The following is a 48,115-nucleotide window of genomic DNA, read 5'->3' on the forward strand; positions in this document are numbered from 1 at the left end:
GCCTGAGCGTGCGCCAGCGCGGCGGCAAGGGCGTGGTAGCCGAAGAAACCCCAGAAACCGAAGCCACCGAAGAAGCCGGCCGCCGCGCCGTGCGGCCCCAGCCGGTGAGCTAAGGACCTGCATCCTTGATTATCGCAAAAGCCCATCAGACTTCCGTCCGATGGGCTTTTGCCGTTTTGAACAAGCGCCGAACGGCAGTCAGGCGGGCTTCTGAAGTTTAAATATGCGTCATTCCGTAGTTTGGTAGGCTTTAGGGATAACTGCACCTGTAGGCAAGATTTTGGTACGGGCCAAAAATGCTTTAACCCTCGGTACGATTCCGAGGATGCAAAAGCGCATTAGGATAAGCATTTGCTTTTGCGCCGTTGCGAAACACCCCTTCCCTGCGGAGTACTTCTGATACGGCAAAGCCTGGTTCCAACCGGGCGCAAATGCCCCAAAAGCTTATAAGGCAGGCCAAACAAAAAGGGCCGCCCACTGGGCGGCCCTTTTGCCTTAATTGAAAGTCAGCCTCAGCTTACTTCACAATCGCAATCTGCTGCTGGGTGTACTCCTGGCCGTTGCGCACGGTGATGGAGTAGATGCCCGACTGCAGGCCCGACAGGTTCACGCTGTTTTGGAAGTTGTCCTTGGCCGTGCCCGTGTACACGCGCTGGCCCAGCATGTTGGTCACTTCCACCACCATTGCCTGCTTGGCGTTGGCACCGTGGATTTCGAGGTTGAACACACCCGTAGCAGACGGATTCGGGAACACGCTCACGGCACGCTTCAGGGCCTCCGAGGTAGCCAGCGGACCGGCCGAAATCGTGAGGTCGTCCACGGCCAGGAAGCCCGAACTGGCGGCACTGATGGCGTGGAAGCCAATGTAGTAGTTGCCGTTAGCAGGCGTGATGTCGGCCACCACCGGCGTGGTGGTGTTGTTGGCCGGACGGTACAGCGTGCTCGTGATGTTGGTGTTCGTGTAGATGGTCGTGGTCTGGCCAGCGGCCGTGGCGGCCGTGCCGTACTTCACTTCCAGGCCCTCGGGGTAACCGGCGGCGGCGCGGAAGTAGAACTGCAGGCGGTAGCGCTGCGTGTTGGTCATAGTCAGGGCCGGGGTGAAGAACCAGTCGTTGGCACCCACCGTCACGTCGGCCGAGTTATAAGAGTACACCATGGCGTTCGGGGTCGAGCGCGAGATGTTGCCCGTAGCCAGGCTGGCATCCACGGTGCCCGTGGCGCGCCAGGTGAAGCCGTCGTTGTTGCTGTCTACCACCGTGATGCCGCAGGGCAGTGCCTGACCGGCGGAAATCACGTCGAAGTTCTGGTTGTAGGGGTAGGTGCTGATAACCGGCGGCGTGCAGGCCGTGGTGATGCCCACCGGACCAGCCGGGGCGCTTTGGTCGGTAGCGCTGCAAATGGTGCGGATGTAGAACTCGTAAGCCGTGCTGCCCGACAGGCCATTCAGCGTGTAGGTAGTGCCGGTGAAGGTAGGCGTGGTGGTGCTGTTAGCACCGCCGGGCGTGAAGCCCTGCGGGCCGTACACAATCTGGTAGCCCTGAGCGCCAGCGCGGCCCGTGAACGAGAACGATACCGACGAAGACGTGCTGCCCGTGATGGTGAAGGCCGTGGGCACCAGGCAAGTAGCCGGAGCGGCGGTTTCGGCCCCGAAGGGGAATTTGAACGCGCTGCCCGAAGCCGTGGCTAGTGCCGGCGTGGGAGCGGCGGCCGTGGTAGCCGAACCCGTGAAGTAGGTGTTCGGGCGATTGGGGCTCTCGTTTTGTACGCCAAACGGGAAGAAAGGCAGCGTGCCGCTCGAAGGCGCGGTTTGGGCCATGCCGATGAGCACATCACCAGCCGGCACGTTCACCGGCGCGCTGAACGTGAAGGTGTGGAAGGTATTCACGTCGGCAGCGGTAATTACGTAGTTGGGCGAACGACCTAGTAGGGCACCCGTCGTGGCGTTGATAACTACGCCGTACACGGTTTCGCCCACCGAAGTCTTCGCGGCGCCGGCCTGGTTGCCAGCATCGCTGATGAGGGCCGTCACCGACGTGATATCGCGGGTAGCGTTCAGCGTGATTTTGGCGGCGTAATAGTTGTTAGCGCCGGCGGTGAAAACACTGCCGCCGCTGGTGGCGCCCGGCGTCTCGAACGAGAAGCGCGTGGCGCTGGTGGTCATGGGCTGGCTTGCCGTGTTGTTAGCGTTGTTGTCGTCGTTAGGCACGGTCACAGTCACGGTGTTGGCGCCTACGTTAGCCAGGCTGATGTTGGTGAAGGTCACCACCGACGTGCCGCTCACGGGCAACGAGGTCAGGGTCTGCGTCTGGGTAAAGGTGTTGGCCCCGCTGATTGTCAGCGTCACGGTCAGAGGCGAGGTAATGGCGGCGACGCCACCGTTGCGCACCACGGCGCGGATGCTGAAGGGGTTGCCCACGGGCACGGCGATGGAGCCGTAGCCTTGGATTTCATTCACGGCCACGTCGTTGTTGGCCGGAGCAGCCGTCACAGCGCCGAACGGAAACTTGTAGATGCTCTGGCCGGCTGCGGTCAGGGCTTCTACCGGAGCCGCGGCAGCCGTGGCCGAGCCACGGTAGTAAGTAGTCGGCCGGGTGGGGTCTTCGGGCTGCACGCCGAAGGGATAGTAAGGCAGGGTGCCGCTCGAAGCGGTTTGGGCCATGCCAATCAGAACGTCGCCGGCCGGCACCGTGGCCGGGGCAGTGAGGGTGAAGGTGTGGAAGACGTTAAAGTCGGCCGCCGTGATGACGTAGTTCGCCGAGCGGGCCAGTACGGCACCAGTCGTGGCGTTCACCACCACGCCGTACACGCTTTCGCCCACAGAAGTCTTGGCCGTGGCCTGGTTGCCCACGTCGGTCAGCAGAGCCGTAATGGCCGTGATGCTGCGCGGGGTGTTCAGCGTCATCTTGGTGGCGTAGAAGAAATCATCACCGGCGTTGAAGCCGCTGTTGGCAGCCAGCGCACCCGGCGTAGCGGCCGAGAACGTGGTGGCGCTGGTTTCCATGGGCTGCGACACCGAGTTGTTGCCGTTGTTGCCGTCGCTGGCCACGCTGATGGTCACCGTGTTTTGGCCGGCGTTGGGCAGCGTGATGCCCGAGAACGTGGCTACCCCCGACGCATTCGTTGCCAGCGAGGCAATGGTTTGCGTCGCGGTGTAGGTGTTGGCGCCGCTGATGGTCAGCGTCACGGCCGTACCCGTCAGGGCAGTGGTGCCCGCATTGCGCACCACGCCGCGCAGGGTGATGGGGTTGTTAGCCGGCACAATCACCGAAGCGTAGCCCTGAATGGCCGACACTGCGGCATCGTTGGCCACCGGAATGCTAAAGCGGTAAGTACGGCCCGGGTCGGGCAGCACGGTCACGCGCACGTTGTGCCCGTTGCCGGTGTAAGCGCCGGCGGCGAACACGGTACCCGACCACGGCGTGGCCGAAGCCTTGGTGCCCAGTACGGTAGCCGCTGCGTTGGAACCCTTAATGCCCACCAAACAGAACTTGGCAATGTCGGCGCTGGCAGCGCCGGGCGTGGCCGTGCCGTACACGAACTCAATCTGGTTGGAGCCTTCGTATAGCTTGGCCTGGAAGGAGAAGTTGGCGTACTGAGTACCAATGGTGCCCCGCGCCTTATCCGACACGTTTTTCCACTGAATGGTGCACACCTGGTTGGGCGAGGTGCCCGTGGTGGTCACCCGGTACTCCGTGCCGCCGGCCGAGCCGGGGCCCAGGTCCTGGTTGAAGGGCAGAATCAGGTTGGTGTCGGCGCCGTCGATGGGTCCGTTCACCGTGCTCTGGCCACCGTCGGTATACTGCGCGCCGGTCGGAGCCGTACCGCCCAGCTTGATGAAGCCGTTGGTGTTAAGCACGAAGTTGGTAAACGTCGTGCCATTGAACACGAAGTTGAAGCCGATGGGCGTAGCGGCCGAGTTGGCGTCATCGGTGTTGGCCGTGCTGATGGCGGTGCCGGTGGTGCCCAGGTCGGTGTAGGTACCGGCCGTGTTGGTGACGTTGGCAGCAGCGTAGCCCAGCTGCGCGTGCGCCGAGCCCACGGCTCCGGTCGCCAGCAACGCCGCCAAAGCCCAGTGCCGTAGGCGCGAGGTCGGCCCCGTGCGGTCGTATTGGTGGTTCATAAAAAAGGGTAAAGTGGGTGAATAAAAAACAGAAGGGGAATGAATGAAAAGCCGTGCAACCAGCTGCCCGTTTGCATGGTAGTTTTGAGGGTACAAGTTGCTAATTATTTAGCATAAAAACCTAAACAGTCCTTCCAGGTGATGTAATTCTGCTCCTTTTCATAGCGAATTAATGTGGCTTTAAGACAGCGAAGCCCCTTGTACCAAAATTTATCTTTAATGAATCCTATTCGGTTCAATTTGCGCATTGGGCTGCTGGGTGCCGGGCGGGTAGCCAATCAGTTGGGGCCGGCGTTGGCCGCTGCCGGCCATCAGCTAGCGTTCGTATGGAACCGCAGCCTTGCGGCGGCCCAAGCGCTGGCGGCCCATCTGCCCGGGGCCCAGGTGCTACCCTCCCTCGCAGCCCCGCTGCCACCCGCCGACGTGTATCTGCTGGCCGTGCCCGATGCTGCCGTGGCCCCATTGCTGGCCGCCGTATCCTGGCCCGCGGGCGCATTGGTGGTGCACTTGGCCGGGGCACTGCCGCTATCGATTTTCGAAGCCCAGCCGACCGTGCGGGGCGGGGTGCTCTATCCGCTGCAAACCTTCAGCCCCGGCAGGGCCATCGACTGGCCCACCGTGCCGCTGTGCGTCGAGGCCGGCGACCCGGCTTCGGAAACCACCCTGCTGCAATTGGCCCACAGCCTCAGTCGGCACGTGCGGCAACTCGACTCGGCCCAGCGCCTGAAGCTGCACGTGGCCGCCGTGTTTGCCAACAATTTCACCAACCACCTGTTGGGCATTGCCGATGCCTTGCTGGCCGAAGCTGCCCTGCCACCGGAATTGCTGGCCCCGCTGGTGCGCGAAACTGTGGACAAAGCCCTCGCTCACCCGCCTTTCTCGGTGCAAACCGGGCCTGCCGTGCGCCGCGACGCGCCCACGCTGGCCGCCCACGCGGCGGCGCTGGCGGCCCACCCGGCCTGGCAGGCGCTGTATGCGCAGCTCACGGCCAGCATTCAGGCGCAGCTTTGATGCCGGAGCCGGGCGGAGTACCTTTGCGGCTTCAAACGCAGCATTTTTTTCGACTTATAAGTTTCTCGTTTTGTCTGTTCCTGCCACCACCATCACCTTCCAGTTCAGCGACGGCCAGCCGGCCCAAACCCACGTGGCGGCCGCCGGCGAATCGGTGCTCGACGTGGCCCTCAACAACGGCATTCAGCTCCAGCACAACTGCGGCGGTGTGTGCGGCTGCAGCACCTGCCACATCTACGTGAACGCCGGCGGCGACGACCTGCCCGAGATTTCGGACAAGGAAGAAGACTTCATCGACCGTGCCGAGAACCCGCGCATCAACTCCCGCCTGGCCTGCCAGTGCGTGCTGGAGAAGGACATGCAGGTGACCGTCACCATCCCGCCCCAGCACTTCCTCGGGCACTAATTTTTGCAGTGTTGAATGTTGAGTTTTGAGGGTTGAATTATCGGCTCTTGCTTCTGGGCTGCAAAGTGACCTATTAAGTTAAGGTCTCAGCCTACTCCTCTTTTCATTCAACATTCAACCCTCAAAACTCAACCCTTCTAGAATGAACCACTTTGAGCCGCCCATGCACTGGGCCGACCACGAAGACATTGCCATGGCACTCTACGAGAAGTTCGGCGACGACTTCACCGAGGCCAAAATCTACCGCATCCGCTTCACCGACCTGATTGACTGGGTGTTGAGCCTGGACAATTTTGAAGGCACCCGCGAGCAGGCCAACGAAGGCCACCTGGAGCAGATTCAGGCCAAGTGGGTGTACGAGTGGCGCGATAACCAATAGCCTACGGCTCAGGTTGCCATTTGGCCCCAACCCCGGGCCACTTTCCCGCGTAAGCTGCCCTGAACCGGACGCGCCGCCCCGGTTCAGGCCTTGCCGTCGCCTTTACCCGGCAGTTATTCCACCTTTCCATTTTTAGTTGTTTTTGCATGAAAACCGGCACCATCAAATTTTTTAACGAGGCCAAAGGCTATGGCTTCGTCACCGACGACGAAACCAAACAGGATTTCTTCGTTCACGTAACCGGCCTTAACGGCCTCACGGTGCAGCAAAACGACCGGGTGGAATTCGACACGCAGGAAGGCCGCAAAGGCATCAACGCCGTAAACGTGCGCAAAATCTGAGTTTTGCCGCTTCCAAACTGGCGGAATCTTCCGCCTCAAAAGCTTCTCCCAGCCGGAGAAGCTTTTTTATTGCCCGCCGCGGGCGAAATGGCGCGGGGCCGCCGGTTTCCCCGACCTTTGCACCTCGCTGCCCCGCCCATGAACCCGCCCCTGCCCAAGCCGCCATCGCCTGCCGCTGCCCCGGCCCCGTCCGCGCCGGAGCGGCTGCGCACGGCCCTGCCCACGCTGGTGCGCTGGCCCAACCTGCTCATTATGCTGCTGTGCATGGCGCTGGTGCGGGCGGGCCTGCTGCTGCCGGGCACGCCGCTGCGCGAGTCGCTGCTCGATTGGCGCTTCGGAGCACTGGTGCTGGCGGCCCTGCTGGTGGCGGCGGCGGGCTACATCATCAACGACTATTACGACGTGAAAATTGACGCCATCAACCGGCCCGACCGGCTGGTGGTGGGGCGGGTGGTGAACCGCCGCAAGGCCATGCTGGCCCACATGCTGCTGAGCGGCGCCGGGGTGCTGCTGGCCGGCTGGCTGCATCCAGTCCTGGGGCTGGTCACGCTGGGCACGGCGCTGCTGCTGTGGGGCTATTCGGCGCGCTTCAAGCGGGTGGCACTGGTGGGCAATGCCAGCATTGCCACGCTCACGGCGGCACTGGTGCTGCTGCCCGAGCTGCAGTGGCAGCTGGCCCGCCACGACAGCCACAGCGTGGTATGGCCCTACGCGCTGGCCGCCTTCCTGCTAACCATGGTGCGCGAGATTGTGAAAGACATTGAAGACATGCGCGGCGACGCCCAGCACGGCTGCCGCACGCTGCCGCTCGTGTGGGGCGTGGCCCGCACCAAGTGGGTGACGGGCTTTTTCCTGGCCTGCCTGGCGTTGCTCACTCTGGGCGCTACGGCGCGCTTGTTCATGAGCGGGCACTGGCCGCTAGGCACTTGGCTGGCGCTCCTGGTGTTGCTGCCCATGGCTCAGCTGGCGCGTCTGCTCCTGCGGGCCGACCGACGCCGGCATTTTCATGCGCTGAGCACGTTGTGCAAGGGCATTATGCTGGCGGGCGTGCTGAGCATGGCGCTGGCGGGCACGGTGTGATTCTCCTTACTACTTGCTTGTTGTTAGTTGTCAGCGCTAACAGCTTCTCCATTTTGGCTAACAGCTGACCGCGTGCAGCTAATTACTTTAATGAAATATCGTCACCTCTTCTTCGACCTCGACCACACGCTGTGGGACTTTGAGAAAAATGCCAACGACACGCTCCACACGCTGTACGAGCGGCATGACTTCGCGCGGTTTGGCACTTTCACGGCGGAAGAATTTATCCAGGTCTATAGCGACATTAACCACGCGCTGTGGCGCATGTACCAGAGCGGCAAAATCAAACAGGCCCAGCTGCGCGAGGTACGGTTCACGCGCACGCTTACCCGGCTGGGTGTGCCCGATGACCAGATTCCGGCTAACATTTCGGATGAGTTCACCGACCTGCTGCCGTTGAAGTCGGCCGTGTTTCCCTACACCCACGAGGTGCTCGACTACCTGAAGACCAAGTATCGCCTGCACCTCATTACCAACGGCTTCAACGACATCCAGGCTATCAAGCTGGCGTCGTCGAACCTAGCGCACTACTTTGAGGCTGTAATTACCTCGGAGCACAGCGGCCACCTCAAGCCTGACCCGCGCATGTTTGCCCACGCGCTGGCTCACACCGGCGCCACCGCTGCCGAAAGCCTGATGATTGGCGATAACCTGGAATGCGATGTGCTCGGCGCTTGCAATGCCGGCATCGACCAGGTGTACTTCAACCCCGACAAGCGCCGCCACTTCGCCCAAACCACGCACGAAATCAGCTGCCTGAGCGAGTTGAAAGACATTTTGTAAGCCATCTGTCATCCTGAGCGTAGCGAAGGACCTTATCTTGTTTGAACGGTTCGCAGTAATTGAATCGATGCAAACGTGATAAGGTCCTTCGCTGCGCTCAGGATGACAGGCGCCACCCAAGCACCAACATGATTCAGCTCATTGGCCTTTCCGGCCGCCGGGGCAGCGGCAAAGACACCGTGGCCCGCATTCTACAACAGCTCCAGCCCGAGCGCCAGTGGCAGATTCGCTCCTTCGGCGACTCCATCAAATCCGTCTGCGCCGCCCTCACGGGCGAGGACGTGGCCCCCTACTACACCCAGCGCGGCAAGGCCGAGTTGGTGCCCACCTTCCGCCGCACGCGGGGCGAGATGCTGCAGCAGGTGGGCAGCGCCCTGCGCGCCTGGGAGCCGCTGGTGTGGGTCGATGCCTTTTTTGCCGGCCTGCCGGCCGATGCATTCGTGCTGGTGCCCGATGTGCGCTTCGCCAACGAGGCCGACCCCATCCGGGCCCGCGGCGGCCTCATGCTGCGCGTGGAGGGCGACCCCCTGCACCAGCGCGGCGACGGCACCCGCGACGACAACCACCCCAGCGAAACCGCCATGGACGACTACCCGCATTTCGATGCTGTGCTGCACAACACTGGCTCGCGCGAGGACCTCATGCAGCAGGTGCAGGCGCTGCTGGGGCGGCTGTAATGGCTTGGGCTGCTTATGCTAATTTCTAAGTCTTTCGCTTGGTCCATAAGCATTATCTGGCTGCTGTGCCTACTGGTTTCCATCCTGACGGAATTGACGCCATTGGAATTCGCTCCCCTATGGGTTGGCAATCCTGTTCATTGGGTGGTTTGGGGCTTTGCTTTTCCTGTTTCGGGACTATTGCAAGTGCAGCTAAAGCAGCTTCGTCGGGTGTGGGTATTCATGCCCAAAATGCTTTGGGGAGGTGTGCTACTCATACAGATGTTATGGGCAGCTGCTTTATTCGTGTACAGGTTTCCTCACATTTTACAGCGCAATTTTTGGCGCGATGCGCGGGCGCCATTCGAATATGTATTTGCCAAGCAAGAACAGTGGTCGAGAAGTAAACCTGAATATCGACAAGGGTTGTTGCGTGTCAGAAGGCAATGGCTATGGCATCCCACATACGGGTATAGTCGCCGACGACGGGTTGCTATAGCGCCTATAGTGCCCGGTTTAATATGGGCTACGCCTATTTCAGGCGATAGTATTCTTTCAAAGCCGTGGCAAGTTGTTGATACCACTGGGGAGTATTTACTACGCCACACAGGCTATTGAAGAATTGGAAGAAGACTACCCAAGCTACCTTTGCCCTCTCCCACCCCAACCCTTCCCAAAACCTAACCCGAAACCCTATGGCCACTGGCTTTTTCAACGTCCCCCCTCCCGTCAACGAACCCGTTAAAGGCTACGCGCCCGGCTCCAAGGAGCGGCTCGAGCTGCAGCAGCAGCTCAAGAGCCTGCGCGGGCTGGAGCTTGATATCCCTATGTACATCGGCGGCCAGAAGGTGCGCACCGGCAAGCTGGAGCGCATTGCGCCGCCTCACGACCACCAGCGCACCATCGGCCACTTTCACATGGGCGATGCCAGCCACGTGACGCTGGCCATCGATGCTGCCCTGGCCGCCCGCACCGCCTGGGCCGCGCTGCCCTGGGAGCACCGCGCCGCCGTGTTTCTCAAAGCCGCCGACCTGCTGGCTGGCCCCTACCGCGCCCGCATCAACGCGGCCACCATGCTGGGCCAGAGCAAGAACGCCTTCCAGGCCGAAATCGATGCCGCTTGCGAGCTGATTGATTTCTTCCGCTTCAACGTGTACTTCATGCAGGAAATCTACAAGCAGCAGCCCGAGAGCCTGCCCGGCATGTGGAACCGCTTGGAGCAACGCCCGCTGGAAGGCTTCGTGTTCGCCCTCACGCCCTTCAACTTCACCTCTATTGCCGGCAACCTGCCCTCCTCGGCGGCCATGATGGGCAACGTGGTGGTATGGAAACCCGCCAACACCCAAATCTACTCGGCCCAGGTGCTGATGGAGCTGTTCAAGGAAGCCGGCGTGCCCGATGGCGTCATTAACCTAGTTTATGTAGACGGCCCCACGGCCGGCGACGTCATTTTCTCGCACCGCGACTTTGCCGGCATCCACTTCACCGGCTCCACCGGCGTGTTCAACGGCATCTGGAAAACCATCGGCCAGAACATTGCCAACTACAAGTCCTACCCCCGCATTGTGGGCGAAACCGGTGGCAAAGACTTCATCCTGGCCCACCGCTCGGCCCACGCCAAGGCGGTGGCCGTGGGCATCTCGCGCGGTGCCTTCGAATACCAGGGCCAGAAATGTTCGGCCGCTTCGCGCGTGTACCTGCCCTCCAACCTGGCCGATGAAATCCTGGGCTATGTGAAGGAAGACCTCGCTTCGTTCAAGATGGGCGACGTAGAGGATTTTGGCAATTTCATCAACGCCGTGATTGACGAGAAGTCGTTCGACAAGCTTGCCAAGTACCTCGACGGTGCCAAAGCTGACCCCAACGCCGAAATCATTGCCGGCGGTGGCTACGACAAGTCGAAAGGTTACTTCATCGAGCCCACCGTCATTCGTGCCACAGACCCCAAGTACGTGACCATGTGCGAGGAACTGTTCGGCCCCGTGGTAACGGTATTCGTGTACGACGCCGACAAATTCGAGGAAACCCTGGAACTGGTAGACAGCACTTCGCCCTACGCCCTCACCGGCGCCGTGTTCGCGCAAGACCGGTACGCCATCGACCTGGCCTCGAAGAAGCTGGTGCACGCCGCCGGCAACTTCTACATCAACGACAAGCCCACTGGCGCGGTGGTGGGCCAGCAGCCCTTCGGCGGCGCCCGCGCCTCCGGCACCAACGACAAGGCCGGCTCCATGCTGAACCTGCTGCGTTGGGTGTCGCCCCGTGCCATCAAGGAAACCTTCGTGCCTGTCACCGATTACCGCTACCCCTTCCTCGGCTCCGAGCCGGCGGAGGATTTGAACCGCGACAAAGGTTTGTAAGCAAAAAGGCCCGCATCCTCCGATGCGGGCCTTTTTTATTCTTTGGCATCGGGGTGCATGCTCATCTGCGTCACGGCCGTGTCTTCGCACAGCCGAATGGCTCGGACCACACCGAATGCCTGAAGTGGTTCAAGCCGCCTCCGGCCCATCGCCCAGCTGCGACTGAATAGCCCGTATTTCGCCGCTGTCCAGCGGCTTGTGAATCAGCCCCGCTACCAACTCATACTCCTTCGACTTCTCCAAATCACTCAGTGCCAAAGACGAGGTGAGAATGTAGATGGAGCAGCTACCACGCAATTCCTCCTCGTAGGGCGCCAGCGCGTCCAGAAATTGCCAGCCGTTCATCTCAGGCATGTTCAGGTCGAGAAAAACCACCTGGGGCACCTGGTTTTCCCTTGCTCGAATCAGCAGCTTGTCCAGGGCTTTTTTGGCCGACTGGAAGGTGCAGATGGTATTGGAAAAGCCCTCGGCGCGCAACAACTGCTCGGTGAGGTAGATGGCGAGGTAGTCATCGTCAATGAGGTAGGTTTTCATCTGCTGCAGGCTTGAAGTGGATGGTAAATTCGGTGCCCACGTTCACCTGGCTCCGAACCGAAATGTGCCCGCCCATGGCTTCTACGTGGGCCTTTACCAAAAACAGCCCGATGCCACGGCCCACAGCGGCGCTATGGAAACGGCGGTAAAGCTGAAAAACGTGCGGGCTCGCCTTCTCCAGGTCGAAACCCGAGCCGTTGTCGCGCACGGTAATGGTCAGGCTGCCATCAGGTACCTCACTTGCAGCCACATCAATCTGCAAGGGCCGCGCGTCAGAGCGGTACTTGATGGCGTTAGAAATCAGGTTGTAAAAGATGCTGTGGAAATATGCCCGGCTGCCCGCCACCCGCAAGCCTTCCGTAATGGCGTTGTGCAAGTGGCCGCCGCAGGCTTGCAGTGCCTCTTGCAAGCCCTCCAACGCCAGCTGGCACACCGCTGCCAGTGCCACCGGCTCGGGCCGATACCCCGCCTGTGTGTCGCGCAGCGAAAGAATGTCGTTGACATCCGTCATCACTTGGTCCAGCTGCTGCAAGCTGGTGCGCAGGTGCTGCACCGAAGTATCATACGCTTCGGAGTCTTTATCGAGCCGCGTCAGCAAATCCGTAAAGCCCAACGCATTGGCCAGCGGAGCTCGCAGGTTGTGCGACACGATGTAAGCAAATTGCTGCAAATCGGAATTTTGCTGCATGAGCCGCTCCGTCAGCAAGCGTTGCTGCTCTTCGGCGTGCTTTTCCTTGGTCAGGTCGTGCACCACACCCACCAGCTGGGAGCAGCGGCCGGCTTCGTCGAACACGGGCGCCACGCTCACTTCACCCGTCACGCGGCCCGTGGGGTAATCAGAAACCTCTTGCCACACCACTCGCTCCCGGGTAGTGGCAGCCTCCTGGTATTTCGTCAGCACCAGGCTGAGGGATGGCTCGGGAATGACTTCACGCACCTCCCGGCCCACTACTTTATCTACCGGCACACCGGTGGCTTTCTCAAACGCTTTATTGGCGAAAATGAAGCGGTACCGACCATCCGGTTCTACGCTCAGCACAAACGTTACGTCGGCAATCGTATTGAAGATAACAGACAACTGATGCTCCCGCTTCGCTAGGTCCGCGTACGTCAACGTCGATTCAGGAGCAGGTTTGGCGCTTGGCGGCATGGGATGGTATTGTTATACAAAGTCGCAGCGCGAAAGCTGCCGAAACGGTATTGTTAAGTTAATCTACGGAATAAATTCTACTTAACCTCAACAAATCACAGCGCTGCATACAGGTTCAATTCTCCAACATAGCATCCGATTTAGATTACGTCGGGCTACTCATTCATCGTTGCCACGCTTTGCACATTGAGTACGTAGTAGATGGTCGAGCTTGCCTTGCTCTGGTCGCGGCTTACTGTTTCGCCCCAACATTGCGCCCCAACCCCGTGGGCGCTACCTTTGCCCTTCAGCGCCCGTGAGGCCTGTTTGCTATATAATTGACTCCTATGTACCTAGCCCTGCCGGCTGCCAATTATCAGCCTTCCGACTATCTCCCCATTGTCATTCAGTTCGGCCTGGCGCTGGCTTTTGTGGCCTTCGCCATGATTGTTTCGCACCTACTGGGCCCCAAGCGCACCAGCCAGGTCAAGAACGAGTCGTTCGAGTGCGGCATCGAGTCCGTGGGCAATGCCCGCACCCCCATTTCGGTGAAGTACTTCCTCACGGCCATCGTGTTTGTGCTGTTCGACGTAGAGGTTATTTTCATGTACCCGTGGGCCGTGAACTTCCGCGCCCTGGGCCGCGCCGGTTTCATCGAGATGCTGGTGTTTATGGCCCTGCTGCTGGCCGGCTTCTTCTACATCATCAAAAAGGGCATTCTGCGCTGGAACGAAGAGCCTTCGCGGCAAACTTTCGCCGCCGCGCCGATGTTGGAAAACCGGCCCGCCCAAGTAGCGAAGGCCGCGTAATTCTTAGTGATTAGTGGTTAATGGTTAGCGTTTAATACGGCCATCAACTCACCACTAATCACTATCCGCTAACCACTGACGACTTATCATGGCTGATAATAGAGTTCCTGAGATTAAAACGGTCGAGGCGCCCGAGGGCATTGAGGGCGCCGGCTTTTTTGCTACTTCGCTGGAGAAGGTAGTGGGCATTGCCCGAGCCAACTCGCTCTGGCCCCTGCCCTTCGCCACGTCCTGCTGTGGCATCGAGTTTATGGCCACCATGGGCTCGCACTACGACATTTCGCGCTTTGGTTCCGAGCGCCCGAGCTTCTCGCCCCGCCAGGCCGACTTGCTGATGGTGATGGGTACCATTGCCAAGAAAATGGCACCCATCGTAAAGCAGGTGTACGAGCAGATGGCCGAGCCCCGCTGGGTGCTGGCCATGGGCGCCTGCGCCTGCTCGGGCGGCATTTTCGATTCCTACTCGGTGCTGCAGGGCATCGACCGCATCATCCCGGTCGACGTGTACGTGCCCGGCTGCCCACCCCGCCCCGAGCAGGTGCTCGACGGCTTGCTCCGCGTGCAGGACCTGGCCAAAAACGAATCCTTCCGCCGCCGCAACGCGCCTGAGTATCAGGCCCTGCTGGCGTCTTACAACATCAAGTAATTGACTGGTTTTCGGTTGGTTGTTTTTGATTTTTGGACACTTGCGTGACCATCCGGAAACAACCAACCAGAACCGAAACCCAGAATACATGTCCCCTCAGGAATCCGCTGCTGCTCCCGAAGCACCCGTTGCCGAAGACCCGATAAAGGCCCAAAACGCGAAAGTGCTGGCGCTGCTGCACCGCCTCTTTGGCGAGGCCACCTTTACCGATGTGCACGAGCCCCACGGCCTGCTGACGGTGACCACTACGCGGGAGAAAATCCACGACATCATTGCCGGCCTGCAGCAGGACCAGGAAATCAAGTTTCATTTCCTGACCACTATGTGCGGCATCAACTACCCGGAGAACGAGGGCCAGGAGTTGGGCATGATTTACCACCTGCATAGCCTGACGCAGAACATCCGCTTGCGGATTAAAATTTTCTTCCCCATCGCCGACCCGGTGGTGCCGACGCTGACCGACCTCTACAACACCGCCAACTGGATGGAGCGCGAGGCCTACGATTTCTTCGGCATCATCTTCACCGGCCACCCCAATCTCATTCGCATCCTCAACGTGGAGGACATGGACTACCACCCGATGCGCCGCGAATACCCGGTGGAAGACGGTACCCGCGAAGACAAAACCGACCTGTTTTTCGGCCGCTAGGCCTTTTGTCATGCGCCCATCTGTCATCCTGAGCTTGCGAAGGACCTTATGACGACAGCACGGCGCAGTATTTAACTAATTACTGTAACTCGTTCCAGCTTGATAAGGTCCTTCGCAAGCTCAGGATGACAGACGACAAATACGACAAGAATTAAAAATGGCAGTAAACGACACGCTGGAAGGCACCCACAAGATTCAGGAAGAGGCCGCCGCCCAGCGCCCCGGCCAGCTCATGCCCATCCTCAACGACTTCAGCCAGGAGCTGACGACGCTGAACCTGGGCCCCACGCACCCCGCCACGCACGGCATTTTCCAGAACATCCTGCAAATGGATGGCGAGCGAATTGTGTCGGGCGTGCCCACCATCGGCTACATCCACCGCGCCTTCGAGAAGCTGGCCGAGCGCAAGCCGTTCTATCAGATTACCACCCTCACCGACCGGATGAACTACTGTTCGTCGCCCATCAACAATCTGGGCTGGCACATGACGGTGGAGAAGCTGCTCGGCGTGACCGTACCGAAGCGCGCGCAGTACATCCGGGTGATTATGATGGAGTTGGCCCGCATTGCCGACCACCTCATCTGCAACTCGATTCTGGGTGTGGACACCGGCGCTTTCACGGGCTTCCTCTACGTGTTCCAGGAGCGCGAGAAGATTTACGAAATCTACGAGGAGGTGTGCGGCGCCCGCCTCACCACCAACATGGGCCGCGTAGGCGGCATGGAGCGCGACCTCTCGCCCGTGGCCCTGCAAAAGCTGCGCGACTGGCTGAAAAGCTTCCCGGCGGTGATGAAGGAGTTTGAATCCATGTTCACCCGCAACCGCATTTTCATGGACCGCGTGGTGAACGTGGGCCCGATTTCGGCGGAAAAGGCTTTGAGCTACGGCTTTACTGGTCCCAACCTGCGGGCTGCCGGCGTCGACTACGACGTGCGCGTGATGAACCCGTATTCGAGCTACGAGGACTTCGAGTTTGACATTCCGGTGGGCACCAACGGCGACACCTACGACCGGTTCCTGGTGCGCAATGAGGAAATCTGGCAGAGCCTGCGCATCATCAACCAGGCCCTCGACAACCTGCCCGACGGCCCATACCACGCCGACGCCCCCCACTACTACCTGCCTACCAAGCCCGAAGTGTACAAGAACATGGAGGCGCTGATTTATCACTTCAAAATCGTGATGGGCGAAATTGATGCGCCCGTGGGCGAGGTGTACCACTCAGTGGAAGGCGGCAACGGCGAGCTAGGTTTCTATCTGATTTCGGACGGAGGCCGCACGCCTTACCGCCTGCACTTCCGCCGGCCCTGCTTCATCTATTATCAGGCTTACCCCGAGATGGCCGTGGGCACGACGCTGTCGGACGCCATTGTCATTCTCTCGTCCATGAACGTCATCGCCGGCGAGCTGGACGCTTAGTTTTTGTTGAAATTGACTGCTATGGAGCCGACCACCGCGCCCACCAAACCGCAATTCTCCCCTGCTGCCCAGGCGGAAATCAAGCGCCTGCTCACGCACTATCCGGAAGACCGGAGCAAGTCGGCCCTGCTGCCGATTCTGCACATCGCGCAAGCCGAGTTCGGCGGCTGGGTGAGCCCCGAGGTGCAGGACCTGGTTGCTGAAACGCTGAACATCAAGCCGATTGAGGTGTACGAGGTAGCCACGTTCTACACCCAGTACAACCTGAAGCCGGTAGGCAAGCACGTGCTGGAAATCTGCCGCACGGGCCCCTGCATGCTGCGTGGCTCCGACGAGTTGACTGAGCACCTGGAGCGCATCACCGGCGCCAAAGTGGGCGGCACCTCGCCCGACGGTACCTTCACATTGAAAGAAGTTGAGTGCCTGGCCGCCTGCGGCTTTGCCCCCATCGTGCAGGTGCGCGAGAAATACTACGAGCAGCTCGACACCCCCGAAGCGGTGGACGCCATGCTGAACGAATTGAAGAGCCTGTTGCACCGCCCCATTCTGCCTTGGGAGGAAAACAGCACTTTGCCGAACTCGCTGAAGAATTACTAAAAGCTGGCCATCAGCACAACGCTTACCACTATGGGCCGCAAGCTATTAACTGAACATATCGACGTCGAGGGCATCAACACCTTCGAAGTGTACCGCAAGCACGGCGGCTACCGCTCCGTGGAAAAGGCGCTCAAAACCATGACGCCCGACGAAGTGGTAGAAGAAGTAAAGAAGTCGGGCCTGCGCGGCCGCGGCGGCGCGGGTTTTCCCACGGGCATGAAGTGGAGCTTCCTGGCCAAGCCTGAGGGCGTGCCGCGCTACCTCGTGTGCAACGCCGACGAATCGGAGCCCGGCACCTTCAAGGACCGGCACCTGATGTCGCGCCTGCCCCACCTGCTCATCGAGGGCATGATTACGGGTAGCTACGCCCTGGGCGCGCGCACCAGCTACATCTACATCCGCGGCGAGTTGTTGTACGTGCTGCGCATTTTGGAAAAAGCAATTGCCGAAGCCTACGCCGCCGGTTTTCTGGGCGAGAACATCCTCGGCTCGGGCTACTCCCTGGATTTGCACGTGCACCCCGGCGCCGGCGCCTACATCTGCGGCGAGGAAACCGCGCTGCTGGAGTCGCTGGAAGGCAAGCGCGGCAACCCGCGCAACAAGCCGCCGTTCCCAGCCGTGCAGGGCCTCTACGCCCGCCCCACGGTGGTGAATAACGTAGAAACCATCGCAGCCGTGGTGCCCATCATCAACGAGGGTGGCGACGAGTACGCCAAGCTCGGTGTGGGCAAGAGCACCGGCACCAAGCTGATTTCGGCTTGCGGCCACCTAAATAAGCCAGGCATCTACGAAATCGAGTTGGGGGTTCCCGTTGAGGAATTTATCTACTCCGACGAGTACTGCGGCGGCATTTGGAAAGGGCGTGACCTCAAGGCCGTAGTGGCTGGTGGTTCGTCGGTGCCGATTCTGCCGAAAGAACTGATTCTGAAAACCGCGGCCGGTGAAAACCGCCTGATGACGTACGAGTCGCTGAGCGACGGCGGCTTCGTGACGGGTACCATGCTCGGTTCCGGTGGTTTCATTGCGATGGACGAAACGACGTGCATCGTGAAGAACACCTGGAACTTCTCGCGCTTCTACCATCACGAAAGCTGCGGGCAGTGCTCGCCCTGCCGCGAGGGCACCGGCTGGCTGGAGAAGGTGTTGCACCGTTTGGAGCACGGCCACGGCTCGATGCACGACATCGACCTGCTGGTGAGCGTAGCCAAGCAGATTGAGGGCAACACCATCTGCCCGCTGGGCGAAGCGGCCGCTTGGCCGGTAGCCGCCGCCGTGCGCCACTTCCGTCACGAGTTTGAGTGGCACGTGACCAACCCCAAAGAAGCTACGGCTCCCGGCGCGGCCTACCGCGGCACGGCCGTGCTGGCTTAATATCCTTGACGATTATCCTCCCATACAATGGCTAAAATAACATTCGACGGCATTGAGGTAGAGGTTCCGGACGGCACCACTATCCTGAACGCGGCCCGCCAAATCGGCGGGGGCGTGGTGCCGCCCGCCATGTGCTACTATACTCCTTTGAAAGGCTCGGGCGGCAAGTGCCGTGCCTGCCTGGTGAAGGTATCGGCCGGCTCGGCCAAAGACCCGCGGCCCATGCCCAAGCTGGTGGCCTCGTGCATCACCACGGTGCAGGACGGCATGGTGGTGGAAAATACCATCAACCAGCAGGTGCTCGACGTGCGCAAAGGCATCGTGGAGATGCTGCTCATCAACCACCCGCTCGACTGCCCGGTGTGCGACCAGGCCGGCGAGTGCAGCCTGCAGGATTTTGCCTTCGAGCACGGCGTGAGCACTACCCGCTACGAGGAAGAGCGCCGCACCTTCGAGAAAATCGACATCGGCCCGCTCATTCAGCTGCACATGACGCGCTGCATCCTGTGCTACCGCTGCGTGTACACGGCCAACCAGATTACCGACAACCGCGTGCACGGCGTGCTGGGCCGCGGCGATGCCGCCGAAATCGGTACCTACATCGAAAACATCATCGACAACGACTTCTCGGGCAACGTGATTGACGTGTGCCCGGTGGGCGCCCTCACCGATAAGACGTTCCGCTTCAAGCAGCGCGTGTGGTTCACCAAGCCAGTGAATGCGCACCGCAACTGCTCGCACGAGAAGTGCGAAGGCCGCGTAACGCTGTGGTACAAAGGCAAGGACGTACTGCGCGTAACTGCCCGCAAGGATGAGTACGGCGAGGTGAAGGAGTGGATTTGCAACGAGTGCCGCTTCGACAAGAAAGAAACGGCTGACTGGGTGCTCGAAGGCCCGGCGCACATCAACCGCGCCTCGGTTATCGCCCAAAACCACTACGAATTGCCGGTGGTGAACCCGCAGGTGATTCAGGACCTGCCCGAAAGCACCACCCGCGAATTGGAACGCAACCCGCCGTTGAAACTAGGCGGCCTGAATGGATAATTAGCCCGACACTACATAGAACGTCATGCCGAGCATAGCCGAGGCATCTTGCTTGCCGCGGGAATTCAACCGTGGCAACGATTCGAGCGAGATGCCTCTACTCCGCTCGGCATGACACAAGCTACTCCCCTATGACTCTCGAAACCCTGGGCTGGCAAGGCCTCGTCATTCTGGTCGTTTTTGGCCTGTCGCTGCTCATTGCCACTTACTGCACCTACGCCGAGCGCGTGATTGCCGCCTTCCTGCAAGACCGGGTGGGGCCCGACCGCGCCGGCCCCTTCGGCCTGGCGCAGCCGCTGGCCGATGCCGTGAAGATGTTCACCAAGGAAGAATTCTTCCCCGCCGGGGCCAACCGGGCGTTGTTCATCTTCGGCCCCTGCTTGGCCATGATTACGGCCCTGATGTCGTCGGCCGTGATTCCGTTCGGCAACTTCCTGCAGTTCGGCAGCACCGTGGTGCACTTGCAGGGCATTGAAATCAATGTTGGGATGCTGTACGTGTTCGGCATTGTGTCGCTGGGCGTGTACGGCATCATGATTGGCGGCTGGGCCTCAAACAACAAATTTTCGCTGCTGGGCGCCATCCGGGCTGCCTCGCAAAACATCAGCTACGAACTGGCTATGGGCCTGGCCCTGATTGCGGTGCTGATGATGTCGGGCACGCTGTCGCTGCGCGAAATCACCCTGCAGCAGTCGGTGGCCGGCGAGTGGCATTTCTGGAACGTGGTGAAGCAGCCGCTGGGCTTCATCATCTTCATCGTCTGCGCTTTTGCCGAAACCAACCGCACGCCCTTCGACTTGCCCGAGTGCGAAACTGAACTGGTAGGCGGCTACCATACCGAGTACAGCTCGATGAAGCTGGGCCTGTACCTGTTTGCCGAGTACATCAACGTGTTTGTGGCTTCGGCCGTGATGAGCGTGCTCTACTTCGGCGGCTTCAACTTCCCCTTCCAGTATGAGCTGCGCGACTGGCTGGTGAGCAGCCGCGGCATGGAACTGGTGACGGCCCAGAACATCATCACCATTCTCGGAGCGGTGGGCGTGTTCCTGAAAATCTTCGCCTTCATTTTCTTCTTCATGTGGGTGCGCTGGACGCTTCCGCGCTTCCGCTACGACCAGCTGATGCGCCTGGGCTGGACCATCCTCATTCCCCTGGCCATCTTCAACATCCTGCTGACGGGCGGCCTGATTACGTTCGGCGTAATTAAATAACCTATATGGAATCCTTAAGCAAACGCGCCAAAGTCCTGACCAAAAAGCCGATGACGCTGGCTGAGCGGGCTTACCTGCCGGCCATCTTCCAAGGCTTGTCGATTACGATGCAGCACTTTTTCCGGGCTGCTACCAAGAAACAAGTTACCATTCGTTACCCCGAGGAGACACGCCCCTTCTCGCCCGTGTTTCGCGGACTGCACGTGCTGAAGCGCGACGAGAAAGGTCGGGAGCGCTGCACGGCCTGTGGCCTGTGCGCCGTGGCCTGCCCCGCCGAAGCCATTACGATGGTGGCCGGCGAGCGTAAGAAGGGCGAGGAAGGGCTTTACCGCGAGGAGAAATACGCGGTGAGCTACGAAATCAACATGCTGCGCTGCATTTTCTGCGGCCTGTGCGAAGAAGCCTGCCCGAAAGCCGCTGTGTACCTGCAAGCCGATAAAATGGCCCCGCCGCGCTTCGAGCGCGACGAGTTCATCTACGGCAAGGACCGGCTGGTGGAGCCCGTCTCGCCGGACTTGCGTTCGAAGCGTGGCATTCAGCTCACGCCCGAGCAGGCCGCTACGCTGCGCACGCAAACGGCTTAATACGCCTGTCATGCTGACGAAGGAAGCATCTTATCACCGCTCCCTTCATCAGCATATGTTAATCCCTGCGGCGAAAGCGTGATAAGATGCTTCGCTCGCTCAGCATGACACTTAAATGTCTCCTCTCTTCCTCTTTCTCTCGTTCGTGGCCCTTCTGAGTGCATTGGGCGTGGTACTGGCCAAAAACCCGGTACACAGCGTCCTGTTCCTCATCCTCACGTTCTTCACGCTTTCGGGCCACTACCTGCTGCTCAATGCGCAGTTTCTAGCAGCGGTGAACATCATCGTGTATGCCGGGGCCATTATGGTGCTATTCCTGTTCGTGATTATGTTCCTGAACCTGAACGAGGATACGGAGCCCCACAAGCCAGCCCTGGCTAAGTTTGCGGCCGCCATTGCCGGCGGCTCCCTGCTGCTGATTCTAGTGGCGGCGCTGCGCAACGTGAGCCCCGCGGGCTACGACCCGGCCAATTTCGATTCGCAGATTGGCATGGTGGACCGGCTGGGCATGGTGCTGTTCCGCGACTACGCGCTGCCGTTTGAGTTGGCGTCGGTGCTACTGCTGGCCGCCATGGTCGGCTCGGTGATGCTGGGTAAGCGCGAAACGGGCGAGCGGAATTTTTAAGCGCAAGCAACAACCTGTATTACAAGCGGCAACTGAGATTTCAGCTGCCGCTTTTTTTTATGCGCTACTGCTAACTTGCTGGCAACAACTGAACGTCTACCAATCATCTTTTTCTATGTTTCTCCAGAATATCTTCAAGCCGAAAGCAAAAGAAATTGTCGCTGGCCCTGAAGAAGTCGGGAGCCTGGGCGTGAGGTATCTAAAGCATTTCTGGTCAACGGTGCTGGCCAAGCGCAATGGAGTATTCGTGGAGCAAACTGAGCGAGACTGGCGCCTCGATAATTTGCTTCTGAATGGCTTGGGCTTGTCCCTTGAAGAAACTCTGCAATACCTAATGAACTCCGCTCCGGGTTTTCCGGAGTTTGAAGGCTGGATTCTGGACAAGCATCAGGGAAAGCTCGACCCGCTGGATGTGGCCCGGCTCAACAGTGTATTGTCCGGTCAGCCCTATCCGGAAGGCTTACAGGAAAGCCTGCGCGACATAGAGCAAATGGAGGACGTGCTGAGCGCCCAGGATTTGGCTTTCTGGGACGAGCATGGCTACGTAATCGTGCGGGCGGCGGTGTCTAAAGAGCAAGCACGGGCTACGGAAGATGCCGTTTGGGAAAAGCTAGGGATGAACCCGCAAGACCCGGCCACGTGGTATCAAAAAGCCATTGGCAAAGGAATGATGATGGATTTTTATCATCATCCTACCCTGCGGGCCAACAGGCAGTCGAAACGAATTCAAAAAGCTTTTGCCCAGCTCTGGCAAACCGGCGACCTTTGGAAAACCACCGACCGCACCAGCTTCAACCCACCCGAGACGGACAACTACATGCACCAGGGCACGCCCCTGCACTGGGATATGAGCCTGGAACCGCCTTTTCACTTTGGCACCCAAGGCCTGCTCTACCTCTGCGACACACCCGCCCACCAGGGCGCTTTTAGCTGCGTGCCGGGCTTCCATCGGCGGCTGGAAAGCTGGCTGGCCGGCCTGCCCGCCGGCACCGACCCGCGCCGCGTGAATTTGCAGGCGCAGGTTGTACCCATTGCCGCCGAAGCTGGCGACTTTGTTATCTGGCACCACATGCTGCCGCACGGCAGCAGCCCCAACCACGGCACCTACCCGCGCATTGTGCAGTACCTGAACATGTACCCGGTCGAGTTTAAAGAAAATATGGCTTGGCGATAGCCAATAGACCATTTTGTGTTTTAAAACAGCTGTGCCGAACCTTGCGGGTTCGGCACGGCTGTTTTAGCCTAGCATTATTGATAGCAACCTTATTTATCGAATAGAATTATTAACAAGCAGCGGCTTAATTATAGGAAACCGTAGTAGCGGTGGTATTGGTCTGGGCCACTACGGTGGCGCGCATAGACATGGAACGATAGGTAGCAACCCGCATCTTGTGTACCGGCGAGGCGGTCAGCTGCACTTGCATCAGGGAAGCAGCAAGGGCGCTCCAGAACAGAAAAACGGCGGCGAAGATGTACAGCTTAGACATGTATGCGGGGCTTGAAGTGTTTAACTGATACAAACCTACTAGGTGGGGGCACGGCCGGATTTTGAGCTTCGTCTAACTGGGTCCGTTGTTCGTTAAGTCTTGCTGATTGCCCGGCGAACGATTCTAGATATGGGGTCAATTTTTACTCTCATAGAGGAGCTTATATTTTTGAGCAAGTGTAAAGACCGATAAGTGCTTTTGCTGTAGCGTTAAATAAAAAGCGGCGACGGATGCATCCGTCGCCGCTTCTGTTTCTAAGATTTCTACTTCTTATCCAAGTGGACGCGCAGACGCTCAGTGGTGTTGTCGGTTTGCTCGAAAATGCCGGCTATAGCTTTGCTAATTAATTATATCAGCTTTTTTATAGCTTCTCAAAGCCTCTTCAATATACCTAGATGAATGGTCGAGACCACCGATTACTATGCCTTCCATATGTCGACGAGTCTGACGTTCGAGGATATATATGGTAGCCATGCTCCCCGCTTTGCCCGCGTACACACTTCCTAGCCGTAGCGTGATTTGGTTCCACGGCAGATGCCCTAGTTTCGGCGTCCAAAATCCAGTAGGTCCAAATTGCAAATGAGGCGTTCTACTCGTCATCTGCCGCCAACCCATTATGCAAAAAAAGGCCGCAATGCCTAGCATAAATAAAATAGCTCCTTCATTTACATGGCCTTTTGATACACCAGCTATTATGAAGATAAATAATCCGGCACCCATTAATACACTTAAAAAAGCGTACAACCGGGAGCCGAAGAACTTATGCGGATAGTCTTGCTGTGACACCCCGGTTTCCCTACTTCGCCACCACGTCGGTCTTAATGCTCAACTCCTTCAACTGTGCGTCGGCAATCGGCGAGGGCGAGTCTATCATCACGTCGCGGCCGGAGTTGTTTTTGGGGAAGGCGATGAAGTCGCGGATGCTGTCGGAGCCGCCGAAGAGGCTGCAGAGGCGGTCGAAGCCGAAGGCCAGGCCGCCGTGGGGCGGGGCGCCGTACTCGAAGGCGTCGAGCAGGAAGCCGAACTGGGCCTGCGCTTCTTCGGGGGTGAAGCCGAGCAGCGAGAACATGCGAGCCTGCACGGCGCGGTCGTGGATGCGGATGGAGCCGCCGCCGATTTCTACGCCATTTATCACCAGGTCGTAAGCGTTGGCGCGGGTCTGGCCGATGGTGTTGGGGTCGTCGAGCAGGGCCAGGTCCTCGGGCTTGGGCGAGGTGAAGGGGTGGTGCATGGCGAAGTGACGGTTTTCCTCCTCGCTGAATTCAAGCAGCGGGAAGTCAATCACCCACAGCGGCGAGAACGAGTGCGGGTCGCGCAGACCCAGGCGGCGGCCCATTTCGAGGCGCAGCTCGCTGGCCGCTTTGCGAGTTTTGGCCTCGGCACCGGCCAGCAGCAGCAGCAGGTCGCCGGGGTTGGCGTGGAAGGCGGCCTTCCACTTCTGCAGCTCCTCCTGCGAGTAGAACTTATCGACCGAGGATTTCACCGAGCCGTCGGCTTCCACCCGGGCGTACACGAGGCCGGTGGCCCCGATTTGCGGGCGCTTCACCCACTCGGTCAGTTCGTCGATTTGCTTGCGGGTGTAAGCAGCGCAGGTGGCGGCGTTGATGCCCAGCACCACTTCGGCATTATCAAACACGGGGAATCCCTGCCCCTGCACCGTGGCGGTGAGGTCGGTGAGCTTCATGGCAAAGCGGGTGTCGGGCTTGTCGTTGCCGTAGTCGCGCATGGCCTCGGCGTAGGTCATGCGGGGCACGGTGGGGAAGTCGAGGTGTTTGATTTCCTTGAACAGGTAGCGTACCAGGCCCTCGAACATGTCGAGCACGTCTTCCTGCTCCACGAAGGCCATTTCGCAGTCAATCTGCGTGAATTCGGGCTGACGGTCGGCGCGCAGGTCTTCGTCGCGGAAGCACTTCACGATTTGGAAGTAACGGTCGAAGCCCGACACCATGAGCAGCTGCTTGAACGTTTGGGGGCTTTGGGGCAGGGCGTAGAACTCGCCGGGGTTCATGCGCGAGGGCACCACGAAGTCGCGCGCGCCTTCGGGCGTGCTCTTAATGAGTACGGGGGTTTCTACTTCGATGAAGTTCTGGCCGTCGAGGTAGCGGCGCACGGCCTGGGCCATGCGGTGGCGCAACACCAGGTTCTGGCGCACTGGGGTGCGGCGCAGGTCGAGGTAGCGGTACTTCATGCGCAGGTCGTCGCCGCCGTCGGTTTCGTCTTCGATGAGGAAGGGCGGCAGCTTGGCGGGGTTGAGTATTTCCAGCGCCGTGGGACGCACCTCAATGGCGCCCGTGGGGATTTTGTCGTTTTTGGAGTGGCGCTCCACCACTTGGCCGGTCACTTGCAGCACAAACTCGCGGCCGAGCTGGCGGGCGGTTTCGCGCACGGCCTCGGCTTCCACGCCTTCTTCCAGCGTTACCTGGGTGAGGCCGTACCGGTCGCGCAGGTCAATCCAGAGGATGGCGCCTTTGTCGCGGGTGCGCTGCACCCAGCCGCAGAGGCTGACGGTTTGACCAATATGTTCTTCGCGGAGTTCGCCGCAGGTGTGGGTACGTAGCATGGACCGCAGATTTTAACGGATTTGACGGATAAGAACGGATTCGAATAGCGTGGTTCTGGCTCCGCTTTTTTCTGCGAAGGTAGCCACCACAGCGGCGGGGCGAAACCCAAAATTTGGTACGGAGTATGCAAAGGCCAACGGCAACTGCGTTCCTTTGTCGCTTCAATCCCTTCAACTTTCCCATGAAACTCCTCCCCTCTCTCGTGCTGGCCGCCGCTTTGCTGGGCGCTGGCGCCGCGCAGGCCCAAACCAAAATCAAGACCAAAACCAAAACTGACGGGGCCGAGATTAAATCGAAAGGCACGGCCAGTGCCGTCACCCTCGACGGCCCCATCAAGCGCATTGAAACGCTGTCGGGCATCGACGTGTACCCCCGGCCGAACTCCACCGACATCATGCTGAGCTTCACCCAGCAGTTCACCAAGCCCGGCACGTTGGTGATGACCGACTACAAAAACAAGGTGATATACCAAACCGACCTCGACCCCCAGAACAACACCGGCGCCCCGGTGAGCCTGGGCAAGATTCCGGCCGGCACCTACCTCGTGGAGGCCAAAACCGGCAACTACGTGTACTGGAAAAAGGTCCGCATCAAATACCCCACCATCCGCCGCTAGGTTTCTAAAATAACTGATTAGTTGAACGTCATGCTGAGCTTGCCGAAGCATCTCTCCCGCAGCAGTAATTAGTTACTCTCGCGGGAGAGATGCTTCGGCAAGCTCAGCATGACGTTCTTTGTTATTGCTATTATTCCTGATTCCTATGAGAATTCTGTCGTTTCTGCTGCTGTTTTTGAGTCTCACGGCCTTCGCACCCAAGCCCAAGCTCACCACCGTTAAGCTGGCCTCAAACCTGAGCGTGGGCGTGCCAACAGGCTTCGCGCCGCTGCCCGACGATGGCATTGCTGTGAAATACCCTTCACCGCGCAAGCCGCTGGCGGTGTTTTCTAACCCCAGCGGGCGTGTCGATTACAGCGTGGCCGTGCGTCCCACCACCTTCGAGAGCTTCGACTACGGCGTATTGATTAAGATTTACAAGGCCAGCATCCAGCGCCTCTACACCAAAGTCGACTTCCTGAAAGAGGACATCCGCACCGTGAACGGGCGCGATTTTATTTATTTCGAGTTCGTATCGACCGTGACCGACGCCCGGCGCACGGGTGCTCAAATGGCGCCCATCAAGCGCTACCAGGCAGTGCAATACGCCATTGAGGGCACGCAGCTCTACGTCTTCACCTTCGTGGCCCCGGCCGAGGAGCAGGCCCAGTGGCAGCCTACGGCCCAGGCCGTTATGGGCGCTATTGCGATGAAGAAATAAATAAGTCGTAAAAAAAACAGTTGTCATCCTGAGCGCAGCGAAGGACCTTACCACGGCCAAATGGTGAGTAATTATTGCTCATCGTTCGGCCGTGGTAAGGTCCTTCGCTGCGCTCAGGATGACATTTGGCTTGTTCGTTCGCCCTACCCCATGACCGACGACTACTTCATGCAGCAAGCCTTGGTCGAGGCCGAGAAAGCCTTGGCTGCCGAAGAAATTCCCATCGGCGCGGTGGTCGTTTTCAACAACCAAATCATTGGCCGCGGCTACAACCAAACCGAGCGCCTGCGCGACGTAACCGCCCACGCCGAAATGCTGGCCCTGACGGCCGCTGCCAACTACCTGGGCAATAAATACCTGGCCGATTGCACGCTCTACGTCACCATTGAACCCTGCGTGATGTGCGCCGGTGCCAGCTACTGGGCCCAGGTGAAGGCCGTGGTGTTCGGGGCTGATGAGCCCAAGGTGGGCTACCGGCGGCACGGGCAGCTACTGCACCCGCGCACCCAACTGCGCGGCGGCGTGCGCGCCGAGGAGTGCGCCGCACTGATGCGGCAATTTTTCAGCGCGAAGCGGCGGTAGTAGACAATATAAAAAACGTCATGCAGAGCGCAGCGAAGCATCTTTACCGCGTAACAAAATCTTTACTCATGCGATAGAGGTTGCGCGGTAAAGATGCTTCGCTGCGCTCTGCATGACGTTCTCATAGATTCAAGCCCCAACCCTTTCTCCCTCACCACTTTCTTCTGCACTTATGTTGTTTGCCATTCTGTTGCCCGGCATCTCAATGATATTTCGGGGTCATATTCTTAAAGGCCTGTTGTGCGGCATTCTGCACATCACGCTCATCGGCTGGATTCCGGCCGCCATCTGGGCCGTGGCTTCCTACCGGGAGGATTTGGCGGAAAAGCGGCACCGCGAAACAATGGAGTTCCTGGCGCGGCAACGGCGCTAGGTTTCGGCGGCCAACGAATTCGAGCGCTTTCGAAATTCCGTGGCAATCCTATACTTTTGGCCTTAAGTGAACGGCGGCCGTAACCCTACGCGGCAGCGGCTGTTTCAATACCGTCACCATTTCGACTCTTTACCACCCAAACCCTTTTCACTGATGGCTTTCGAACTCCCGAAACTTCCTTATTCCTACGATGCACTCGAACCCACGTTCGACGCGCAAACCATGGAAATCCACCACAGCAAGCACCACCAGGCTTATGTGACCAATCTGAACGCCGCCATTGCCGGCACTGAGATGGAAAACCAGTCCATCGAGGAAATCCTGCACAACATTGCCAAGGCTCCTGCAGCCGTGCGCAACAACGGCGGCGGCCACTACAACCACTCGCTGTGGTGGACCATCCTCTCGCCCAACGGCGGCGGCCAGCCCACCGGCGCAGTAGGTGAGGCCATCACCAAGGCTTTTGGCACCTTCGACAAGTTCAAGGAGGAATTCACCAAAGCCGCCACCACGCGCTTCGGCTCGGGCTGGGCGTGGCTGTGCAAGCAGGCCGACGGCTCGGTGCAAATCTGCTCCACCCCCAACCAGGACAACCCGCTGATGCCGGACTCCGGCTGCAAAGGCTTGCCCATCCTTGGCATCGACGTGTGGGAGCACGCCTACTACCTCAAGTACCAGAACCGCCGCCCCGACTACATCGCCGCCTTCTTCAACCTCATCAACTGGGACGAGGTTAATCGCCGCTACGCTGAAGCCAATCCGGCGTAAGCTTCGGTAGATTTGTTATTAAAAAGGCCCGTTTCCGGTTGGAGGCGGGCCTTTTTTTAGGCTTTGAACTGGGTTGGCTTTTACGCATATGACCGTTTGCGTGAATTCTCCTTCCTCGCGTCAACAAGCGGGCTAGTGCTCCCCTGTGGTCACAGATTGTCCTAACGGGGCAGCCAGCAGAAGGGCGCCGGTGTGCAACTGCTTCACCGAGCCACTGGCAAGGGCACAGCCACCACAATGCGCACCGGCACCGGCTGACCGTTGATTCGACCGGGGTGCAGCCGGGGCAACGCGGCCGCCGCCCGCAACACCGCGGCCTCGGCCCGCGTGTGGGCGCCGAGCTCAGGAATTTCCCCGTATTGAATCTGGGCGTGAAAGGTGCCGCCGTAGGGGCCAACGGTGAAGCCGACCGGAATCGTATCGGGCCGCGGTTCCGTGGGGTCCAGGTGGGGAGTGGCGTTGCGGCTGAGTAAGTGAGCCAACGCGCGGTACGACGCGCGCGACGTCGGCGCGAACTCCGGGCTGCCGGTGAGGCTGGGCATCTGTTCGGCCGCCTCGTACGGCTGCGTGGAGTCGCGGCCCGTGTACGGGTGCGTCCGGGCGATGGCTGCTTGTTGAGCGAGTTGGGCGCGGGTGAGGGCGGCTCGCCGGGCCTCGACCCGCGCTTCTTCCTGCACCAGGGCGGCCTCCTGCGCAGCGGGCGAAGCGACGGAGGTGCCGTGATTCTCCACTTGGTAGAACAAGAAGGCGAGCAGTTCAACCGGGGCTAGGCCCAACAAGATGGCGAGCACGTGGCCCAGGCTTCGGGATAAGCAACCGGCAACCAGCCCGCAGCACCCCAAGAAGAGGCTAAGAGCAAGCAACTGGTAGGAGCCCGCCTGCCAGCCATTGTTGCTTTTGGAGAAGTGGGTGAACTCGATGCCGATGACGGCTACGACAACGGCGCCGCTCCCCAGCAGGCACAGCAGGAACAGTACTAGACTGCTCACGCCCCAGGGACGGGCAGCTGTGGAGGCACTCTGGGGAAATACAGGAGCAGGCTTCACCGGGGCAAGGTAGAATTTCCTGTAATATACCTACTCCTGCCTTCCAAGGTGAGTAACCTGTCGCACCGGTTTCATCAGCGTTTTTCCTATAGTATCACTAATCCTCCGTTTGGTAAACATTGACTTGGGGGTTAATTCTGGTGGTTTTAAAGCACGCTTACAGTTTCTATCGAGTTTAATAAACTCGTTCACCAATCAAAGTTTACCAAATACATGGTTGAGATAAGTTCTGTGAACTGCCCATTTTACAAAAAAGGACCTTTCTCAACGACGAGAAAAGCTAGCTGAAAAACAATTCGTGTACCTACCTGCTTTATCACCGCGTTTCATCAAACCCGGCGATTCACGCGCGCCCTTGTTTCCGTAGCATCCATGTCCAGCAAAGCCTTTGAGCCCGCCAAACTAGGCGCCCTCACCCTTGCCAACCACCTCGTGATGGCCCCCATGACCCGTAGCCGCGCCCTGGGCAACGTGCCCAACGAGCTGATGGCCGAGTACTATCGCCAGCGCGCCACCGCCGGCCTCATCATCACCGAGGGCACCTCGCCCTCACCCGACGGTCTGGGCTACGCCCGCATTCCCGGCCTGTTCAACCAGGAGCAGGTCACCAACTGGCAGCGCATCACCGAGACGGTGCACCACCACGGCGGCCACATCTTCGTGCAGCTGATGCACGCCGGCCGCATTTTCCACGGCCACAACCTGCCCGAGGGCGCCGAGGGCGTGGCCCCGTCGGCCATTGCCGCCGCCGGCGACATGTGGACCGACCAAGCCCAGATGCAGCCCAATGCCACCCCGCGCGCGCTGCGCACCGAGGAGCTGGCCCGCGTGCGCGACGAGTTTGTGCTCAGCGCCAAGCTGGCCCTCGAAGCCGGCTTTGATGGCGTGGAACTGCACGGAGCCAACGGCTACCTCTTGGAGCAGTTCCTGAGCCCTCACTCCAACCAGCGCACCGACGAGTACGGCGGCAGCGTGCAAAACCGCGCCCGCTTCGTGCTCGAAGTGACCCGAGCTGTGGCCGAGGCCATTGGCAAGGAGCGCACCGGCATCCGCCTTTCGCCCTGGGGCGTGGCTTCCGACATGCCGCACTACCCCGAAATCGACGAAACCTACGCCTACCTGGCCGAGGAGCTGCAAAAAATTGGCGTGGTCTACGTGCACCTCGTCGACCACTCCAGCATGGGCGCCCCCGCCGTGCCGGCCGAAACGGTAGCCACCATCCGCCAGAAGTTTACCGGCACGCTCATCCTGGCCGGCGGCTACCAGACCGTAGACCAGATTGAGGCTGCCCTGGCCGACAAAGCCGACCTCGTGGCCATCGGTCGTCCCTTCATCTCGAACCCGGATTTGGTGGAGCGCCTGCGCAACGGCCAGGAACTGGCCCAGCCCGATTTCGCCACCTTCTACGCGCCCGGCCCCAACGGCTTTGCCGACGGCTATACCGACTACCCCACGGCCGACGGCCAACCCGCCGGCACGTTCTCGCCCACCTACGAGGCGTAGGGCGGTGTTAGGTGTTCGGTGTTAGGTGTTCAGTATTGGCTAGGTTTCGTCAGTTAATGCGCCGAGTACCGAACACCTAGTACCAAACACCCAGCACCTAACACCCCTCAAAAAGCCCCTGCGAAGCCTGCCCCTAACGGGGCGCTTCGCAGGGGCTTTTTTATTTATCTTTGACGGCTGTGGCCCCTGCGCCGCGCTTGCTTTTGCCTTATCCCACCCTCTCTTCTTGTTCCCCGCATGAATACAAAGCTGCGCCTTACCATCCTGAGCTTTCTCCAGTTTTTCATCTGGGGCTCGTGGCTCATCACCATCGGCGCTTATTGGTTTCAAACCAAGCAATGGTCCGGCGCGCAGTTCGGCGCCATTTTCTCCACCATGGGCATTGCGTCCATTTTCATGCCCTCGCTCATGGGCATCGTGGCCGACAAGTACGTGAACGCGGAAAAGCTCTATGGCATCCTGCACATCCTGGGCGGCCTAGTGCTGTGTGCCATTCCGCAGGTGACAGACCCCGGCACGTTCTTCTGGGTTATCCTGCTGAACATGATTTTCTACATGCCCACCCTGGCGCTGTCCATCGCCGTGTCGTACTCCATCCTGAAGCGGCAGGGCCTTGACGTGGTGAAGGACTACCCGCCCATCCGGGTGTGGGGCACCGTAGGCTTCATCGTGGCTATGTGGACGGTGAGTTTGCTGGGCTTCGAAAAATCGGCCAGCCAGTTCTACGTGGCGGCCGGCGCAGCCATTCTGCTTGGTATCTACTCGTTCACGCTGCCGGCCTGCCCGCCGCAGTCGGCCAACACCTCCAGCCAGAACCTGGCCGAAATCCTGGGCCTTAAGTCGTTCGCCATTCTGCGCGACCGCAAGATGCTCACCTTCTTCCTGTTCGCGCTTCTGCTCGGCGCCGCCCTGCAGCTCACCAATGCCTACGGCGACACCTTCCTGCACGATTTCGACAAGGACCCAGCCTACCAGAACACTTTTTCGGTGAAGCACCCGGCCATCATCATGTCCATCTCGCAGATTTCCGAAACGCTGTTCATCCTCGCCATTCCGTTCTTCCTGCGCCGCTTCGGCATCAAGCAGGTGATGCTCTTCAGCATGATTGCCTGGGTGCTGCGCTTTGGCCTGTTTGCCTACGGCAACCCCGGCGAGGGCCTCTGGATGATTATCCTCTCGTGCATCGTGTACGGCATGGCCTTCGACTTCTTCAACATCTCAGGCTCGCTGTTTGTCGAAACCCAGACCCAGCCCAGCATCCGGGCCAGCGCCCAGGGCTTGTTTATGATGATGACCAACGGCTTTGGCGCCGTGCTGGGCAGCTCGCTGAGCGGCCTCATCATCCAACTCTACTTTACCGATGCCGCCGGCAATAAGGACTGGCACAGCATCTGGCTCACTTTTGCGGGCTATGCACTGGCCATCGCGGTGCTGTTTGTGTTCATTTTCAAGCACAAGCACACACCACAGCCTGCTGAGGAAACGGCTCCTGCTGCCCCGCTGCTCTCGGTTGAACAAGCTTAACTTAAGCTCGTCAATACAAGATTAGCACAAAAAAAGTCGACTTTTGGCACAAAGAAAAGGCCCGCTCTGCACTAGCAGGGCGGGCCTTTTGCTGCCTTTCGGCGGCTAAAATTACTTCGAGCCGAAGAAGAAATTGCCTTCAATCTGGGCGTTCTCGTCGGAATCGGAACCGTGTACGGCGTTGGCTTCGATGCTCTTGGCATACTTCTTCCGGATGGTGCCTTCCTCGGCGTTGGCCGGGTTGGTGGCACCGATGAGGGTGCGGAAATCGGCCACGGCGTTGTCCTTCTCCAGGATGGCCGCTACGATGGGGCCGCTCGACATGTACTTCACCAGGTCGCCGTAGAAGGGGCGCTCTTTGTGCACGGCGTAGAATTCGCCGGCGCGCTCGGGGGTGAGGTTAACTTTTTGAAGCTCCACGATGCGGAAGCCGCCGGCCTCAATCATGCTCAGGATACCACCGATGTGGTTTTCCTGGACGGCGTCGGGCTTAATCATCGTGAACGTGCGGTTGGTGGCCATTTTAAAGGAATTCAGAATTTGAAATAAAGATTTGAAGGCACAAAACTACCACAATCAGCGGCCCGCGCCCAACCCGAAGATTAAGCAGCCGTGGTTTTTCTGCTTTGCGGTGACGGCAGAAGTCAGCAATAACCCTGCGCTTGCGCTTTTTAAAGGCGCCTCGACGGCACGCGACGAATGCGCCAGAGGCTCAGGCGTCCGTTGTTCGCCACCGGCTGCAGGCGCTGCACAATGGCCGGGTACACGCGCACGACCTCCTGCTCAAACGTCGCGTTTTGCGTCACCACGTAGTCGGCCGGCAACGTGGCGAGGGCGCGGGCTAGGTTTTCCGGCGTCAGGTTTTCGGGCGAGTTGCGGTTTTGCAGCATAGTCCAGCCGCGGCGCTGAGCCAGCAACAGGGGCAGGTTGTAGGAATAAGCATCAAGCACCAGCAGCTTGGCAGCGCGCGGCACCCCCAACGAATCGAGCCAGCGGGCGCTGGTCAGGAAATTGTCGCGGGTAAGCACGCTTTTGTCGGTAATCGGCGGATTGGTGCGCCGGTGCTGCTCGGCCTGCGCTTTCCAGACGCTGATGGCACCGAGCAGCAGTGTCGTCGCCGCAACGGCCAAACGGGCTACGCGGGCGCTTGGCACCTGCCAAGCCGCCAGGCAGCCCCCAAATGCCAGCACCAGCGGCAGGAAAAAACTATCGAGCAAGTAGTAGTCGTGAATGGCAAACAACGGCCCCATCAGGCCATAGTAGGCTGCGCCTCCCGCCGCCAGTGCCAGCCAATGCCAAAGCCACTCGCTGCGCCACAGGCGGCGCCCCTGCTGCGCCGCCACCGCCGCCACTAGGAGCAAGAGCAGCCACTGCGGCTTGCTCAGGATGCTCCACAGCCAGTATTCGCGCACCGTTTTGGTCACGCTCAGAAACTCGGCCCAAGAGGTAAACGTGCGGGGCCGTGCCAGAAACATAGAGCCCTGGTAAACATGACTCAGGTGCTCGTTATACCCAAAAACAGCTCCTAAGAACAGGAAAGCCGCGCCGTATAGTGCTGCGACGGCCCGCCAACCCAGACCGGCCGCCGTGCGCCGGGGCCGCAGCACCACCAAATGCCCCAACGTGCACAGCAGCGGCAGAGCCAACGGCGTACGCATGGCCCCCGCCAGTGCCAGCCACGCCACCGCTACCGCCAGCCACCGCCGGGCATCGCGGGTGGTGCCGGCCTGTAGCGCCCGGTAAAAGCAGCAATACCCCGCAAGCGCCGCCGCGACAGCGGGCACCGACGGCAAAAAATTCGCCTGGTAAAACAGATAAATCGGGCTTAAAAAAGCGAACAGCGCAGCCGCTGTCCCTTTCCAGGCCGAGCCGCTGGCCCTGCGCACCAGCTCAAACAGTGCTAGCAACCCGCCCAAACCGGCAGCCAGCGTTACGCTCCGCATCAGCCCCGGCGCAGCTTGGCCCGTGATGCCCATGAGCAAGGCCGACACATAGGCCGGCAGCGGAAATCCAGCCCCAGTCACGCCATCGGTGGTGAGCAGGTTGAAGGTGGCGGGGTGAAAAAAATCGTAGCCCCGGACCCGAAACTGCAGCGCAATGGCCAGCCAGTCGGCCTGCGCCCAGGCGTGGTTAAACGACGGGTAGAGACCCAGAAACCCGGCATACAGCCAGCCGCTGAGTGCCAGCAGCAGCCCTAGCAGCAGCCCGGGCGCTACCCACCGGTATTTTCTTTCCCGACCCGCCGAAAAATCAACGCGCATTTTATTCATCAATGAAAAGACAATGATGGGTAAAAATGGACCATTTTGTTGGCCGACTTTGTTGGAGCACTCGTCCGGTTTGCCCGAACCTTCGGGACCGACTTGACTGTTAAGAAAAGATTTCTTCCGACTTTTGCCGGCCCAAATATTTGTAAGCCACCGGCCCTCCGCTCTCATTCACTCGGCGCCGGGCCCTTCATGTTGTCGATGTCTAGTTCCATTTCCGCCCTGCAGGCGTTGCTGGCCCAACCTAAGCAGGTTGTCATCACCACTCACCACAAGCCCGACGCCGACGCGCTGGGCTCGTCGCTGGCCTGGGCCGGCTACCTTAAGCAAAAGGGCCACCACGTCACGGTCGTCACCCCGTCGGACTACCCCGCCTTTCTGAACTGGATGGAGGGCAACGACGAGGTCATCGTGTACGAAAAGCGCCAGAACGACCGCCAGGTGCGCGACCTCGTGAACCGCGCAGAGGTCATCTGCTGCCTCGATTTCAGCTGCCTCGGCCGCATCAACGAGTTGGGCGAGTACGTGCGCCAGGCTCAGGGCGTGAAGGTCCTCATCGACCACCACCAACAGCCCGAGGAGTTTGCTGACATCGTGTTTTCGGTGCCCACGGCGGCGGCCACAGCCGAGCTGATTTTCGAAATCATCCGCGACTTGGGCGACCAGGACCTCATCACCACCGGCATCGGCGAGGCCCTCTACGCGGGCATCATGACCGACACGGGCTCGTTCCGCCACCCCAGCACTTCGCGCAACGTGCACCTCATCATTGCCGAGCTGCTGAAAGTAAATGTGGACCTCTCGAAGGTGCACCGCCTCATCTACGACTCGCACTCTGAAATTCGCCTGCGCTTCCTGGGCTTCGTACTGAAAGACAAGTTGGTGGTGAACCGCGAGTACAACACCGCCTACATTGCCATCACGCAGGAAGAGCTGCGCGAGTACCAGAGCAAAACCGGCGATACCGAGGGCCTGGTGAATTACGCGTTGAGCATCGAGGGCATCAAGTTTGCGGCCGTGTTCATCGACCGCGGCGTGGCCGTCAAGATTTCGTTCCGCTCGGTGGGCAGCTTCTCCGTTAGCGACTTTTCGCGCCGCCATTTCGACGGGGGCGGGCACCACAATGCGGCCGGTGGCATCAGCTACGACACGCTGGATGCAACCGTGGAGCGCTTCCTGAGCATCCTACCCGAATACAAGGAACAATTAACGGGCGTGCCCGCCGCCGTAGCGCCGCCGGTGGCGTAACTTTGAACCGTTTCTGATTCTTCACTTCTTTTATTTTCATGCGTTTTACCTCCCGCTCTGCGCGGCAGCTGGCCCTAGCGGCCGGCCTGCTGGGCTTCGCTTCGCTCACGGCCTGCAACAAGGACAACGGCGAATTTGCCAAAACCAAGTCCGGCATCGAGTACAAGATTTATAAGAAAGTCGGCAACAGCTACGAGCGGCGCACCGACGTGAACGCCGAGGGCGACCCCACCTACAAAGACCGGGTGAACAAGGTGATGCTGGGCAACGTGCAAGTGCGCACCGGCAAAGACTCGGTGTGGCAAAACAGCCTGCGCGACGTGGGCATGGCCGTGCCCCTGCCCCTGAAAGAGCTCAAGCAAAAAGGCGCCCCCGACGAGGCCATTGCCCTGCTGCAGCCCGGCGACAGCGGCGTGTTCCGCTTCCAGGCCGATTCGCTGTTTAAGCCCAAAATGGGCCAGCCCGCGCCTCCCTTCATCAAGAAAGGCGGCAACGTGGTGCTGATGTACGTGGCCACCACGCCCAAGCTCCTCACCGAAGCCGAGGCCCAGGCCATGCAGCCCGAGTTGCAGAAGCGCTCGATGATGACGCAGATGAAGAAGCGCATGGCCGACCCCGAGTTCCAAAAGCAAATGCAGGCCCAGAAAGCCGCCCAGGCCAAGGCCCTGGCCGAGCCCGCCGTGCAGGCCCAGCTCAAGAAGGACGACGCTGTGCTGCAGGACTACATCAAGAAAAACAACCTGACGATGCAGAAAACGCCGTCGGGCATCTACTACCAAGTGCTGAAGCCCGGTACCGGCGCTAAGCCCAACACCGGCCAGATGGTGAGCGTGAACTACAAAGGCACGCTGCTCAGCGGCAAGGAGTTCGACTCGTCGGACAAGATGGGCAAGCCGATTGACTTCCCCCTCGGCCTCGGCCAGGTGATTCCGGGCTGGGACGAAGGCATTTCCCTGCTCAACAAGGGTAGCCGCGCCATTCTGCTCATTCCCTCGTCGCTGGCCTATGGCCCCCGCGGTGCCGGCGCCGACATTCCGGTCGACTCGCCCCTGCGCTTCGAAGTGGAACTTGTTGACGTGCAATAACTATTTTAGTAGCTCCTATTTCCGGCCAACGGGCATCGCGGCACAGCTGCCCGGGCTCCGTTGGCCGGAATCTTTTTTACCCCCGCCATGACTAATCTTCTGCTTCGTTCGCGCTATTGGGTGCTGGCGGCGTGCCTGCTGTTGGCTGCCCCGGCTCTGTGGAGCTGCAACTCCCAAAGCGTTTACCAAAAACAGCTGGCCGAACACGACAGCCAGATGCGGGCCATCGACGAGGACACCATTCAGAACTATCTGAAACGCAACAACCTGCTGAGCACCGCCACGCGCACCAACTCGGGCCTGTACCTGGTGCCGATAACCAACGGCACGGGCCCGCAGGTGACCAAGGGCGCGCAGGTGCAGCTGAAGTATGTGGGCCGGTTCCTCAGCAACGGGGCACACCCCGAGTCGTCTGGCTACCCCGCCTCGCTGGGCAACCCCAGCTACCCCCAGGGCACCATCTTCGACAATTCGGCCGACAACAAGACGCAGTGCGGCTGCGTGGTTTTCACGGGCGGCAGCGGGGCCATTGCTGGCTTCAACGAAGGCTTGCTGCTCATGCGCAAGGGCGACCGCAAGCTGCTGCTGATTCCGTCGCGCCTAGCATATGGCCCCGGCGGTGCCTCCGGCATTCCGGCCGATGCAGCGCTGATGTTTGACGTGGAAATCCTCGACATTCTTTAACTAAAATGCGCATGCCAGCAACCTGGGGTTTTCGGCGCCACTGCGCGGGTTGGGGCCTAGTGCTGCTGGCCACCACGGCCGCCCATGCGCAGCCCGGCGCCAAGCCAACGGTGCCCACCGCGCCCAGCGCCCCCGTGAAAGGCGCCGATACAACGCACCTCGTTTACCAGCGCACCCCCAACGGGGTGCGCTACGCGTTTCGGGAGCGCGGCACCGGGCCGCTGGCCGTGCCGGGCAGCCGCGTGGCCGTGCGCTACACCGGCTTTCTGCCCGATGGCCGCATTTTCGACGCCACCCAGGCCTGGGGCTCGGCGTTTCGCTTCCGGGTAGGGCGCCACGAAACCATTGCTGGCTGGGAAGAGCTGATGCCCTTTGTGCCGGCCGGCTCCCGCGTCCGGGTCTGGATACCAGCCGCCTTGGCCTACGGGGCCAAAGGCGTGCGCCACCCCGACGACGACTCCCGGTTTATGATTGCCCCCAATACGGACCTCACGTTCGAGCTGCAGGTGCTGAGCGTGCGCTGAAGCGCTATCAGCCAACTCCTGCTTGCGTTTTTTTCCTCATCGGCTACCCGGCCATTTTCTGATATTGATGCGTTCTGTTCTGCTTGCGCTGGTTGTTGGCTTGCTTTTCCTCGGGTCATCCGCTGTTGCCCAAACCTCGGATGGCAATTTTTCGCGCCTGCCCACGGGCACCGAGTACCGCCTTTTCCGCAAAGATGCCAGCGGCCGCTACCAGCCCCGCGCCCTAGCCCCCAGCGATGCGCCCTATGCCAGCCGCGCCGGCCAGGTGCTCACCGTATTCATGGAATTCCGCACCGGGCGAGACTCGGTACTGATGAAATCGCGCGCCATGCAGCCCTTGCCGCAGCCCGTGGCCCTGCCCGCGCAGCCCGCCCACGGCAGCCTGGAAGAAGCCCTGGGCCTGCTGCTGCCCGGCGACAGCGCCGTGTTTCGCTTCCCGGCTGATACGGTGTTTGCCAACACCTTTCACCAAGCGGTGCCGCCTTTTCTGCGCAAGAGCGGCAACACGCTGGTGGTACTGGCCAGCGCCCAGGAACTGGTGACCATGGCCGAAATGACAGCCCGCCACGAGAAGATGCAGGCCGAGTTTGCCAAGCAAGAGCTAGCCAAGTCGGCCGTGCAGTTGGCTAAGGACGACGCCATTATCCAGGCCTACCTGAAAAAGAACCACGCCACGGCCCGCAAAACCACCGGCGGCACCTATTACATCCTCAAAAAGCTGGGCACCGGCCCCACGCCGAAAAAAGGCCAAACGGTGCGCGTGCTCTACCGCGGCACGGTGCTCACCACGGGCCAGGAGTTCGATTCCTCGGCCAAGCACGGCAACGAACCCATTGCCTTTGCCCTGGGCACCGGCCAGGTGATTCCGGGCTGGGACCAAGGCATTGCCATGCTCAACAAGGGCAGCAAGGCCGTGCTGCTCATTCCCTCCCCGCTGGCCTACGGCACCCGCGGCGCCGGGGCCGACATTCCGGCCAACGCCGTGCTCCGCTTCGAGGTAGAGTTGGTGGATTTTCAATAAAACCGCTGCAAGCTTGCTTCAGCCAACAAAAAGGCCCCGCTGCATATAGCGGGGCCTTTTTGTTGGCTGAAGCAACAGAGGGCTCAATTCAGCACCTGCGACAGGATATCCAGCGAACGAATCTCGCCCAGCTGCTCCACGTGAAGCTGGTAGTAGCGAATCAGAACATTCAATAATTCGTGCCGCACGCGGCCGTTGGGAATGGTGCTGGTGCTGGGGTCGCGCAGCAGCTCATCGAAGTAGCCTTCGAACTCGCGCAGCCGCAGCGTGGCCGGATTGGTGGCTCCGGGCGCCACCGGCGCGTGCCCGGCCATGATGACCTGGTCGGTGAGTTCGGCCCCGCTGCTCACCCCAAAGCCCAGGTACATGGCCAGCTGCAGCAGAAAAACCAGCGCAAAGTTTTCCGTGCCCGTGGTTTGCCGGTCAAACGCCAGCATCGAATCGTGCAGAAACTGGAACAACGGCTCGTTCTGCTCCTCTTCGCGCACGGCGCGCCCCACTATCTCGGACAGAAACAGCGCCACGCTGCTTTTCTGCACCTCGTAAGGCAGGCTCTGGAAGGGCTCGGCGCACCGGTACTCCGACAGCCGGGTGAGGCCACTGCTGCCGCGCGCCACGTAGGCCACCAGTTCCAGCAGCGTGAAGGGCTGAAACAGCGCGATACGCCCCGGCGGCTTGGCTTTGCGCACGCCGTTCACCACATACGTCTGCACGCCCAGCCGCTCGGTGTAGATGCGCGCAATGATGCTGGTCTCGCGGTATTTGAGGTAGCTGAGGACGATGCCCCGGGTTTTGATTAGCATGGTTTCAGATGTGATAAATGCGAGAATGTGGGTAATGTAAAAATGCTTCCATCCTCCGCAGCAGGCGATTTGGCCGCGCCTTTTTGCTTTACGTCACGCGCATTTTCACATTTTCCGCATCAGCCCATTCTCACATTATTTACTGAGTACGGCTACTTTGCTCACGCAGCCATTTTTGCCGTCGGCGTCGCTCGAAAGCACCATGTAGACGCCGGAGCGAACCCGCTCGCCATTGGGATTGGTGAGGTTCCAGGTCACGGTGCCGCCGGTGGCGGTGGTGGCGTACACCAAGTGGCCCGCCACATCGGTGATTTTTACCAGTGCATTGTTGGCCAAGCCACTGATGCCCAAGGTACCGGCAAAGTCGGGCCGCACAGGGTTTGGAAACACCGCCGTGCAGTCGGGTTTGCCTTCGGTAACGGTGGCCGAGCCGCGGTAGGCCACCACGCCGGCATCGGTGGCCACCCACACTTCGCCGGTTTTGTCGTTCACTTTCACGTCCACAATGCGGTCGGAAGGCAGCGGGCTGTTGGCCGTGGTGAAGTGCAGCAGGGCCTCGTCGGCGTCGCGGCTGAACAGCCACAGCCCCCGGTCGGTGCCGAACCATTTGCGGTCGGCTCCGTCCACGGCCATGCAACGCACGGCCTCGCTGTATAGGGTGTTGAAGCCCGTGCCTTCGCCCCGCGTAACGAAAGGCTGCGTGAAGCCCGCAGTGGTGGCAAACGGCCCTTCCGGCTCGCGGAAATACGCCACGCCCCTGATGGTGGCGGCCCAGATGTATCCGCGCCGGTCTTTGGCCAGCTCGTAAATCTGGTTGTCGGGCAAGCCGGTCGACGAATTGAAAAGGCGCGGCGGGTTGGCCCCGGTTGGGTCGATGGCGTAGAGGCCAATGGCAGGACCGCCCACGCTGCTGGCGTCCGTCTTGCGCGACACCGTCACCCAAGGGTTGCCGTTGTCGTCGAGCGTGATGCGTTCCAGCACGTCGAGGCCGAGGGTGAAAGGAACGGCTTGCCACGAGGTGGCAGCGGGGTCGAACAGGAACAAGCCCGAATTGCCGGCCTGCAAGTGCCGGTTCACCACCCACACCTTGCCTTCGGGCGTGGCAGCCAGGTCGGTTATATCGACCCGACCGGGAATAACACTTAACAGCGGCGTGCCCGGCGGCGAGTTAGGATTGAAGAGCCGGAAATTGCCCGGGCCCTTCCATTCGAGCAAACCTCCTCCGAAGTGCCCGATGTACAGCGTGCCGTCGGGCGTGCGCGTGCCCCGCACCGGCCGCGTCGGGTTAGGATAAGCCGCGCTGGGCTGGGTTTCGGCCGTGATGTTGGTCCATTGACCATCGAAGAACTCATAAAAGCCCTCCCCGGAGCCGTTGGGGCCGTACCGCTCGGCGTAACCGCCCGAAAACACGTCAACCTTGTTGAAGCGCGCATCGGCCAGAATGCTGAACGAAGAAGCGCTTTGTGGGCCATTGGCTTCGAAATACTCTGGGGTTTGCCCCGCCCCGGGTGCCACCCGAAACAGCCCCTTCGTGAAATTGGCCACGTAGTAATAGCCGTCGCGCGAGCGCACGGCGTCCTGGGTTTTCGTACCCGGCGTGGGCGGCACCTCAGTGGTGATTGCGCCCGTGGTCCGATTCAGGCGCCGCACCCCAAAAGCGTCATCGATGATAAGCAAACCAGCGCCGCTGCCCCGCAGGCTGCGAAACTGCAGTGTGTAGGAGCCCGGCACCGCCTGCCACGGCGTGCTGTTGCCTGCCACAAACCGGAACACGGCGTTGGCCCCGCCCGCAATGGCAGCGTACACCTGACCGTTGTCTACTGCCAGGAAAGGGTATATCAGTTGCTGCGCAACGGCCGGTACCGGCTGATAGAGCGTCCAGTTGCGGTAGTCGAGCAGGTTCAGCGCCAACGAGCCGCGCAGAATGCCCGCCGACGTGGCCGCGAACAAGTACCCGTTGGCCACGGCGGCGTCGTACACGGTAACCACAGTGCCGCCCGGTCCAATGTTGGTATATGTGTCGCTGACCTCCAGCTTTTTAAGGTCGATGGCCACCAAACCAAAACTGGTGCTCACGTACGCCTTGCCCGCGCCCATCGAAACCCGGTTAATAGGGTTAGCGCCGGCTTGCACCACGCCTTGCGCCACCTTCCGGTACACATCGCCGATATTACGCACCTTGCCGTTGGGCTGCAACACGTCGATGTTGGTGTCGTTGTACGCCAGCACGGTTTGCTGCGTCACCGAATCGTACGCCACGGCCACCACGCCGGCCGCGTTCAGGCCGTCGCGGCGCGATAGTACCTGCGTGGTGTTTTGCTTTTTGTCGAGGAAATAAAACGCCTTCTGCTCGGTAGCTACGTAAACCCGGTCGCCCGCGTCGGCCAGTTTCAGCGGGCGGTTGGTGGGCAAGTGCAACTGCCAGTCGCCGTAGCCCACGCCCTGGGCGTGCCCCGAACCGGCCATCAGCAACAGCCCGGCCAAGCCGAGCAAACAACGGAAAAGATGGGTCATACGCGCAGCAAAAATCGAATGTAGAATGCGAAGCCGGGGCCGGCTGTGCCAATGCCAACGCCCGTTTTGCCAATTTAGTGCGCGGCCGTAGAGCGCGTTTCCGGCGCCGGCCGCCCCACCTGCAGGCCGCCCAGAAAGCAGGGCCGGCAGCGCGCTTCGTAGGAGTCGGTTTCGCCGAGCAGCACCTGGCTTTCGCTGGCCGCAATGCGGTAGGAATACGAAGCAATTTCGCCGCAGCAGACGCACACGGCGTGCACCTTGGTCACAAACTCGGCCGTGGCCAGCAGGGCCGGCATGGGGCCAAAGGGCCGGCCGAGGTAGTCCATGTCGAGCCCGGCCACGATGACGCGGGTGCCATTGTTGGCTAATTGCTCGCACACGTCCACCAGCGAATCGTCGAAAAACTGGCCTTCATCGATGCCCACCACGTCGGAGCCGGCGGCCAGCAGCAGGATTTCCGACGGCACAGCCACCGGCGTGGAGCGGATGCGGGCGGCGTTGTGGCTCACCACATCTTCGGCGTGGTAGCGGGTGTCGAGGGCCGGCTTGAAAATTTCGACCTGCTGCCGCGCAATGCGGGCGCGGGTGAGGCGGCGAATCAGCTCTTCGGTTTTGCCCGAGAACATGGAGCCGCACACCACTTCAATCCAGCCCCGGCGGGGGGCATTGTGGCGGTTGCCAACGCGGGGTTCAATAAACACAAGCGGAGAAAAACAAGTGAGGAAATGAGGCAGCATTGCCCCTACCGAACCTCTAAAGTACGCCCCGCGCCGGGTTGGCTCAAGCCCAAAACCAATTCTTTTAAGGCCCGCGGCTCGCTCTCAGGCGCTTGCACGGGCGGCTCTTTTTCTCCGTTAAAGCAGTCGGCCTTGGCTTGGCGGGCTATTGGTCCATGTCGACATACCGCACGTGCGGCAGCTGAGTGGCCGCGGGCACGCGGCCGGTTACATCTCCGCTCAGCAGCCGCGCCTGGCAGGTCAGCCGCTCGTGAAGCAGCAGGCGCCCGGCGGTGCGGTAGCGCAATTCAGCGTCGGTGGGAGGTGTCAGGTTTTCGAGGCCGGCGCTCACCTGTAGGCGGCAGGTGGTGCAGCGGCCCTTGGCGCCACAAGCATGCATCCAGTCGTGGCCCGCAGCTTGCAGCGCGGCCAGCAGCGTGGCGCCGGGGAGCACCTCCACGCGGGCGCCGGGCAAGTTTTCAATCGTCAACAGGGGCATTTGTGCCTAACTTCGGCCACCGAAACCGGCCTTTTTATGAACGACAAATATAGCCTCGCCAAGTGCGCTCAATACGGCCGCCGCTTGGCCGCCCGGCTCTGCGACCAGTACTTCACGGCCGCCTCCGCGCCTGCGCTCGACGGAGCGGCGGTGCTCAAATTCACCCCCGTGCGCCAGCTAAATCTGCTGGTGGTGCGCCAGCTGCTGGGCCAGTGGCAGGCCGAAACAGCCCGCCTGCGCAGCCCTTATTTCGATTTTGAAGCTGCTCCCGTGCAGGCGGCACTTACACAGTTCATGAATGTGCTCTCACGGCACATCAGCCTCAATCGCACGGCCTACGAACCCCTGCTTGCCCAAGCCACCACCGATACCCTCGGCTTGGTGGCCGACCCCATCGGCAGCTTCCAGCGACTGTTATTGGGCACCACCGAGCAGCCCACCCTCGCCGGCTTGCGCGAAAGCCTACGCTACATCGATGTAGATAAGCCGTTTTACCAAGGCTTTGTCGACAGCCTGCCCGACAGCAAAGACCTCAGTCGCGACTTCCTCTCGCACCGCTTCGAGCTCTACCACGCCGCCAATTACAAAGCCCACCAGCCCATGCAGCGGCTCGTGGGCGAGCTGAGCGCCCTGCTGCCCCTCACCACAGCCGATTTGCTCGAAGACGGCCCCGTAGCGGCGCCCGCCGCCCCCACCGCGGCGCCCGAACCGGCACCAGCCGCGGCTACGCCCCCGCCCGCCCCCGCCGAGCCGGTCGCCGTGACGCCACCCACTTTTGTGCCTCCCCCGGCCCCTGCCACTCCGCCGGTTGCCGCACCTGCTGCTCCTGCTCGTCCGCTGCCGAGCACCGATAACGCCAGCGTCCCGCTTCACGAAAAGCTACGCGCTGTGCAGCCCACCGCCGCTCCGCTAGCCGAAACCCTCCGCGCCACTGCTACCACGCCTTCCTTGGCCGAGCGTACCGGCCCCAAAGTGGAAACACTGCGCGAAGCCATTTCCATCAACCAGCGCTTCAGTTTCATCAACGAACTGTTCAACGGCGAGAACATGGACTACCACGCCGCCATTCAGCACCTCGACTCCCTTCCCTCCGCCGAACAAGCCCGCGCCTACATCACCGCCGACTTATCGCAACGCTATGACTGGAGCCGCAAAGAAGAACACGTCAACAAGCTGCTAAAGCTCATTGAGCGCAAGTTTGCATAGCCCCGGCCTCTCATCGGCAAGCCCTTGGCTGGGCTCCAGGCTACGTCGGTGGTTTCTGCCATGGCTCCTGGCCGTAGCTGCCCTAGCCAATCTGGCCTACCCGATGTACGTGCACTACGATTTTTCGCACTCCTCGGACACTCGTAGCTACCTGCACATGGCCGCCGGCCGTTTCGACAGCGCACGCGTCACCCACCGCTACCGCGTGCTCGTGCCAACCGCCGCCGCGGCCGTGGCCGTGCCCGTGGCAAAGCTGTACGCCCGCGTGTGGCCCCAGCGCCCCGCCGGGCTATGGCCGTTGCGTTTTGCTTTCTACTTGGTAAACTGCCTGCTGCTGGCCGCCGCTGCCGCCTGCTGGTTTAACGCAGCACGTTACAGCGGCGCTGCCCCCGAGGCTGCTTTGCTAGGCATGCTGGCTTTGCTCACCAGTCGGTGGGCCGTCTACGGGGCTGGCCTGCCCCTCACCGACAGTCTGTATCTGCTCGTCGTGAGCTTGGGTTATTATGCCATCCGGCGCAAACTTGGCGGAGGCTGGGCCTTAGTCTTGGCTTTGCTCCTCGGGCCATTGGCCAAAGAGTCATTCGTCTTCGTGGTGCCCTGGCTGCTTTGGTTTGGCCGCCCTGCCTTGTCGTGGCCCAAACAGCTCATTGCGCTGTTGCTTGGCGTAGGGGCTCTTTTTGTCGTGCACCGCTGGGTCGACGCGCAGATTGGGGCTGCCACCAACCAAGCCGTTTCCAATGCCTTTGAGCATTTTCAGAACGTCAGTTATTCCATCCGACGTGCCGCCTCCCCCAAAGGCTTAGGCGAACTACTCAGTGTTTTTGGGTTTTTCACCTTAATTCCGGCCTTGGCCCTGTGGTTGCAAAAACCTCGGCAAGGCAAGTGGCAACCATCCATCTTTGCCCACATAGGTCCGCCTGAAACAGGGCTAGCTGCGGTAGTTGCAGTTCACATGCTCCTGTCCGGCGACCTAGGTCGCATGGGTTATCTGTTTGCTCCCGCGTTCTGTGTGCTCCTCGCGCTATGCTTTACGCATTGGCGGCGCTTGACCGTGCGATAGCCTTAAGTGCTTCCAGCGTGTTTCAGCGCACTAGGTCCTGCTTGCGGTAGGCATCAATGGCCAGCAGGCTGAACAGCAATATTGTGAACGACCACAACGACGACCCGCCATAACTGAAAAAGGGCAGTGGGATGCCCACCACTGGTGCCAGTCCAATGGTCATGCCCACATTCACGGTCACGTGAAAAAATAGCACACTGGCCACACAATAGCCGTACGTGCGCCCAAACACCGATTTCTGACGTTCTGCAACATAAATGATGCGCCAAAGCAGCGTCAGATATAATCCCAGTACCACCAGGCTTCCCAACCACCCAAATTCCTCGCCAACGGTACAAAAAATAAAGTCGGTACTCTGTTCCGGCACGAAATCAAACTTGGTCTGCGTGCCTTGCAAAAATCCCTTGCCTGCGAGCCCCCCCGACCCTATCGCAATTTTGCTCTGCGTCACGTTCCAGCCCTTGCCCAATGGGTCAGCTGACGGGTTTATCAATATCTCAATACGCTGCCGCTGGTGCGGCTGCAGGACCTTATTATAAAAGAAATCCATCCCCACGACCATCCCGATTACCACCAGCCACACCCCTAACGCCAGTGGCAGGTGATGCCGTAGCACCCGCCGGTTCAAGCCCAACACTGCCAGCAATATGAGCGTAGCCGCTGCCACTAGCCACAATTTCGGCACCAACAGCGCCGACAATAAAATAACCCCTGCCGCCGCCAGCAGCAACAGTATCAGTGGCGACATCCCTTCCCTGAAATAAGCTAGCAGCAACGCCCCAAACACCAAAGCTTGGCCCGATTCATTTGACGCCACAATCAGCAAAGGTGGTAGCAGGGTAACGCCCGCCAGCACCAACTGGTCCCTCCAATCCTGGTAGCGCAAGTTGATACTCGACATAAATCGAGAAGCTGCCAACGCCGTAGTAAACTTCGCGAATTCAGCTGGCTGTAATCGCACCGGCCCCAACTCCAGCCACGAGCGCGAACCTGCAATGGGCCGCGCTACAAACATAGTCACGATCAAAAGCAGAATCATCCCCCCATATAAGGCATATGCCAGAGTATCATAAGCCTTATAATCAATCACCAACAGCACCACAACCAATACCACCGCCGTTGCAATCCACAGCAGTTGCTTGAACCAGTTAAATGCCATCAGCTTGTCAAAGCTTAAGGTGGCCAACGGATTCGCTGGTGCGTCTGGCGAATAACTGGACGCATAAATGCAGAGCCAACCCAACCCCACCAGCACCGCATAAAGCAGCACGGTAATCCAATCAACACTTCGACTATAACGTGCCGGTGATACTTGCACAGCTAATTCAATTTAACATTCGCCAACAAAATTACTTTCTCCACTCCGTGACGTGTTCTGTTCGCACAAGTGAATTTATTCCATAGTCTCTATCTGAATTGAGCAAGCGAGGCTAAAAAAGCAAACCCCCCATCTGGTCCGCTGGCGAAAGCGGGCAAGAAGGGGGGTTCCTGTTGATAAGGTTGGCGGCGACCGACTCTCCCACCGGTGAAGGCAGTACCATGGGCGCACCGGGGCTTAACGGCTCTGTTCGGA

At 60.1% G+C, this 48,115-nt stretch carries 46 protein-coding genes and 1 pseudogene (1 of these 47 only partly in view); 34 read left to right on the forward strand and 13 right to left on the reverse strand.

The features are described 5' to 3' along the window. Nucleotides 1–113, forward strand: the 3' portion of a protein-coding gene (gene ccsA, locus I2I01_RS19435) for a cytochrome c biogenesis protein CcsA (protein ID WP_196288159.1). It extends 2,503 nt beyond the left edge of the window; only the last 113 of its 2,616 coding nucleotides appear in the window; the start codon falls outside the window, past its left edge; the stop codon is at nucleotides 111–113. A 404-nt stretch (nucleotides 114–517) separates the two neighbouring features. Here ccsA and I2I01_RS19440 read toward each other — a convergent pair whose 3' ends face one another. Then, nucleotides 518–4,120, reverse strand: coding sequence for a T9SS-dependent choice-of-anchor J family protein (locus I2I01_RS19440; RefSeq protein WP_196288160.1), 3,603 nt, complete (start codon nucleotides 4,118–4,120; stop codon nucleotides 518–520). Nucleotides 4,121–4,339: 219 nt separating this feature from the next. On the opposite strand from I2I01_RS19440, the gene I2I01_RS19445 reads away from it, so the two are divergent. The 8 genes from I2I01_RS19445 to pruA all read left to right on the forward strand — a co-directional run bounded on the left by I2I01_RS19445 (nucleotide 4,340) and on the right by pruA (nucleotide 11,136). Next, nucleotides 4,340–5,131 (forward strand): Rossmann-like and DUF2520 domain-containing protein, encoded by a 792-nt coding sequence (locus tag I2I01_RS19445; RefSeq protein ID WP_196288161.1) that lies wholly within the window; start codon nucleotides 4,340–4,342, stop codon nucleotides 5,129–5,131. Between the two features lie 70 nt (nucleotides 5,132–5,201). Then, a complete protein-coding gene (locus tag I2I01_RS19450) occupies nucleotides 5,202–5,537 on the forward strand; it encodes a 2Fe-2S iron-sulfur cluster-binding protein (protein WP_211538048.1) in 336 nt (111 codons plus the stop codon). A 142-nt stretch (nucleotides 5,538–5,679) separates the two neighbouring features. After that, a complete protein-coding gene (iscX, locus tag I2I01_RS19455; protein WP_196288163.1) occupies nucleotides 5,680–5,916 on the forward strand; it encodes a Fe-S cluster assembly protein IscX in 237 nt (78 codons plus the stop codon). A 146-nt stretch (nucleotides 5,917–6,062) separates the two neighbouring features. Beyond that, nucleotides 6,063–6,257: a cold-shock protein gene (locus I2I01_RS19460; protein WP_196288164.1), complete on the forward strand. Its 195-nt coding sequence runs from the start codon at nucleotides 6,063–6,065 to the stop codon at nucleotides 6,255–6,257. Nucleotides 6,258–6,395: 138 nt separating this feature from the next. Next, nucleotides 6,396–7,337 carry a geranylgeranylglycerol-phosphate geranylgeranyltransferase gene (locus tag I2I01_RS19465; protein ID WP_196288165.1) on the forward strand — a complete coding sequence of 314 codons (942 nt, stop codon included), beginning with the start codon at nucleotides 6,396–6,398 and terminating at the stop codon, nucleotides 7,335–7,337. 90 nt (nucleotides 7,338–7,427) lie between these two features. Then, nucleotides 7,428–8,120 carry a YjjG family noncanonical pyrimidine nucleotidase gene (locus I2I01_RS19470; RefSeq protein ID WP_196288166.1) on the forward strand — a complete coding sequence of 231 codons (693 nt, stop codon included), beginning with the start codon at nucleotides 7,428–7,430 and terminating at the stop codon, nucleotides 8,118–8,120. Nucleotides 8,121–8,248: 128 nt separating this feature from the next. Next, on the forward strand, nucleotides 8,249–8,797 hold the full coding sequence (locus I2I01_RS19475) for a nucleoside/nucleotide kinase family protein (protein ID WP_196288167.1): 549 nt from the start codon (nucleotides 8,249–8,251) through the stop codon (nucleotides 8,795–8,797). Between the two features lie 674 nt (nucleotides 8,798–9,471). Next, a complete protein-coding gene (pruA, locus tag I2I01_RS19480; RefSeq protein ID WP_196288168.1) occupies nucleotides 9,472–11,136 on the forward strand; it encodes an L-glutamate gamma-semialdehyde dehydrogenase in 1,665 nt (554 codons plus the stop codon). A 129-nt stretch (nucleotides 11,137–11,265) separates the two neighbouring features. On the opposite strand, the gene I2I01_RS19485 is transcribed toward pruA, so the two are convergent. Then, on the reverse strand, nucleotides 11,266–11,670 hold the full coding sequence (locus tag I2I01_RS19485) for a response regulator (RefSeq protein ID WP_196288169.1): 405 nt from the start codon (nucleotides 11,668–11,670) through the stop codon (nucleotides 11,266–11,268). Continuing rightward, entirely contained in the window at nucleotides 11,651–12,820 is a 1,170-nt protein-coding gene (locus I2I01_RS19490) for a sensor histidine kinase (protein ID WP_196288170.1), read from the reverse strand. The genes I2I01_RS19485 and I2I01_RS19490 overlap by 20 nt, the downstream gene beginning before the upstream one ends. Nucleotides 12,821–13,146: 326 nt before the next feature. Here I2I01_RS19490 and I2I01_RS19495 point away from each other — a divergent pair. The 11 genes and pseudogenes from I2I01_RS19495 to I2I01_RS19545 form a co-directional block, all read left to right on the forward strand. Beyond that, nucleotides 13,147–13,527: pseudogene (locus I2I01_RS19495) on the forward strand (NADH-quinone oxidoreductase subunit A); the annotation flags it as partial. 169 nt (nucleotides 13,528–13,696) lie between these two features. Continuing rightward, complete coding sequence (locus I2I01_RS19500) at nucleotides 13,697–14,254, forward strand: NADH-quinone oxidoreductase subunit B (protein ID WP_211538049.1); 558 nt, start codon at nucleotides 13,697–13,699, stop codon at nucleotides 14,252–14,254. Nucleotides 14,255–14,342: 88 nt separating this feature from the next. Further along, nucleotides 14,343–14,903: an NADH-quinone oxidoreductase subunit C gene (locus I2I01_RS19505; RefSeq protein ID WP_196288172.1), complete on the forward strand. Its 561-nt coding sequence runs from the start codon at nucleotides 14,343–14,345 to the stop codon at nucleotides 14,901–14,903. Nucleotides 14,904–15,135: 232 nt separating this feature from the next. After that, a complete protein-coding gene (locus I2I01_RS19510) occupies nucleotides 15,136–16,323 on the forward strand; it encodes an NADH-quinone oxidoreductase subunit D (protein WP_230679225.1) in 1,188 nt (395 codons plus the stop codon). Between the two features lie 21 nt (nucleotides 16,324–16,344). Next, nucleotides 16,345–16,920 carry an NADH-quinone oxidoreductase subunit NuoE family protein gene (locus tag I2I01_RS19515; protein WP_196288174.1) on the forward strand — a complete coding sequence of 192 codons (576 nt, stop codon included), beginning with the start codon at nucleotides 16,345–16,347 and terminating at the stop codon, nucleotides 16,918–16,920. 30 nt (nucleotides 16,921–16,950) lie between these two features. After that, nucleotides 16,951–18,291 carry an NADH-quinone oxidoreductase subunit NuoF gene (nuoF, locus tag I2I01_RS19520; RefSeq protein ID WP_196288175.1) on the forward strand — a complete coding sequence of 447 codons (1,341 nt, stop codon included), beginning with the start codon at nucleotides 16,951–16,953 and terminating at the stop codon, nucleotides 18,289–18,291. Nucleotides 18,292–18,318: 27 nt separating this feature from the next. Further along, nucleotides 18,319–19,335 carry a 2Fe-2S iron-sulfur cluster-binding protein gene (locus tag I2I01_RS19525; RefSeq protein WP_196288176.1) on the forward strand — a complete coding sequence of 339 codons (1,017 nt, stop codon included), beginning with the start codon at nucleotides 18,319–18,321 and terminating at the stop codon, nucleotides 19,333–19,335. A gap of 131 nt (nucleotides 19,336–19,466) precedes the next feature. Continuing rightward, complete coding sequence (nuoH, locus tag I2I01_RS19530; protein ID WP_196288177.1) at nucleotides 19,467–20,546, forward strand: NADH-quinone oxidoreductase subunit NuoH; 1,080 nt, start codon at nucleotides 19,467–19,469, stop codon at nucleotides 20,544–20,546. A 5-nt stretch (nucleotides 20,547–20,551) separates the two neighbouring features. Continuing rightward, complete coding sequence (locus tag I2I01_RS19535; protein ID WP_196288178.1) at nucleotides 20,552–21,130, forward strand: NuoI/complex I 23 kDa subunit family protein; 579 nt, start codon at nucleotides 20,552–20,554, stop codon at nucleotides 21,128–21,130. Nucleotides 21,131–21,245: 115 nt separating this feature from the next. Further along, complete coding sequence (locus I2I01_RS19540) at nucleotides 21,246–21,755, forward strand: NADH-quinone oxidoreductase subunit J family protein (protein WP_196288179.1); 510 nt, start codon at nucleotides 21,246–21,248, stop codon at nucleotides 21,753–21,755. A gap of 334 nt (nucleotides 21,756–22,089) precedes the next feature. Continuing rightward, nucleotides 22,090–22,929, forward strand: a complete 840-nt coding sequence (locus tag I2I01_RS19545) for a phytanoyl-CoA dioxygenase family protein (protein ID WP_196288180.1) — start codon at nucleotides 22,090–22,092, stop codon at nucleotides 22,927–22,929. Nucleotides 22,930–23,053: 124 nt separating this feature from the next. Here I2I01_RS19545 and I2I01_RS19550 read toward each other — a convergent pair whose 3' ends face one another. Further along, the gene (locus I2I01_RS19550; protein WP_196288181.1) at nucleotides 23,054–23,242 is read right to left on the reverse strand and encodes a hypothetical protein; all 189 of its coding nucleotides are present in this window, start codon (nucleotides 23,240–23,242) and stop codon (nucleotides 23,054–23,056) included. Nucleotides 23,243–24,038: 796 nt separating this feature from the next. Then, nucleotides 24,039–25,802, reverse strand: coding sequence for an aspartate--tRNA ligase (aspS, locus tag I2I01_RS19555; RefSeq protein ID WP_196288182.1), 1,764 nt, complete (start codon nucleotides 25,800–25,802; stop codon nucleotides 24,039–24,041). Between the two features lie 182 nt (nucleotides 25,803–25,984). On the opposite strand from aspS, the gene I2I01_RS19560 reads away from it, so the two are divergent. The 5 genes from I2I01_RS19560 (at nucleotide 25,985) to I2I01_RS19580 (ending at nucleotide 28,842) form a co-directional block, all read left to right on the forward strand. Next, nucleotides 25,985–26,419, forward strand: a complete 435-nt coding sequence (locus I2I01_RS19560; protein ID WP_196288183.1) for a T9SS type A sorting domain-containing protein — start codon at nucleotides 25,985–25,987, stop codon at nucleotides 26,417–26,419. Between the two features lie 145 nt (nucleotides 26,420–26,564). Continuing rightward, nucleotides 26,565–27,119: a hypothetical protein gene (locus I2I01_RS19565; protein WP_196288184.1), complete on the forward strand. Its 555-nt coding sequence runs from the start codon at nucleotides 26,565–26,567 to the stop codon at nucleotides 27,117–27,119. A 150-nt stretch (nucleotides 27,120–27,269) separates the two neighbouring features. Beyond that, complete coding sequence (locus tag I2I01_RS19570; protein WP_211538051.1) at nucleotides 27,270–27,701, forward strand: nucleoside deaminase; 432 nt, start codon at nucleotides 27,270–27,272, stop codon at nucleotides 27,699–27,701. Nucleotides 27,702–27,873: 172 nt separating this feature from the next. Then, nucleotides 27,874–28,074: a YqaE/Pmp3 family membrane protein gene (locus I2I01_RS19575; RefSeq protein WP_196288185.1), complete on the forward strand. Its 201-nt coding sequence runs from the start codon at nucleotides 27,874–27,876 to the stop codon at nucleotides 28,072–28,074. A 153-nt stretch (nucleotides 28,075–28,227) separates the two neighbouring features. Next, complete coding sequence (locus tag I2I01_RS19580; protein ID WP_196288186.1) at nucleotides 28,228–28,842, forward strand: superoxide dismutase; 615 nt, start codon at nucleotides 28,228–28,230, stop codon at nucleotides 28,840–28,842. Between the two features lie 203 nt (nucleotides 28,843–29,045). Here the strand turns inward: I2I01_RS19580 and I2I01_RS19585 are convergent, their stop codons facing one another. Continuing rightward, nucleotides 29,046–29,831 (reverse strand): hypothetical protein, encoded by a 786-nt coding sequence (locus tag I2I01_RS19585; RefSeq protein ID WP_196288187.1) that lies wholly within the window; start codon nucleotides 29,829–29,831, stop codon nucleotides 29,046–29,048. Nucleotides 29,832–30,260: 429 nt separating this feature from the next. Between I2I01_RS19585 and I2I01_RS19590 the strand changes: the two genes are divergently transcribed. Next, nucleotides 30,261–31,391, forward strand: a complete 1,131-nt coding sequence (locus I2I01_RS19590; protein WP_196288188.1) for an alkene reductase — start codon at nucleotides 30,261–30,263, stop codon at nucleotides 31,389–31,391. Between the two features lie 237 nt (nucleotides 31,392–31,628). Further along, complete coding sequence (locus tag I2I01_RS19595; RefSeq protein WP_196288189.1) at nucleotides 31,629–32,915, forward strand: nucleoside permease; 1,287 nt, start codon at nucleotides 31,629–31,631, stop codon at nucleotides 32,913–32,915. 111 nt (nucleotides 32,916–33,026) lie between these two features. Here the strand turns inward: I2I01_RS19595 and I2I01_RS19600 are convergent, their stop codons facing one another. Further along, a complete protein-coding gene (locus I2I01_RS19600; RefSeq protein ID WP_196288190.1) occupies nucleotides 33,027–33,437 on the reverse strand; it encodes a nucleoside-diphosphate kinase in 411 nt (136 codons plus the stop codon). 149 nt (nucleotides 33,438–33,586) lie between these two features. Then, on the reverse strand, nucleotides 33,587–35,185 hold the full coding sequence (locus I2I01_RS19605; RefSeq protein ID WP_196288191.1) for a glycosyltransferase family 39 protein: 1,599 nt from the start codon (nucleotides 35,183–35,185) through the stop codon (nucleotides 33,587–33,589). Between the two features lie 198 nt (nucleotides 35,186–35,383). On the opposite strand from I2I01_RS19605, the gene I2I01_RS19610 reads away from it, so the two are divergent. From I2I01_RS19610 to I2I01_RS19630, 5 genes are all read left to right on the forward strand, one after another. Then, nucleotides 35,384–36,430, forward strand: a complete 1,047-nt coding sequence (locus I2I01_RS19610; RefSeq protein WP_196288192.1) for a DHH family phosphoesterase — start codon at nucleotides 35,384–35,386, stop codon at nucleotides 36,428–36,430. A 38-nt stretch (nucleotides 36,431–36,468) separates the two neighbouring features. Continuing rightward, nucleotides 36,469–37,515 carry an FKBP-type peptidyl-prolyl cis-trans isomerase gene (locus I2I01_RS19615; RefSeq protein ID WP_196288193.1) on the forward strand — a complete coding sequence of 349 codons (1,047 nt, stop codon included), beginning with the start codon at nucleotides 36,469–36,471 and terminating at the stop codon, nucleotides 37,513–37,515. An 87-nt stretch (nucleotides 37,516–37,602) separates the two neighbouring features. Continuing rightward, the gene (locus tag I2I01_RS19620) at nucleotides 37,603–38,199 is read left to right on the forward strand and encodes an FKBP-type peptidyl-prolyl cis-trans isomerase (RefSeq protein WP_196288194.1); all 597 of its coding nucleotides are present in this window, start codon (nucleotides 37,603–37,605) and stop codon (nucleotides 38,197–38,199) included. An 11-nt stretch (nucleotides 38,200–38,210) separates the two neighbouring features. Then, on the forward strand, nucleotides 38,211–38,723 hold the full coding sequence (locus tag I2I01_RS19625) for an FKBP-type peptidyl-prolyl cis-trans isomerase (RefSeq protein WP_196288195.1): 513 nt from the start codon (nucleotides 38,211–38,213) through the stop codon (nucleotides 38,721–38,723). Between the two features lie 67 nt (nucleotides 38,724–38,790). Continuing rightward, a complete protein-coding gene (locus I2I01_RS19630; protein WP_196288196.1) occupies nucleotides 38,791–39,744 on the forward strand; it encodes an FKBP-type peptidyl-prolyl cis-trans isomerase in 954 nt (317 codons plus the stop codon). Between the two features lie 83 nt (nucleotides 39,745–39,827). Here I2I01_RS19630 and recO read toward each other — a convergent pair whose 3' ends face one another. The 4 genes from recO to I2I01_RS19650 all read right to left on the reverse strand — a co-directional run bounded on the left by recO (nucleotide 39,828) and on the right by I2I01_RS19650 (nucleotide 44,276). Continuing rightward, on the reverse strand, nucleotides 39,828–40,547 hold the full coding sequence (gene recO, locus I2I01_RS19635) for a DNA repair protein RecO (RefSeq protein ID WP_196288197.1): 720 nt from the start codon (nucleotides 40,545–40,547) through the stop codon (nucleotides 39,828–39,830). Between the two features lie 135 nt (nucleotides 40,548–40,682). Continuing rightward, complete coding sequence (porZ, locus tag I2I01_RS19640) at nucleotides 40,683–43,061, reverse strand: type IX secretion system anionic LPS delivery protein PorZ (RefSeq protein ID WP_196288198.1); 2,379 nt, start codon at nucleotides 43,059–43,061, stop codon at nucleotides 40,683–40,685. A 74-nt stretch (nucleotides 43,062–43,135) separates the two neighbouring features. Continuing rightward, on the reverse strand, nucleotides 43,136–43,762 hold the full coding sequence (locus I2I01_RS19645) for a thymidine kinase (RefSeq protein WP_211538052.1): 627 nt from the start codon (nucleotides 43,760–43,762) through the stop codon (nucleotides 43,136–43,138). 181 nt (nucleotides 43,763–43,943) lie between these two features. Next, the gene (locus I2I01_RS19650; protein ID WP_196288200.1) at nucleotides 43,944–44,276 is read right to left on the reverse strand and encodes a 2Fe-2S iron-sulfur cluster-binding protein; all 333 of its coding nucleotides are present in this window, start codon (nucleotides 44,274–44,276) and stop codon (nucleotides 43,944–43,946) included. A 36-nt stretch (nucleotides 44,277–44,312) separates the two neighbouring features. Between I2I01_RS19650 and I2I01_RS19655 the strand changes: the two genes are divergently transcribed. After that, nucleotides 44,313–45,482, forward strand: coding sequence for a hypothetical protein (locus I2I01_RS19655; protein ID WP_196288201.1), 1,170 nt, complete (start codon nucleotides 44,313–44,315; stop codon nucleotides 45,480–45,482). 103 nt (nucleotides 45,483–45,585) lie between these two features. Further along, nucleotides 45,586–46,542 carry a hypothetical protein gene (locus I2I01_RS19660; protein WP_196288202.1) on the forward strand — a complete coding sequence of 319 codons (957 nt, stop codon included), beginning with the start codon at nucleotides 45,586–45,588 and terminating at the stop codon, nucleotides 46,540–46,542. A 22-nt stretch (nucleotides 46,543–46,564) separates the two neighbouring features. Here the strand turns inward: I2I01_RS19660 and rodA are convergent, their stop codons facing one another. After that, entirely contained in the window at nucleotides 46,565–47,860 is a 1,296-nt protein-coding gene (gene rodA / locus I2I01_RS19665; RefSeq protein ID WP_196288203.1) for a rod shape-determining protein RodA, read from the reverse strand. Nucleotides 47,861–48,115 lie beyond the last annotated feature (255 nt).

Origin of the sequence: Hymenobacter properus, from assembly GCF_015694735.1 — a bacterium.
GTDB classification, from domain to species: Bacteria; Bacteroidota; Bacteroidia; order Cytophagales; family Hymenobacteraceae; genus Hymenobacter; species Hymenobacter properus.

Excerpts from the sequence above, each read along its gene's own strand:
- I2I01_RS19440 (WP_196288160.1), bottom strand. The coding sequence starts at position 4,120 with ATGAACCACCAATACGACCGCACGGGGCCGACCTCGCGCCTACGGCAC.
- I2I01_RS19445 (WP_196288161.1), top strand. The coding sequence starts at position 4,340 with ATGAATCCTATTCGGTTCAATTTGCGCATTGGGCTGCTGGGTGCCGGG.
- iscX (WP_196288163.1), top strand. The coding sequence starts at position 5,680 with ATGAACCACTTTGAGCCGCCCATGCACTGGGCCGACCACGAAGACATT.
- I2I01_RS19460 (WP_196288164.1), top strand. The coding sequence starts at position 6,063 with ATGAAAACCGGCACCATCAAATTTTTTAACGAGGCCAAAGGCTATGGC.
- I2I01_RS19465 (WP_196288165.1), top strand. The coding sequence starts at position 6,396 with ATGAACCCGCCCCTGCCCAAGCCGCCATCGCCTGCCGCTGCCCCGGCC.
- I2I01_RS19470 (WP_196288166.1), top strand. The coding sequence starts at position 7,428 with ATGAAATATCGTCACCTCTTCTTCGACCTCGACCACACGCTGTGGGAC.
- I2I01_RS19475 (WP_196288167.1), top strand. The coding sequence starts at position 8,249 with ATGATTCAGCTCATTGGCCTTTCCGGCCGCCGGGGCAGCGGCAAAGAC.
- pruA (WP_196288168.1), top strand. The coding sequence starts at position 9,472 with ATGGCCACTGGCTTTTTCAACGTCCCCCCTCCCGTCAACGAACCCGTT.
- I2I01_RS19485 (WP_196288169.1), bottom strand. The coding sequence starts at position 11,670 with ATGAAAACCTACCTCATTGACGATGACTACCTCGCCATCTACCTCACC.
- I2I01_RS19490 (WP_196288170.1), bottom strand. The coding sequence starts at position 12,820 with ATGCCGCCAAGCGCCAAACCTGCTCCTGAATCGACGTTGACGTACGCG.
- I2I01_RS19500 (WP_211538049.1), top strand. The coding sequence starts at position 13,697 with ATGGCTGATAATAGAGTTCCTGAGATTAAAACGGTCGAGGCGCCCGAG.
- I2I01_RS19505 (WP_196288172.1), top strand. The coding sequence starts at position 14,343 with ATGTCCCCTCAGGAATCCGCTGCTGCTCCCGAAGCACCCGTTGCCGAA.
- I2I01_RS19510 (WP_230679225.1), top strand. The coding sequence starts at position 15,136 with ATGCCCATCCTCAACGACTTCAGCCAGGAGCTGACGACGCTGAACCTG.
- I2I01_RS19515 (WP_196288174.1), top strand. The coding sequence starts at position 16,345 with ATGGAGCCGACCACCGCGCCCACCAAACCGCAATTCTCCCCTGCTGCC.
- nuoF (WP_196288175.1), top strand. The coding sequence starts at position 16,951 with ATGGGCCGCAAGCTATTAACTGAACATATCGACGTCGAGGGCATCAAC.
- I2I01_RS19525 (WP_196288176.1), top strand. The coding sequence starts at position 18,319 with ATGGCTAAAATAACATTCGACGGCATTGAGGTAGAGGTTCCGGACGGC.
- nuoH (WP_196288177.1), top strand. The coding sequence starts at position 19,467 with ATGACTCTCGAAACCCTGGGCTGGCAAGGCCTCGTCATTCTGGTCGTT.
- I2I01_RS19535 (WP_196288178.1), top strand. The coding sequence starts at position 20,552 with ATGGAATCCTTAAGCAAACGCGCCAAAGTCCTGACCAAAAAGCCGATG.
- I2I01_RS19540 (WP_196288179.1), top strand. The coding sequence starts at position 21,246 with ATGTCTCCTCTCTTCCTCTTTCTCTCGTTCGTGGCCCTTCTGAGTGCA.
- I2I01_RS19545 (WP_196288180.1), top strand. The coding sequence starts at position 22,090 with ATGAACTCCGCTCCGGGTTTTCCGGAGTTTGAAGGCTGGATTCTGGAC.
- I2I01_RS19550 (WP_196288181.1), bottom strand. The coding sequence starts at position 23,242 with ATGTCTAAGCTGTACATCTTCGCCGCCGTTTTTCTGTTCTGGAGCGCC.
- aspS (WP_196288182.1), bottom strand. The coding sequence starts at position 25,802 with ATGCTACGTACCCACACCTGCGGCGAACTCCGCGAAGAACATATTGGT.
- I2I01_RS19560 (WP_196288183.1), top strand. The coding sequence starts at position 25,985 with ATGAAACTCCTCCCCTCTCTCGTGCTGGCCGCCGCTTTGCTGGGCGCT.
- I2I01_RS19565 (WP_196288184.1), top strand. The coding sequence starts at position 26,565 with ATGAGAATTCTGTCGTTTCTGCTGCTGTTTTTGAGTCTCACGGCCTTC.
- I2I01_RS19570 (WP_211538051.1), top strand. The coding sequence starts at position 27,270 with ATGACCGACGACTACTTCATGCAGCAAGCCTTGGTCGAGGCCGAGAAA.
- I2I01_RS19575 (WP_196288185.1), top strand. The coding sequence starts at position 27,874 with ATGTTGTTTGCCATTCTGTTGCCCGGCATCTCAATGATATTTCGGGGT.
- I2I01_RS19580 (WP_196288186.1), top strand. The coding sequence starts at position 28,228 with ATGGCTTTCGAACTCCCGAAACTTCCTTATTCCTACGATGCACTCGAA.
- I2I01_RS19590 (WP_196288188.1), top strand. The coding sequence starts at position 30,261 with ATGTCCAGCAAAGCCTTTGAGCCCGCCAAACTAGGCGCCCTCACCCTT.
- I2I01_RS19595 (WP_196288189.1), top strand. The coding sequence starts at position 31,629 with ATGAATACAAAGCTGCGCCTTACCATCCTGAGCTTTCTCCAGTTTTTC.
- I2I01_RS19600 (WP_196288190.1), bottom strand. The coding sequence starts at position 33,437 with ATGGCCACCAACCGCACGTTCACGATGATTAAGCCCGACGCCGTCCAG.
- I2I01_RS19605 (WP_196288191.1), bottom strand. The coding sequence starts at position 35,185 with ATGAATAAAATGCGCGTTGATTTTTCGGCGGGTCGGGAAAGAAAATAC.
- I2I01_RS19610 (WP_196288192.1), top strand. The coding sequence starts at position 35,384 with ATGTCTAGTTCCATTTCCGCCCTGCAGGCGTTGCTGGCCCAACCTAAG.
- I2I01_RS19615 (WP_196288193.1), top strand. The coding sequence starts at position 36,469 with ATGCGTTTTACCTCCCGCTCTGCGCGGCAGCTGGCCCTAGCGGCCGGC.
- I2I01_RS19620 (WP_196288194.1), top strand. The coding sequence starts at position 37,603 with ATGACTAATCTTCTGCTTCGTTCGCGCTATTGGGTGCTGGCGGCGTGC.
- I2I01_RS19625 (WP_196288195.1), top strand. The coding sequence starts at position 38,211 with ATGCCAGCAACCTGGGGTTTTCGGCGCCACTGCGCGGGTTGGGGCCTA.
- I2I01_RS19630 (WP_196288196.1), top strand. The coding sequence starts at position 38,791 with ATGCGTTCTGTTCTGCTTGCGCTGGTTGTTGGCTTGCTTTTCCTCGGG.
- recO (WP_196288197.1), bottom strand. The coding sequence starts at position 40,547 with ATGCTAATCAAAACCCGGGGCATCGTCCTCAGCTACCTCAAATACCGC.
- porZ (WP_196288198.1), bottom strand. The coding sequence starts at position 43,061 with ATGACCCATCTTTTCCGTTGTTTGCTCGGCTTGGCCGGGCTGTTGCTG.
- I2I01_RS19650 (WP_196288200.1), bottom strand. The coding sequence starts at position 44,276 with ATGCCCCTGTTGACGATTGAAAACTTGCCCGGCGCCCGCGTGGAGGTG.
- I2I01_RS19655 (WP_196288201.1), top strand. The coding sequence starts at position 44,313 with ATGAACGACAAATATAGCCTCGCCAAGTGCGCTCAATACGGCCGCCGC.
- I2I01_RS19660 (WP_196288202.1), top strand. The coding sequence starts at position 45,586 with ATGTACGTGCACTACGATTTTTCGCACTCCTCGGACACTCGTAGCTAC.